Raw genomic sequence first — 57,671 nt, forward strand, 5'->3', positions numbered from 1 at the left:
GGAGTCGCAGCACCAGGAACTGTGGGATGCGCTGGTGCGCCCGAAGGGCTACGCGGCCACCGTGCAGGGCGAAGTGATCCGCATTTCGGGACGCATCGGACGCGAACTCGACGGCAACGGCGGCGCCAACTGGGACAGCGACTACAAGCGCATGGCCGATGCGCTGCTCGGGCACGTGCAAAGCGGACAGCCGCTGCCGGCGCCCACGCTGGCGGAATTCGCGGCGCTGGTCGGCGCCGCCAAGCGTCAATCGTGCGACACGGCACGCCTGGCCGAGTTGTCAGTGGCCTGGGTGCTGCTCAATCCACAGCCGGTGGCGATGGAAAAGCCGGCCTACCGCCGCTAACGCGCGGCCGTCAGCGCGCCGATCAGGGCGCGCGCCGCCGCCGACGGGCGCCGGTGCCCGGCATACATCGCCGAAAACACGCGCGTGCGCCCGCCCATCTGCGGCAGCAGCTCCACCAGTTCGCCCCGCTCGATCCGTTCGCGCACGATAAAGTCGTAGCTCTGGCACACACCCAGCCCATGGGCGGCCAGCGACACCACGCCGAGCACATCGTCCGAGACGGTGAAGCGCGCTTGCGGCGACCAGTCCACATCGGCGCCCGCATCGCGCAGCAGCCAGGGCGAGACGCGCCCGGTGCTGGGCATGACGAAGCAGATGCAGGCGTGCCGCCGCAGCTCGTCAAAGGAAGCCGGCGTGCCCGCCCGATGCAGGTAAGCGGGGGAGGCCACCAGGCGCAGCGGCGCGTCTTCCAGCTTGCGCGCCACCATGCCGCTGTCGGGCAGCTCGCCCAGGCGCACCGCCACATCGAACCCTTCGGCCACCAGGTCCACATTGCGGTTGGCAATGTTGAGCTCCACCCGCACCAGCGGATATTGGCGCGCAAAAGCGTCGAGCAGCGTCGGCAGGCGGTAATGGCCGTAGGTGGTCGGCACGCTCAGCCGCACCCGCCCGGCCACCTGGTCGGCCTGGCCCTGGATGGCGCGTTCGGCCTCGTCGATCAGCGCGAACGCGGCCAGCGATTGCTCCAGGTACAACTGGCCGGCATCGGTGATGCTCAGGCTGCGCGTGGTGCGCCGCAACAGCTGGCTGCCCAGACGCTGCTCCAGCCTGCCCAGCGCGCGGCTGACCACCGACGCCGTGGTGGCCAGGGTCACCGCCGCCGCCGTCAGCGAACCATGCTCGGCCACCGCCAGGAAAATCTCCACATCGCCCAGGTGACCGTAACGCCGCGCCATTTTTGCCTCCAAAGAATTAATCATTGACTCCGCAGGTAGTTTATCTCCTTTCAAGGCGCGAATATAGTCTTCCCTACGCCAACTACCGAAGGAAACCCGACCATGTACCACCTCAAACCCCTCCTCGCCGCCATGCTGCTCACCCTGGCAGGCGCCAGCGGCGCCGCCAACGTGCTGGTCGTGCTGTCCGACGCCGATCAGCTGGAACTGAAAGATGGCAAGACCTATCCGACCGGCTTTTACCTCAACGAACTGGCCCAGCCGCTCAAGCTCCTGCTCGACGCCGGCCACGCTGTCACCTTCGCCACGCCCATGGGCAAGGCGCCCACGGTCGACCTCAGCTCGCTCGATCCCATGTACTTCGGCGGCGAGGCGGCCAGCATGTTGCAGCACCAGGACCTGGCCGGGAAGCTCGCCATCACCTCGCCGCAGCGCTCGCCGGTGATCAGCCTGGCGCGGGTCGAGCAGATCGGCTATGCGCACTACGACGCGCTGTACATCCCGGGCGGACATGCGCCGATGCAAGACCTGATCCGCAGCGCCGCGCTCGGACGCCTGCTGAGCCACTTCCATCAGGCCGGCAAGACGACCGCGCTGGTGTGCCACGGGCCGGCGGCGCTGTTGTCGGCCTTGCCGAAGCCGGAGACGAGCATCGCCCGCATGGAACAAGGCAGCAAGGCCACGCCGCCGGGCTGGATCTACGCCGGTTACCGCATGACCGTGATCAGCAACCAGGAAGAAGGCCTGGCCAAGGCGGCGCTCAAGGGCGGCACGATGAAGCTGTTGCCGCAGACTGCGCTGCAAACCGCCGGCGCCCGGTACAGCAGCAATGCCACGCCCTGGACCAGCCACATGGTGATCGACCGCGAACTGATCACGGGCCAGAATCCCGCGTCCGCCGTGCAGGTCGGGCAAGCCTTGCTGGAACGCCTGGGCAAGTCGCCGCGGCAATGACACGCTTCTAAGCTTATGTGAAATGCGTCGTTCTGTTAACGGCGGGCAGACTCTATAGTGGCTGCCCGCTCGGCCGCAGTGCCGCTGCACCCAACACTCAGGAGTAAATGGAATGAAGCAACACGGTATTGCCCGCGCACCCAAGGCTTTGCGCCTCAGCATCCTGGCCATGTCGATCGCGTCGCTGTCGGTCCCGGCCATGGCTCAGAGCAGCGATGCCGGCGCCAGCGCCGAGGCCGCGCCGCCGGCCGTGGTGGTGACCGGCACGCGCGTGTCGAACCGTTCCGTGCTCGATACGGCCTCGGCGGTCGACGTGGTGTCGGCCGACCTGATCAACAACAATGGCGTGACCGAAGTCAGCCAGGCGCTGTCGGCCGCCCTGCCCGCCCTGAACTTCCCGCGCCCGGGCTTGACCGACGGCACCGATACCGTGCGCCCGGTCACCCTGCGCGGGCTGGCGCCGGACCAGGCGCTGGTGCTGGTCAATTCCAAGCGCCGCCATGCGTCGGCGCTGGTCAATGTCAACGGCACGGTGGGACGCGGTTCCGCCTCGGCCGACCTGAACACCATCCCGGCCGGCATCATCCAGACGGTGGAAGTGCTGCGCGACGGCGCCGCCGCCCAGTACGGCTCGGACGCGATTGCCGGCGTCATCAACTTGCGCCTGCGCGAAAACCGCAGCGGTGGTGAATTTTCCGCCAGCACTGGCGCGCGCATCACCGAATACGACTACAACACCGGCACCGTACCGGCCGGGCTCGCGCTCGACGTGCCGAACAAGCGCAAGCGCACCGACGGCCAGACCACCACCGTCAGCGGCTGGAAAGGCTTTACCTTGGGCGAGGACGGCTTCCTGACCGTGGCGGCGGAATACAAAAAACAATCGCATACCGAGCGCAGCGCCTACGACGTGCGCCAGCAGTATCCGCTCATCAACGGCAAATTCGACCCGCGCGAGCAAACCATCCAGCGCTACAACACCTGGGGCGGCGAGCCGGAACTGACGCAAACGACCTTGTTCGCCAATGCCGCGATTGCGCTGACGGGCAATGCCACAGTGTACGGTTCGGCCAGCTACCAGAAGCGCGACGCGAGCGCCGCCGGCTTCTTCCGCCGTCCGCTGCAAGACGAAAACATCGTCACGGTCTATCCGGACGGCTACCTGCCGGTCATCGCCCCGACGGTGGACGATGTCAGCGCCACCGGCGGACTGGCCTGGAGCGCGCAGGGCTGGGACTTCGACGCCTCGCTCGGTTTCGGCCGCAACAAGATGGCGTTCACGGTCGACAATTCGCTCAACCGCTCGCTCGGCGCGACCAGCAAGACCGAGTTCGACGCCGGCGGCTTCGCCTACGACCAGCTGACCCTGAATTTTTCGGCCGTGAAACCGCTCAGCGTGGCCATCCTGCCGGCGCCGCTGAACGTGGCCGTGGGCGCCGAAGCGCGCCGCGAAAACTACGAACTGTGGGCCGGCGAAGCGGACTCCTACCGCTACGGCGGCGTGCTTCTTCCCGACGGCCGTCCGAGCGCGGCCGGCTCGCAAGTGTTCCCCGGCTACACGCCGGCCAACGCCATCGACAGCGGGCGCCATTCGATCGGCGCCTTCCTGGACCTGGAAACCAAGCTGACGCCGGAGTTGCTGACCTCGCTGGCGGTGCGCGCCGAGCGCTACTCCGACTTCGGCAGCAACGTCACCGGCAAACTGGCCACGCGCTACGACTTCACGCCATCGTTCGGCCTGCGCGGCTCGCTGCAGAATGGCTTCCGCGCGCCATCGCCGCAGCAACAGTTCTACACCTCGACCGCGATGACCTTCATCGACGGCGCGGCGTTCAACATCGCCACCTTCCGGCCCAACGATCCGGTGGCCGTCGCGCTCGGCGCCAAACCGCTGGAGGCCGAAAAATCGGCCAACGTCGCGCTCGGCGCGGTGGCACGCATCGGCGCGGTCAGCCTGACGGTCGACGCCTACCGCATCAAGATCCGCGACCGCATCGTGCTCAGTGAAAACCTGACCCAAGCCAATGTGCGCCAGTTCCTTGCCGCCAGCGGCTATGCGGGCGTGGGCGGCAGCCGCTTCTTCATCAACGGCGTCGATTCCACCACGACCGGCGTCGATGTGGTGGCGAACTGGCCGCTGCGCAGCACGGCGGGGGTGATTGACCTGACCCTGGCGGGCAACTTCAACACCACCGAAGTGACGCGCGTGCCGGTCACGGCGCAGCTTGCGGCGCTCAATCCGGCGCCATCGCTGTTCGGGCGCGCCAACGTGCTGGGTATCGAAGAAGGCCAGCCGAAGAACAAGATCAGCGCCAGCGCGCGCTGGAAGCTGGCGCAATGGGGCGCGACCTTCAACGCCACGCGCTACGGCAAGGTACTGTCGGCGGGCAGCACGCAAGCGACCGATTTCTGGCTCACGCCCAAGACCGTGGTCAACCTCGAAGCGCGCTACACGCTGGCCGGCGGCGCCACGTTGGCGCTGGGCGCGGACAACTTGTTCGACGCGTATTCCGACCCGCTGCCGGCCTCGCTCAACACCACGGCGGCGGTACCGTACGCCAACCGCGCCCCCTTCGGCCGCTCGGGCCGCTTCGTATACGCGCGCGCCAGCTACAAGTTCTGACCCCACCCCGGTGTCACCCCGGTGCCAGGTCTGACATTCGGACACGAACTGAGCAAGCGTGGGCGTTTTGTACGCCTTTACGGTAGGGTTCGTGTCTGAATGTCAGACCTGGCACCAACTGGGTTGACGGCCCGGGTCGTGTCTGAATGTCAGACCTGACACCGCGCGGCGGACACCGCGCGGCGAATGTCAGACCTGACACCGCGCGGCAGGCGGCGTCAATTTTGCAGGCATCGCCGCCCGGCGGCGCCGGTCGGATCAATCAGCCGCGCGCGGCCTGCTGGCGCCGACGCGCAACGCCCGCCGCCAGCAAGCCGATACCCACCAACAGGAAACTTTCCGGCTCCGGCACCACCTGCACCGAACTGCCATCGGCCACGACGGCAATCTCGTTCAGGTTGGCATCGAGGAACAGCACGTCGGAAAACGTCAGCGCCGCATTGCCATTACCAAAGGTATCGAAACTGAAGAGCCCCAGCTCGCCGCTACCGGAAGCCCCGGGCCCCGCCCCGACCAGCGTGTTGAACACGAACGAAATCTTGCCGGTCGCGTTGTCGAGCGTGCCACCGTCGCTGAACGTGGCGCCGGCCGTGCTCAAAAACGCACCCTCCTTGAAACTGTTCGCCTTGAGCAAAGCCGTATCGAAGCTGAGCGTGAACTGGTAGCCATACAGGTCGGTAATATCCGAAATCGTCACAGCCAAATCAAGCTTGCCGCCCGACACCACCGGCGCCGGTACGGCGTTCACCGACAGCGTCGGAATGGCAAACGCCTGGGTGCTCGCGGCCAGCAGCATGGCAGCGAAGTATTTTTTGAAAGTCGTCATCTGATTCGTCCTATTGCCCTGTTGGGCGTCTATGCGGTAAGGGCCGGCCTGGTGCGCGTGCATCCGGCCGGCCACGTCGGTCAGTTGCAGGCGGCGCCTTTGGCCAGGCGCTGCGCTACGTAAGTGAGGTCGCGCGCGTTGACGACGCCGTCGGCCAGCACATCGGCGCGGGCGTCGAAGCCGTCCTGGCCGCTACGCTTGCCGAACGCCGCCTTAACCAGCGCCAGGTCGGCACAGTCGACCTTACCGTCAATGTTCTGGTCGCCCGCCAGGTGGATGCCGATGTCCGCGTTGGAGATGTCGAAGAACACATTGCCCACCGCTTCCACCTTGATCCGCGCCGCCGACACTGGCGTCGCCGGCAAGGTCACCTTGGCGCTGCCGTTGTTGGGCACGCCTTCGGCCAGCAGCACCGGCCAGGTCTTGCCGCCGTCGGTCGAGAGCGCAATGTTCACGCTGGCCGCGCCGACCGGTGCGACGTCGGTGTTGGCGACGTTCCAGGTGACGGTCTGCAGCGAGCCCGGATCGAGTGTCACCGCGCTGTTCGGCGAGGTCACCAGGAACGGGCCGGCCTCGGGCGCCAGTACCAGGCTGGTGCTGGCGCTGTTGACGCCGCCCCGGCCGTCACGCGCCGTCAGCTTGAAGGTGAGCGAGGCCGGGGCCGCGTTGGTGCCGGCCAGGCCGACGTAGGCGGCGGTCGGCAGGAATTCCGAGTAGCACTCGATATCGGCCAGGCTCGGCGGCGTGGCCGCGGCCGCGCACGCGCCCGTCACCGCGTTGGTGTTGTTCGACAGGATCTGCGCCAGGTCGGGGAATACCCGCGTCGGGTCGACCGTCGTGTGGTTCTCGCCCGGCGAGTTGTACTCGAGCGTGTCGGCGGCGCTGACGGTGGCGCGGGTGCCGAACTGGCGGAACAGCGGGCCGTTGAGCTTGACGTTGCTGGTCAGCCCGGTGCCGCTGGAAGCGCCCCGGTCGTTCTGCTCCCACATGTAGGTGATCGGGTCGCCATCGGCATCGGCCGCGCTGCCGCTCAGGGCGAACGGCGTGCGCACCGGTATCGTGTAGCTGGCCGGCACGGTGACCACGGGCGCGTTGTTGCCGGTCGCGGCGACAGTGCCGCCGCGCCTGGTCGGGCCGCCCACGGCGACTTCGCCCACAAAACCGCTCGCACCCGGCGTGAAGTCGACCACTTGCAGTGGCGCGACATTGACGCCGGCCAGCGCGCCGTTGAAGGTCACCGTAAACGCCGTGTCGCTCAGGGCGCTGACCGTCACCGTGCCGCCCGCCGGCCAGCCCGGACTGTTTTCCAGCGCGGCCTTGACCCCGGCGCTGGTGTAGTTGGTGCCGCGCACGATCGGCGCCGACAGATTGCCGTTCACGTTGATGCGGAATTGCTGCCCGGGAGTATTGAAACCGCGCAGCGCCGCGACCTGCACTTCGTTCAGGATCGACTCGGCGCTCGAGGTGTAGGCGACGATTTCGTCGAAGCTGCGCTGCGACCAGTACGGATCGCTGTGCGGCTGCAGGTTGTCGGTGCTGCAAATGCCGGCATACGCCATGATCGACGAGCCGCTGCCGACTTCGACCGAGGTGCCCGGATTGCGGTTGCCGCCGCTGCAATTGGAGGTGATGCCGTTGAAGGTGTGGTTGCCGGCGAACTGGTGCCCCAGTTCGTGCGCCACGTAGTCGACCGCGAAGGCGTCGCCGATCGGCTTGGGCAGGCCGGTGCAGCCTTGCGCCTTGGCGTTGGCGCCAACCACGCCCAGGCTGGCGACGCCGCCGCCGTTCAGGCCCAGCGCGATGTGGCCGACGTCGAAGTTGCCGGCCCCGGCCAGCAAGCCGGTCACGATGCGGTTGCGCGACAGGGTGCCGCTGCCGCAGCCGGAGGCCTGGGTCGGGGTAAAGCACGCCGCCGCGCCGCACGGGCCGTTCGCTTCGGTCATCTGGGCCGGGGTGTCGAGATTGAGGGCGTCGGTGGCGTCGATCAGCACCATGCGGATCGAGGTTTCATCTTCATACACCTGGCTGACCCGGTTCATCAGGGTGACCTTGGCCGCCGTGACGTTGGCCGAACCGCCGAAATAGGTGGCGTAGGTCGGGTCGGTGACCAGCGCCAGCCGGTAGGTGCGCAGCTGGTCGCTGACGGCCACGTTCGGCGTCATGCCGGCATCCATCACGCGGAACGGCGCGGCGCTGGCGTGCTGGCCGTCGGTGGCGGACAGTTCGAAGGCACCGGCCCGGCCGGCCGGCAGCACGACGCTGATCGTGCCTTTGGCGTCGGCCGTGGCTGTGGCGCTGTGCAGCGCGGCCGTCTCGCCTTCGCCGCGCACGGTCAGGTTGACGCTGGCGCCGGGCACGAAACCGGTGCCGCGCACCTCGACCGGGACGCCTTCTTTATAGAACGAATGCGACAGCGCCAGCTGCGCTTCGGGCAGCGCGCCTTCGACCAGCGGGCCGTGCTGGTTGATCAGGTCGCTACGGCTGTAGCTGGCATACAGGCTGGTATCGAGGTGATAGTACGGGTCCACATACCAGCCGCCATTGGCCGAGCGCACCGAGGCGTGCAGGCCGAGCGGGGTGATATCCATGCGCAAGGTGGCGCTGGGGTCGTCGATGCCGCGGCCCTTGTACGTCTTGATGCCGGGATGTTTGGCGGCCAGGCCGGCTTCCATGATGGGCGACTCGACCAGGGTGAAGCGCTGATAGCCGCCGTCCGGATGCGGGAGCGAAATGGTCTGGCTGCTGGCCATCGTGCCGCTGCCGCGTTCGAGGGGTGCGCTGGCGGTGAGCGATGCCATGCCGGCCGCGTCCAGGGTGGCGCCGCGCAAGCGCTTGAGCGAGAGGGCCGGGGTTCTGGCGCTGGCGATGCCCATGCGGCCCGTGGAAACGGTCGCGTCCTGCCAGTACGGGGCGGCGCGTTGCGTGGAGACCGGCGCGGCGGCGGGTGCGGCCACGGCGGCCTGCGCCAGCGGCGCGGCGGCGGCGAAGGCCAGGGCAATACAGAGGGCAAGAGAGGATTTCTTGAGTGCGGCGCTACGCGGATGTTGCAACCCGCCGTTGTACAGCGGATTCCCAGGCTTCATTGTCATGCGGTGCCCTTTCGCGGCTTGGTGTTTATCTGGTCGTTGGTGAGCTATCTTCCTGCGCTTGGTTCCGGAACTGCGGGCATGCTGTCGCTAACAGCCGCCCTGGTTGCGCTGCAATTAATGCAACTAAACTGTTGTCATAGTATTGCTGGATTGCTATTTTGCACAAGCCAAATTTTTGGTTTTTGCAACTACCCGGTTTGGGCATGCCAGAACTTAATCGACGCGCCAGATGGTCCGCCGCCAGCGGCCCAGATATGCAATCTTGAACGCTGCGTTGCGTTGCGCGGCGCGGCAGGAGAACAGTGCGGTCGAGCCTGTTTGAGCCTGGCACCAGATCGTGGCCTGGCGCCTGCGGCCGGCACCCGGATCCCACGCGCGCGATTGACATTGCCGTGCAATCCGGGCGTCGCCTATAATGATAATAATTCTCATTCACATTTGTCGGTGCAGGGCACCTGACCAGGAATCGTGTCATGTCCGTTGCCGCCCCGGCGCTTCTCGAGCAGCAGGTCCACCAGCTGTACAGCCACCACCACGGATGGCTGCGCGGCTGGCTGCGCAACAAGCTCGGCTGTTCGCAGAGCGCCGCCGACCTGGCGCACGACATTTTCCTGCGCCTGCTGGCGCGCGAGGAGCCGGTCGCCATCGACCAGCCGCGCGCCTTTCTGACCACCGTGGCCCAGCGCGTCCTGGCCAACCACTGGCGCCGCGAGCAGATCGAGCGCGCTTATCTGGACGCCCTGGCGCAGGTGCCGGCGGCGTTCTCGCCCTCGCCCGAAGAACGCGCCATCCTGCTCGAAACGCTGGTCGAGATCGACAGCGTGCTGGCCGGCCTGCCGGCCCAGGTCAGGCGCGCCTTTTTGCTGGCCCAGCTCGATGGCATGAGCCAGGCCGGCATCGCCGCCGAACTCGGCATCTCGCTGAGCACCGTCAAGCGCCACCTGGTGCGCGCCGGCGCCCAGTGCTACTTCGGCCTGACCCTCGATTGATGGCGGCGCCCGACTCCGCCGGGCCGGTCCAGGCGGATTCAATGCCGGTCCCGGCCGCCGTGGCGCGCCAGGCGGTCGAGTGGCTGGTCGAACTGCAGTCGGACGAGGCCAGCGAGGCCACGCGCGCCGCCTTGCAGCACTGGCGCGCCGCCCACCCCGAGCACGAGCGCGCGTGGCAGCACATCGCCGCCGTCAACGCGCGCTGGCGCGGCGCGGCCCTGCCTTCGCCGCTGGCCCACGCGGCCCTGCTCGATACGCGCGCCGCCTGCGCGCGTCCCCTGCCCCGGCGCGCCGCGGCCAAGGCCCTGGCGGCCCTGCTGTGCGCCGGCGGCGGCGCCTGGCTGGCGCACCAGCAGGCCCCATGGCGCGAATGGCGCGCCGACGCCCGCACCGGCACCGGCCAGCGCCGCAGCATCGTGCTGGCCGACGGCGGCACGGTCTGGCTCAACAGCGGCAGCGCGGTCGACGTGCGCTTTAGCGCCACGCAACGGCGCGTGCGCCTGGTCGGCGGCGAAATCCTGGTCAGCACCGGCAAGGACCCCGGCGCCCGCCCCTTCATCGTCGACACCGCCGAAGGCGAACTGCAAGCGCTCGGCACCCGTTTCGCGGTGCGCCAGCATGCCGGCAGCAGCCGCGTCGATGTATTCGAAGGCGCGCTCGCGATCCGCCCGCGCGACGCCATGCTGGCCCCGCCGCGCATCCTGCGCGCCGGCCAGCAGGCCCGTTTCAGCGGCGCTGCCGTCGCGCCGGTCCGGGCCGCCGACGACGACAGCGTGGCCTGGGCCGACGGCATGCTGGTCGCCAGCGGCATGCGCCTGGCCGACTTTCTGGCCGAACTCGGGCGCCATCGCCCCGGCCGCCTGGGCTGCGACAGCGCGATTGCCAACCTGCGCGTGTCCGGCAGCTACCCGCTGGCCGACACCGGCCGCATTCTCGAGACCCTGCGCACGACCTTGCCGGTGGAGATCGATTTCCTCACGCGCTACTGGGTCACGCTGCGTCCGGCGCGGAAATAAACACGATTTTTCGCGAAACCTGAGCTGTTTTTGATTCTTGCGTGACATGGAAGATGAGCACTCCCCATCTTCAACTTTGCAAAAGGAATCACCCATGCGGCCACGCACACAGGCGCCCCACCGTCCACACCACCGTTCGCAGCCCCACTTTACCCAGCGCGCGCTGCTGGCCGCCATCGGCCACGCACTGGCGACCGGCTTTATCGCCAGCGCCGTCTTGCCCGGCGCCGCACTGGCCGCCGACGCGGCGCCGGCGCGCAAGGCCTACGCCATCCCGGCCGGCCCGCTCGAAGGCGCGCTGAACCGTTTCGGACGCGAAGCGGGCATCTTGCTGTCGTTTCCGACCGCCACCACCGCCGGCCTGCAAAGCCCGGGTTTGAACGGCAGCTACGCGGTGGCCGACGGCCTGGACCAGCTGTTGCAGGGCAGCGGCCTGGGCGCCGTGGCGCAGGCCAATGGCGGCTATGTGCTGGTCAGGCAGGCGCCGGCATCGGCCGCCGCGGCATCGGCCGCCACGGCATCAGGCGCCGCGCCAGCGGCCGTGGCAGCGCCGGCGCGCACCCAGGCCCTGTCCGAAATCACCGTGACGGCGCGCGCCGATGGCGAAAATCCGAGCGCGCCGCTGGCCGGCTACGTCGCCAGGAAAAGCAGCACGGCCACCAAGACCGCCACCGCAACCCGTGAAATCCCGCAGTCGATCTCGGTCGTCACGCGCGACAACCTGGACGCGCGCGGCGTATCCAACCTGGCCGAAGCGCTCGAATACGTGCCCGGCTTTACCCCGCGCACCTACGGCCGCGACGACCGCTATGACTGGTCGATCGCGCGCGGCATCGGCAGCACCAACGGCGGCAACTACCGCGACGGTCTGAAGGACGCCGGCAATGTGTACGCCATGCCGCGCCTGAACAGCTACAGCGTGGAGCGCGTGGAATTCCTGCGCGGTCCTGCCTCGCTGCTGTTCGGCACCACCATCCCCGGCGGCACGGTCAACTCGATCACCAAGCGGCCGGCCGGGGAAGCGCAGGGCGAAATCCGCGTGCGCGCCGGCGACATCGACCGCCGTGGCGTGGCGGGCGATATCTCCGGGCCTTTGAGCACGGACGGCTCCTTGCTGTACCGCCTGGTCGGGCTGACCGAGCAGTACGACCTGATGACCCCTGGCTCGACCAAGAAAGAGCGCTACTTCGCGCCCTCGCTGACCTGGAAGATCGACCGCGACACCTCCGTGACGGTGCTGGCGAACTACCAGGAAGACCGCATCGCCGGCGACGCCTATCCCTTCAAATACGTCGAAGCGCTGGGCTACTACGTTCCGGTTGCCGAGAAAGGCTGGGACCACTTCCAGCGCGATCAATGGTCGACCGGCGTGCTGTTCGATCACCGCATCAACGACAAGCTGAGTTTTCACAGCCGCAGCCGCTACGGCAAGGTCAAGCTGGACTACCAGGTCAACTTCCTCACCGGCCTGGTGAGCAAGAGCGTGGTCACGCGCCGCGGGCAGCACATCAACGATGACACCGAGAGCCGCCAGACCGACAACTATATGGAATACCAGTGGAAGGCCGGCAAGTGGTCCAACACCACCATCGCCGGCGTCGACCTGAGCAAGATCAGTGGCGCGTCGTACCGTGGCACCACGATCACCAGCCAGTTCGACCTGTCCACCGGAACCGGCCCGTTCGCCGCGCCGCTGCTCAAGGCCGAGTATGTGGCGAGCACCCGCCAGACCGGCCTGTACCTGCAGAACCAGGCCAGGTTCGACGAGCGGTTCGTGATCGTGGCGGGCCTGCGCCAGGACCGCTTCCGCGAAAACGCCGTCGCCGCCTGGGTCGACGGTCCGGTGAACACCAACAAGACCACCGGCCGCCTCGGCGGCGTGTGGCTGCTGCCGGGCGGGGTGTCGCCCTACGCCGGCTACGCCACCTCGTTCCAGCCGCAGGGCGGCGCCACCTACGACGGCGTCAAGTTCAAGCCGACCAGCGCACGCCAGTACGAAGTCGGCGTGCGCTACGAGCCGGCCGGCGGCAATGCCATGCTCTCGGCAGCCGTGTTCGACATCGTCCAGCAAAACGTGGCCGCCGCCGACCCGCTGCACGAAGGCTTCAACGTGCAGCGCGGCGAAGTCGGATCGCGCGGGCTCGAGCTCGAAGCGAACGCCAGCCTGATGCAGGGCATCGACGCCAGCGCCAGCTACAGCTACACCGACGCCAGGGTCACGCGCGACACCAGGCCGAACCTGATCGGGCGCAAGAATGGTCTGGTGCCGTCGCACAAGGCGACGCTGTGGCTGAACGCGCGTGTGCCGGGCGAGTGGGTATCGGGCATGAAAGTCGGCATGGGCGTGCGCTATAACAGCAAGGTGCCGGACTACGAGAACGTGCGCTGGGTGCCGGGCGTGACCTTGTTCGATGCGCGCCTGGGCTATCAGATCGGCACGCACTGGGAATTGTCGCTCAACGCGCGCAACCTGTTCGACAAGAAGCATCTGGGCAATTGCAGCGATGGCGATTGCTATCCGGGCGACCAGCGCGAAGTGCTGGCCACGGCCAGCTATCGCTGGTAAGGCATGGCGGCGCGTAGCTCGGCAGTACGCGCCGCGCTAGCTCAGCAGTAAGCGTTTTACTAGCTCAGCAGTAAGCGGCGCGCCGGGCGACTCCATTCCTCCGTTTTACAACACCCGGAAAAAATAGCTAGTGGTCAAAGCGTGCGCACCCTTGCTTTGCGTTATAGTTTTTGCATAAGAAACTTAGCCAATAACTATTTTTTATGGGTGGCGTACCGTATGGAAATTACTGGTTCCACAGTTCTACTTCAGCCTGGCATGTATATCCTGCGCCATCCCAAGCAGGGCATGGCGCCCCTGTCCATCGCGCGCGCGCCCGGCGCGCCCGGCGAAGGGAAGATGGAAACCCTCGGCACCGCCAACACCCATAACACCATCCTGCGCGACGGCAGCGACTGCATCGTCGCGCACATCAGCGAGGGTCCGGTCACCCTGCTCGTCACCGCATTTCTCGAACAACAGGGCGACCCGGTCCCGGCGCTGCGCGTCGACCAGATCGGCCTCGACCGCCCCGGCGCTTGCGCCCCGTCCAGCCTTGCGCAGCCGGCGCGCCACGTCGCGCCGCTGCCATCGGCCAGGGCCATCGCTCCCGCACCGCCGGCAGCCGCAGGCATCCAGATCGGCGCCCACGGCATCACCCTGATCGGCCATGTGGAGCGCGAAGGCGACATCATCGCCGCGCCCGGCGACCTGCTGGGCGACCCGCACAGCCTGCTGCGCCTGGAAGGTTTCCAGGTCATGTGGCCCGACCGCCCCGAGGGCGTCGACCTGGCCTACAACATCGTGGTCGAAGGCGGCGGCGCCCTGCCGATGGTCAAGAGCGGCAAATTTTGCGGCACCCGCGGCGAAGCGCGCCGCATCATCGCTGTCACCTTCGCCCTGATCGGCCCCCAGGCCAGCCAGTGGCGTCTGGATGGAACAGCTTACTTCAGCGGCGGCTATCAGGTGCCGCTGCAATCTGCCGTAGCGCTGAGCGGGCCATCCGGGCTCGAACATCTCACGGCAGTCAACCTGAGCGCAACATTGGACGAGCAGGTCGGCGCCCAGCGCAATCCCTGGCAGGAATCGGCCAGCACCAAGGTGTTCAAGTCGAACGGCACCGCACCGCGGCTCGCTTCGTGAGCAGCATGCGGCCGCAAGGTCCGGCTTGAGCAGGCGTCTCAACGACAAGAGGAGAACTACCTATGTATGAACTACCGAGCGCGAGTGCCACCACTACCCTGCGTGGCATCAATCCCCTCATCTTCACCCAGGGCACCATCGACCGCATTCTGGGGCTCACCGCCGCCACCGACAACTCGGTGCGCTTCGATACCGTCGCTCCCGACTCCAGCGGCAAGGTCACCGCACCGTTGGGCGCCGAGGTGGTGCTGGTCAACTCGTCCGACAATTTCGTCAGCGTCATCACGCCGCCGACCAATGCCCCGGTGATTGTGTTCCAGGGCAAGGGCGGGGTGGACGTCAAGTTCCAGGACACCAACCCCGCTTCCGTGCCTGACAACAAGGTCGACCGCGTCGTGGTCGGTACCAACAACACCGACAAGTTCGTCATCGCCGATTCGCGCGACACCCAGCTCAGCCTGGGTAGCGGCAACAGCTTTGTGCAGACCGGTGGCGGCAACGACACTGTGGTTGCCGGCCTGGGCAACAGCACCGTGGTCGGCGGCAGCGGCAACGCCATCGTCAAGCTGGCGGGCAGCGCGGCCGATTACAAGGTCACGGTCAAGGATGGCCACGCGATTGTGACCAGCACCAAGGACGCGAAAACCACCGACATCAGCAAGCTGCAGTACGTCGAACTGGACGGCGGCCAGGCGCTGATTTTCGCCGAGGACTTCAAGGAAGCCGGCGTGGCCACCATCTACGAAGCCGCGCTGGGCCGCACACCGGATGCCGGCGGCCTCGATTTCTGGCTCGATGCGGTGCGTGCCGGCGTGACCCTGGAAAGCATTGCCCAGAGCTTCCTCGACTCGGCCGAGTACAAGGCCCTGCCGGCACTGGACAACCAGCAGTTCCTGACCACCTTGTACAAGAACACCTTCGACCGCGCACCCGATGCCGGCGGACTGGCGTTCTGGACCAAGGTGCTGGAAAGCGGCGTGTCGCGCGCTTCGGTGCTGTCGGGCTTCGTTTCCGATGCCGGCCAGAGCCTGGAGGGCACCGCTGCCTACGTCGAGCCGGTCGTGGTCGGATCGGTGACCGTCGTTCACAATATCGTCTGACGGTGGTGGCGAGCGCGCCGGTTACGGCGCTACCATCGGCCTGGCGCTCGCCACGCCTGCGCGACGACTTTCTGTTGTCGCGCGCCGTCGAGGCATTCCAGGCCGGATTTGCGGCCGATGCCCTGCTCGGCGCGGAAGCGCTGTGCCGGCGCCATCCCGACCTGGTGGCGCCGGCCTTGCTGCGCGCCGTCGCACTGCAATCGCTGGGCTCGGCCCTGGCTGCGGCGGCGTGGCAACGCGCCTGGTGCCGCGATCCGCACGATCCCAACTTACAAGACAATCTGCTCGGCGCCTGGCTCGCCGCCGGCGACACGGCCAGGGTGGCCGCGCTGGCGCCGGCCCTGCTGCCGCAGCGCTGCCGCGCTGGCAATCACGCCAGCCTGCTGGCGCGCGCACAAGCGGCGGGCCTGGCCCCGGCCGGCGCCTGCTGGCGCGCCGGCCACGACATCGAAGGCATGCTGTTCGATGCCGCCCCGAACGCCAGCCTGCTGCTGCGCGACGAGCATCGCGGGGAGCAGTACGAAGTGCGGATCGAGGGCGCGCGTTTCCGCTTCGCGCCGCCGCATCCGGACGGCGCCTGGTCGCTGGCCTTGCCCGGCGCCGCGGCCGCCCTGCCCGGTTCGCCGCTGGTGTTCGCCGCGCCCAAGCCTGACGCCGCCGCGCCCGGGCCGCAGGCAGCGCTGACCGTGCTCGTTCCCCTGTATCGCGGCCTGGAACAGGCGCGCGCTTGCGTGGCCAGCGTGCTGGCCAGCCTGCCCGCCAACCAGGTGGCGGCGCGCCTGCTGCTGATCGACGACGCCAGCGGCGAACCGGCGTTCTCCGACTGGCTGGGCACGGTGCAGGCCGACCAGCGCGTGACGGTGCTGCGCAACCGCTATAACCTCGGCTTCATCGAAAGCGTCAACCGCGGCCTGCGCCACTGCGCCGGGCACGACGTGTTGCTGCTCAACGCCGACACCCTGGTCCACGGCGACTGGCTCGACCGCCTGCGCGCCGCGCTGTACCGCGCCCCTCACATTGCGTCGGTGACGCCATGGTCCAACAACGGCGAAATCAGCAGTTTTCCCGACATCGCCCGCGCCGCGCCCGTGCCCGACGCGGCCCGCCTGCGCCAGCTCGACGAGAGCGCCGCCGAACTGCACCGCGCTGGCGCCACCGCCGACGTCGAAGTGCCGGCCTGCTGCGGCTTCGCCATGCTGATGCGCGCCGGCGCGCTGGCCGCCATCGGCACCCTCGACGGCGCGGCGCTCGAACGCGGCTACGGCGAGGAAGTCGACTGGTGCCTGCGCGCGCGCGCGGCCGGCTACCGCCATTATGTCGCCACCGGCGTGTTCGTCGCGCACGCCGGCGGCGTCTCGTTCGGCGCCGAAAAGCACCTGCGCGTGCACCAGAACCGCGCCGTGCTGGTGGCGCGCTATCCCGGCTACTACCCCGAGTACCAGCGCTTCCTGCGCACCGATCCGCTGGCCACGGCGCGCGCCGCCCTGGCGCAGCGCGCGGGCGGCGCCGCCAGCGCCGGCCTTCCCGCCGCGCAGCCGGCCATACCCGACTTCGCGCAAGCCCCGGCCTCGTCGTGCACCCGCATCGCTGTCTGGCATCACCGCCTCGGCTCGCCCCAGGCGGCGCAGGTGCTGGCGCTGGCGCGCCTGGTGGCCGCGCGCGCCGACGACACCGTGCGCCTGCTGGTCATCGGCGAAGTCAGCGAACTGCTGTGGGCCACCGGCGTGGTCGACGCCCTGCCGGCGGCAACCCGCCATGGCGAAGCGCTGCTGGGCGACACCGGCCTGCTGGCGATCGGCGCCTGCGCCGTGGTGCTCGTGTGCGACGGCGACGAACTGCCGCTCGACATCGACACCGTGCGCATCGGCCCCGCGTTCGACGCCCGTTACTGGTTCAACGCCTGGCTGGGCGCGCCGCCGGCCGCCGCGCCGTTCCAGTTCGCCCACAGCGGCGCCCGATGACCAGCGCGGCGGCGGCATGCCTGGTCCCTCCATCCGACGCGCCCGCCAACGAGCGCGTGCGGCGCCTGCTGCACGTCGGCTGCGGCGCCCGCAACGGGCGCGCGCTGCCGGACTGCTGGCATGGCCCGCAATGGCAGGAAATCCGGCTCGACATCGACCCCGGCGTCGCCCCCGACATCGTCGCCAGCATCTGCGACCTGTCGATGCTGGCCGACGCCAGCGTCGACGCCGTCTATTCCGCCCACAACCTGGAACATCTCGACGCCTTCGAGGTGCCGCGCGCGCTGGCTGAATTTCGCCGCGTGCTGCGCCCCGACGGCTATGCGCTGATCACCCTGCCCGACCTGCGCGCCATCGCCATGCACATCGCCGCCGGCCAGCTCGACTCGCCGCTGTACCAGTCCGCCGCCGGCGCCATCAGCCCGCTCGACATGCTGTTCGGCCACCAGGCCGCGCTGGCCGCCGGCCACCGCCACATGGCGCACCGCACCGGCTTTACCGCCGCCACCCTCGGCCGCCACCTGCTCGGCGCCGGCTTTGCCGAAGTGCGGGTGCACGAGGGAACGCGCTGGGACCTGTGGGCGCTGGCCTGCATGCCCGCCACCGATGCGGCCGTGCTGGACCAACTGGCCGCGGTGATGCAATGAAGATCCTGTTCATTCACCAGAATTTTCCGGCCCAGTTCCTGCACCTGGCGGCCGACCTGGCGCAGCGTCCCGGCCACCATGTGGTGGCGCTGTGCCTGGAAAGCCGCGCGGCGCCGCCCGGCGTGACCGTGCGCCGCTACCAGCTGCTGCGCGCGCCAGGGGCCGACATCCACCCGCTGCTGGCCGAACAGGAAACCCATGTGCGCTACGCCGAAGCCTGCGCCGCCGCCGCCCTGCAGCTCCAGCGCGACGGTTTCACGCCGGACGTCATCTACGCCCATCCCGGCTGGGGCGAGGCGCTGTTCATCAAGGACGTGTTCCCGCACGCCCGCCTGCTGATCTACTGCGAATACTATTACGCGCTCGAAGGGCAGGATGTCGGCTTCGACCCGTCGCTGCCGCCCCTGAGCCTGCCCGAGCGCTGGCGCTTACGGCTGCGTAACAGCACCAACCTGCTCAGCATGGAGCTGGCCGACGCCGCCGTCGCGCCGACGCATTGGCAGCGCGGCACCTACCCGGCCTGGGCGCTTGACAAAATCAGCGTGATCCACGACGGCATCGACAGCGAACGGCTGCGCTTCAACCCCGATGCGCGCCTGGTGCTGCCCGGCGCCGATGGCGGCACGCGCAGCTTCCAGCCCGGCGACGAGGTGGTCAGCTACGTGGCGCGCCACCTGGAACCGATGCGCGGCTTCCAGGTGTTCATGCGCGCGCTGCCCGACCTGCTGCGGCGCCGTCCGCAGGCGCACGTCATCGTGGCCGGCGGCGAGGCCTGCGGCTACGGCCACGCGGCACCGGGCGGCGCCAGCTGGAAGGAACACCTGCTGGCCGAACTCGGCGACAGCATCGACCTGGCGCGCGTGCATTTCACCGGCCAGCTGGCGGCGGCGCAGTACCTGGACCTGCTCAGCATCAGCCGCGTGCACGCCTACTGGAGCGTGCCGTTCGTGCTGTCATGGTCGTTCCTGGAAGCGGCCCTGTGCGGCTTGCCGGTGATCGCCTCGGCCACCGCGCCGGTGCGCGAATTCGCCGCGCGCCTGGACGTGGCCACCGTGCCGTTTTTCGACGCCGCCGCCTTTGCCGACGCCCTCGCCGAACGCTGCGCGGCCGGCCCGCAAGGCCTGCGCCAGTTGCGCCACCTGCCCGACACCGACCTGGCGCAGTGCCTGGCGCGCCAGCGCCAATGGCTGGGGGCCAGCTAGCCGCAGCGCTCTTACCAACTCCCCCTTATCGATTCAGGAGACAGCATGGATGTCAGCAGCAACGCGGTATCGAACGACCACGCCGGCAACGGTGCAGTAGCCGGGCGCGCCATCCGTGGCCTGATCGAGCGCATCGGCCCGGACGGCATCAGCGGCTGGTGCCTCGACCTCAATTGCCCGCGGGAGCAACTGGCGCTCGAGTTTCGCGCGGGCGGCAAGCCGATCGGCTTTACCACCTGCAGCGTCGAGCGCGACGATGCCGGCGGCTTCGGCTTTCACTGGCCGCTGCCGCGCCACATGCCGCAGGTCGCGCTCGACACGCTCGAAGCCTGGGTGTTCGACACCACCATCAAGCTGGCGCGCGCGCCCGCGCAAGACGGCGGCGCGGCGCCGCTGCGCCACGCCAGCGGCGCCATCGTGCTCGAACAGGTGGAAGCGGCCGGCATCGGCGGCGCCATCCACGGCGCCCAGCCCGGCCAGAGCCTCACGCTCGAACTGTATGCGGACGGCCAGCTGCTCTCCACGCAGGCGGCCGGCCACGCCTTCCTGCTGCCGGTGCCGGACCTGCTGTTCGACGGCCAGTTGCACCAGCTGACCCTGCGCGTGCCCGAACTCGACGCCCAACTGGCCCTGCCGCGCGAACTGAGCGTATTCACGCCGGTCGACGCCGGCAACTACCACGTCCGCAACGGCATCCTGTACGGCTGGATCGATCCGGCCGGGGTACCCGGCGGCGCGGCCGAACTGCGCGTGGACGACGGCCCGCGCAGCCTGGGCAAGATGCCGGCGGAGAAAGGCGCCGAACCCGGCGCGGCCTTCCACTTCAAGTTCGAGCTGCCGTTCAGCCTGTACGACGGCGAAGCGCACGCGATCGCCATCAACCTGCACGGCACGCGCTACCGCCTGCGCACCCAGGGCGGCGCGGTCTCGCTGGCGTGGCGCCATCCGGTGGTGGGCCGGGTCGACAAAATCGGCGACAACAGCCTGCACGGCTGGGCGCTTGACACGCGCGACACCAACGAGGTCCTGACGGTCGGCCTGTATGACGGCGAGCAGCTGATCTGCCAGAGCCAGACCCAGATTCTGCGGCCCGACGTCAACAAGCTGCTCCAGACCGAGGGCAAGCACGGCTTCGAACTGCTGTTCCCGGTCGCGCTGTACGACGGCCTGGCGCGCAGGATCAGCGTGCGCGTGGACGGCATGCCGCTCAATTTCCGGCTCGAACACGACGTGCCGCTTGTTCTGAAGCCCGAGCAACTGGCGAAGATCGATCCGGCCGAACGCTACCACGGCCATGTGGAGCAACTCAGCACCGGCATGATCATGGGCTGGGCCTGGGACCGCAAGAACCCGGTGGTGCCGGTCCACGTCGCCGTCTATGTCGACGACGAATTGCTGGCCGTGACCCAGGCCAACCGCTTCAGCGCGCGCCTGCGCGGCGAGAACCGCCATGGCCACCATGCCTTCCTGGTCAAGTTCCCGGCGCACCTGATGAATGGCGCGCAGCGTAGAATCAGGGCGGCGATCGTCGAAGGCAATCTGCCCATCAAGATCGAGAACGAGAGCCTGCGCTTCCCGCTGGTCGACTATTTCGGGCGCCAGATCGCGCCCCTGCCGGACGGCCACTACACCCACCGCGCCCCACCGCAACTGTGGCAGGGCAAGCGCGCGCGCCTGCCGGCGCCGCTGGCGGAACCCGGCGTGCCGCTGATCTCGATCATCGTCCTGAACTGGAACGGCGCCAACATCCTGCGCGACCTGCTCGACTCGATGCTGCGCGTGGACTGGCTGCACGACTACGAACTGCTGCTGGTCGACCATGGCTCGGTCGACGACAGCCTGGCCGTGGCGGCCGAATACGCCGGGCGCCTGCCCTTGCGCATCCTGGCGCGCGGCGTCAATTTTTCGTTCGCCGCATCCAACAACTACGGCGCCGCCCTGGCGCGCGGGCGCTACCTGGTGTTCGCCAACAACGACCTGGTCATGCTGCACGACTGCCTGGCAACCATGCGCGTCCACCTCGACGATCCGCACGTCGGCGCGGTCGGGCTCAAGCTGCTCGAACCGCTCGCCACCGGCGCCGACGCCTGGCGCTACGTCACCCACCACCAGGGCGTGCAGTTCAAGGTCGACACCCTGGCCGGCAAGGGCCAGCGCTACTACGCGCCGATGGAAGTGGGCGAGCAGGCGCACGCCGAGCTGGCCGGCTGCTACGACCTGCCGGTGGCCACCGCCGCCCTGCTGATGTGCCGCGCCGACGAATTTGCGGCCGTGGGCGGCTTTTACGAAGGCTATGTGTACGGCATGGAAGACGTCGACCTGTGCCTGGCCCTGCGCCTGAAACTGGGCAAGGCGGTGCTGTGCGATACCGCCGCCGTGGCGCTGCACAACCGCAGCGCCACGCGCGACTCCAAGATCCGCGCCGGCACGCACCAGAAAATGTACTCGGCCAAGCTGCATGCCAACAACCGCAAGCTGTACATCGAGCGCTACGGACGCCAGCTGACCCGCACCATCCTGCGCTCGCTGGTCGAAGGCGGGAGCATGTGGCGCCCCACCCCGCTGCGCGTGACCATCGCGGTCACCGCCACCGCCATCAGCACCCCGGCCGGCGACTTTTTCACCGCGCTCGAACTGGGCGAGGCGCTGCACCGCCTGTACGGCTGGGAAGTCATGTTCGCCTCCATGCCGACCCACCAGTTGCCCGGCACCGACGTGCTGGTGGTGATGCGCCACGATTACGCCATCGAAAAAATCAGCGAAGCCAATCCGGGCCTGATCACGGTGGCCTGGGTGCGCAACCGGGTCGACCAGTGGCTGGGCGCGCCGCACCTGCAAGCCTACCAGCTGGTGTTTGCATCGTCGCACAAAGCCATCGCGCATATCCGCGACGCCACCGGCATCGAAGCGACCCTGCTGCCGATCGCCGCCAACGCCGCGCGCTTCAAGCCAATGCCGCCGGCGCCCGAACACGCCAGCGACGTCACCTTCACGGGCAGCTACTGGGGCGCCGAGCGCGAAGCCATCGGCCTGCAAGATTTGGAACGCGAGCGCTACCGCTTCGCCATTTACGGCCACGGCTGGCAAGACCGGCCCGACTGGAAGGCCAACTGGCGCGGCGCCGTGCCGTACGCGGCGCTGCCGGAGATCTACAACTCCGCCAAGATCGTGCTCGACGACAGCCACCCGGTCACGCGCAACTGGAACTCGCTCAATTCGCGCGTGTTCGACGCCATCGCCACTGGCAAACTGGTGCTGACCAACTGCCGTGGCGGGGCCGAGGAACTGTTCCCCGATCTGCTGCCGGCCTTCGACGACGACCAGCAGCTGCAAGCGCTCCTACGCCACTACCTCGACAACGACGCGGAGCGCGAGGCGCTCGCCGCCAGGCTGCATCAAGAGGTGCTGGCGAAGCACACCTACGACGTGCGCGCCGCCACCTTCCGCGACGGCCTGCGCGGCCTGCTCGCGCACACCCTGCGCTTTGCGATCAAGATCGGCGTGCCGGCCATGGACCAGCGCGAGCAATGGGGCGACTGGCACTTCGCGCTCGGCATCAAGCGCGCGCTGGAAAAGCGCGGGCATGTGGCCCGGATCGACATCCTGCCCGACTGGTACTGCGGCCTGACCGCCGCCGACGACGTGGTGATCGTGCTGCGCGGGCTGTCCCAGTACCAGCCGCAGCCGACCGCGATCAACCTGGCGTGGCTGATCAGCCATCCGGACGACGTGACCGTGACCGAATTGCAGCAATACGACCACGCCTTCGTGGCCTCGAACAGCTTTGCGGCCTGGCTGGGCGAGCGCATGGGCGACCAGGTCAGCCCGCTGCTGCAATGCACCGACCCGGCCCTGTTCTATCCGGAGCTGGACGAGGAACTGGAGGTGCCGGAGGTGATTTTCGTCGGCAATTCGCGCGGCCAGCTGCGCGAGGTGGTGCAGTACGCGCTGGCCGGCGGCGTCGATTTGACCGTGTACGGCGGCATGTGGGAAGGCATCCTGCCGCCGCAGATGGTGCGCCAGACCTACATTCCCAACGCGCGCCTGCGGCACTACTATTCGGGCGCCAAAGTGGTGCTCAACGACCACTGGAGCGACATGCGCGACCAGGGATTCGTGTCGAACCGCCTGTTCGACGCCGGCGCCTGCGGCGCGACCATCGTCAGCGACGACATGCAAGCGTGCCGCGCACTGTTCGGCGATGCGGTACATTACTACAGCACGCCGGACGACCTGGCTGCCGCTGTCGCCAAGCTACAGCGCGGCAAAACAAAAACTGACAAAGGAGGCAAGCGCTTGCGTGAACTGATCATCTCCCAGCATACCTTCCAGCACCGCGTCGACGAGATCTTGCAGGTCGTCGCACGGCTGGCGCCGGATACGCTGTCCGCAACCCAGCCTTCGCTTGCCGGGGAGGCCGCATGAGCGCCGTCCTGAACGCCGATACCGACCAAGTGCTGCTGCCGCCGGCCAACCTGCGCTTCATGGCCGAGAGCGAAGCGGACTTCCTGCCGATCTGCGACCACCTGTGCGGCAACATCCTGGCGCGCAAGGCCAGCCTCTCCGCCGACCTGCTCGACGTCGGCTGCGGCTACGGGCGCCTCGCGTACGGATTGCGGCGCGCCGGTTTCAAGGGCCGCTACCAGGGCTTCGATATCCTGTCGCGCCAGATCGCGTGGCTGAACGGACACTTCGCCGGCCCGCAAGACGCCGGGCGCTACCGCTTCGAGTTCCTCAACGTCCACAACGCCCGCTACAATCCGGGCGGCCTGCCGTTCGAAGACCTGAGCCTGCCGTTTCCCGAGGCCAGCTTCGATTGCGCCACCGCGTTTTCGGTGTTCACGCACATGTACGAGGACGATATCCGCCAGTACCTGCGCCGCGTCGGCGCGCTGCTGCGCGAGGACGGCAAGTGGATCTGCACCTTTTTCAGCCTGCCGGACGACTTTTCGCTGGCCAGCCAGCATCCGGGCGTGCGCTACCACCTGACCGAGCAGATTTCCGAACACGCCTTCATTCACAACCCGGCCGAACCGCTGCACGTGATCGCCTACCGCATCTCCTTCCTGCACCGCCTGTTCGCCGAAGAAGGCTGGGAAGTGGCCGATTTCCAGCGCGGCAGCTGGCTGCGCGACCCGGGCGACGGCGAATTCCAGGACTGGTTCGTGCTGCGCCGCCGCAAAGCCGTGCAGGAACCGGCGCCGCCCGCCTGCAACATCTGCGGCGGCGGCGACTTCGGTCCCGGACCGGCCGGCCGCCTGGCCAGCACCGGCGCCCCACCTTGCTGCCGCCAATGCGGCGCGCTGGAACGCCAGCGCGTGGTGCGCCAGATGTTCCAGGCGCTGCCGGTCGGCTTTCTCGACTGGCGCCGCAGCCTGCAATTCAGTCCCGACCAGGCCCACAACCCGGCCTGGTTCCGCAGCCACGACGTGTCGGTGTACGATGGCGAAGGCAGCCTCGACATCCAGGCGATCGACCGCCCGGACGCCAGCTACGACTACATCACCGTCAGCCACGTGCTCGAATGCATACCGCGCGACCTGGCCGCGTTCGACGAACTGCACCGCGTGCTCTCGCCGCGCGGACTGCTGCATATCGGTTTCGGCGGCGCCCACACGCGCGCCGCGACCGAGGATTTCGCCGTCCCGGTCGACCGCTACGCCAACCTGCACCGCTACGGGCGCGACGTGTACCAGCGCTTCGGCTGCGCCGCCAAGGGCATGGGCATGCTGGCCGTGCAAGGGACCGACCCGGTGACCGGCGCCACCGACGTGGCCCACCTGTTCGCCAGGGACGCGGCCGATATCGCCCGCGTACGCGCCTGGCTGCTGGCCTGGGACCCGACCCTGGTCGTCGTGGACGAAACGCTGCCATGAACCGCGACCCCACGCCGTCCTTTCAGCGCACGGATGCGCAATGCAATCTGTGCGGGGCCGGCATGCACCTGGAGGCGGGCGAGGCTTGCCCGGTGTGCGCCAGCACGCCGCGCCAGCGCGTGATGCGCAGCGTATTCCAGGCGCTGCCGCACGGCCTGCTGGCCTGGCGTACGCTGGCCCCCGCGCCAAGCCCGCACGGGCTCGATGAAGGCTGGTTCGCCGGCCGCGCCGCGCCGGCCGATATCGCCATCGCCGAGCGGCCCGCCGCCATCGATGCGCTCGACGCCCTGTCGGCGCGCGGCGTGGTCTACCTCGATGGCGACGGCGGCGCCATCGGCGCGCTGCTGGCCCTGAACTGCGCGCCCTGTTCGGTGATCGCCATGGACGTGGCCGAACCGGGCGGCGGCGCGCGCCTAGGAGCCACCCTGCTGCTGCGCGACGCGGCCGAGGCGGCGCGCTGGCTGCCCTGGCTGCAAGCGTGGCATGGACCCGGCGCGGTCACGGCGAGCGTGGTCGAGGACCCGTTCGCGGCGCTGCGCACCGAACTGGCGGTCTGGCAAGCCGAACAGCGCGAATGCGGCTTCTGGTGGCGCGACGACGACCTGGTCGCCGACAGCCCCGCCCTGCGCCGCCTGGCCGCGCTGTCGCAGCGCCACGCCGCGCCGGTGCTGGTGGCGGTGATCCCGGCCGAGGCCGACGCCGAACTGGCGCGCGCCACCGCCGACGGCATGCCGACCCTGGTCTTTTGCCAGCACGGCTGGGGCCACATCAACCACGCCGAGGCGGGCCAGCCGAACAGCGAATTCGGCCCCGCGCGCGATGTGGCGGCCGCCGAAGCCGACCTGGCGCGCGGCGGCGAACGCATGCGCGAACTGTTCGGCGCACGCTTCATGCCGGTCATGGTGCCGCCCTGGAACAAGCTGGCGCCGGCGCTGGCGGCGCGCCTGCCGGCGCTCGGCCTGGGCGGCGTGTCGCAGTACCTGTCCGAACCGCACGCGCCGGTGGCGGGGCTGGTGCGCGTCGACACCCACCTCGACATCGTCGACTGGCGCAACGGCGCCGGCGTGCGCGAGCCGGCGGCGCTGGTCGAGCGGCTGGTGGCGATTTTGCAGATGCGCCGCAACGGCGAGCTGCGCGAACCGATCGGCGTGCTCAGCCACCACCGCGTGATGCTTGATGGCACCTGGCGCTTTCTCGACCAGCTGGTGGCCGCGACGGCCGAATTTTCCTGCGTGCGCTGGCTGCACCCGCGCGAGGTCTTCGAAGGAATGACATCCATGATCCAGACAGAAGCGCAATGCGCTGCCTGATCGTCGGCGCCGGCAAGACCGGTACCACGGCCCTGCTGTACGCGGTGGCGCAAGCCATGGGCGGCGCGCCGCTGATCCATTTCGAAGAGCGCATCGCCGGCTTGCAGCCGCTGGCGCCGCACACGGCCACCAAGCTGCTGTTCGAACACGAGCGCCCTGACGACATCGCCGTCTTCGGCGCCAGTTTCGAGCGGCGTATTCTGCTGGTGCGCGACCCGCGCGATAACCTCGTCAGCCACCTGCTGTACACGGTGGCCTCGCACCGGGTCCAGATGGACGATCCAGGCTGGCTGCGCACCATCACGCAGCTTTTGCAACGCAAGCAAAAAGACCCGGCGTCGGTCGACTTGCGGCAGTTCCCGCAACTGAGAACCCCGTCGGCCCTCCTGAACCGGGTCTGCGCGACCAACCAGGCGCTGGCAACGTTCGCCAGGGCGCATGCCGGGAACTGGTTCATTTTGCGTTACGAAGACATGGTGGCGGGCAAACTCGACGCCCTGTCGGCCTACCTCGGCATGACGGTGCAGGCCGACGCCAGGATCGACCCCGCCTACCAGCGGGTGGCGCGCACCAAGGGCAGCGGCGACTGGCGCCACTGGTTCACCAGGGACGACGTGGCGCACTACCGGCCGCTGCTCGAACCGCTGATGGGCGCGCTGGGCTACGCCGGCGACTGGACCCTGGCCGAGCCGCCGCTGATCACGCCCGAGCACAGCTGGGTGTATTTCGAGCGCCTGGTACGCGAGCGGCGCCAGTTCTTCGGCATGCCGCCGCTGGCGCTGCCCACGCCCGGCCAGCCTGGCCCGGAAACCCGCGCGCGCATCAGCAAGGGCGACGTCGTCAACCGCCTGGTGCGCCAGTTCGGCTTCAAGCGCTATCTCGAATACAACAAGCTCGATGGCGGCAAGTGCTTTTCCGAGGTCGTCTGCGACAGCAAGACCCTCGCTTTCATCCCCGAACACGCCTACCTCGACGGCGCCACCACCGAGCGCCTGCTGGAGACGGTGAAAAAGGTCGGCACGGGCGCCATCCTGACCCTGCCGCAACTGCTGGAACGGCATGCCGGGCAAGGCTTCGACGTCATTTTGTACGACCCGGTGCATGTGCGCCCCGAGGTCGACCTGGTGGTGCGCGCCCTGCCGGCCCTGCTCAATCCGGGCGGAATCCTGATCGTGCACGACTGCAATCCCGAAGACGAGGCGATCACCAGCGTGAAGCGCCGCCCCGGCGCCTGGGTCGGCGAGACCTACAAGGCCTTCGCCCTGCTGCGGCACTACAATCCGGGACTGGCGTTCACCGTGGACGAGGATTTCGGCTGCGGCCTGGTCTGGAACAAGGGGCTGGTGCTGGACTACCCGATCGAGGCCGACCTCACCTACCAGCAATTCGACGCCCAGCGCGCCTCCTACACCGGCTTGATCAGCTACCATCAGTTCCTCGAAAAGACCGCCTCCGGTAACATCGCCGACCTGTTCGCCGCACCGGCCGCGCCGGCGCCGCTGCGCTTCCAGAGCGCGCCGGCACCCGCGCCGCGCATGGCGAGCCAGCTGTTCTGGCGCGGGCCGGAGCAGGACTTCAGCGAGGAACAGGCGCTCAGCCTGCCGATCGTGCTCGACGGCAACGTGCAGGTACTGCACTTTACGTTTCCGCCCGGCGTGGCCGGAATCGAGCGCCTGCGCTTCGACCCGGCCGACGGCATCCTGGCGCTGCGCCTGGCGTCGCTGGAACTGATCAGCCCCAAGGGCGCGCTGATGTGGCGCTGGGACGCCGATGCGCACGCCGGCCAGGACTGGCGCGCGGTGCGCTTTTGCGAGGTCGAGGGCGCTACCCTGCTGCTGACCACCGACAGCGATCCGCAATTTCATCCAGCCTTGCCAGCGAGCGTGCGGGCCCGCCTCGGCGCCGGTTGCAGCCTGGCGGTGGTGATGACGCCGCAGCCGCCGCTGGTCGGCACGCTGCTGGCCGCGCTCGACCAGGTGCGCCAGGGAGTATCGAATGAATGACGCAGTGAGCGACACCGTACAAACCGCCGCGCACTGGAACGCGCCGCCGCCTTTGCCGCTGCGCACACGCTGGTGGCAATCGAAAGCCATCGTACGCCACATCAACCGCCGCATCGCCGGCGAAGAAAGCGACGGCACCGCGGGCGGCGACCTGGCCCTGCTGCGCGCGCAGAATGGCGGCGCCGCGTTCGGGCGCGCCATTTCGGTCGGCTGCGGCACCGCCTACCATGAGCTCGAACTGCTGCGGGCCGGCGTGGTCGAGCACTTCGACCTGTATGAAATCGCCCCCAGCCGGGTCGCGGCGATCCACGCACGGGCCCAGGATCTGGGCTTGAGCATGCGCGTGTCGGTCAGCAGCACGGACGCCTTTGCCATTGTCGCGCCCGGGCAGTACGACCTGGTCTACTGGCGCGACGCCCTGCACCATATGAACCCGACCCTGGACGCGGTCGCGTGGAGCCGGCGCGTGCTGGGCACCGGCGGCCTGTTCTACATGCACGAGTGCGTGGCGCCGAGCTACATGCAATGGAGCGATCGCCAGCTCGACCTGGTCGAGCGCGTGCGCCAGATACTGCCGGCGCGCTACCTGGACGATCCGCATCAGCCGGGGCGCCTGATACCGGTGCGCAGGAGCCGTCCGACCATCGCCGGCATGCGCGAGGCCGATCCGAGCGAGTGCATCGACAGCGCCAACATCCTGCCGAGCGTGCGGGCGGTGTTTCCGAACGCGGCCATCGTGCCGGCCGGCGGCATTGTCTACATGCTCGCGCTCAACGATATCCTGGCCAACGTGGATGAAGAGCGCGACGACGGCCTGCTGGCGGCCTTGCTGGCGATTGACGACATGTACAGCGATGCGGGCGACTATGTGTACGCGGTGGCGCATGCGCGCAAGCTCGATCCGGCCGCCGCCTACACCTGATCGCTTATGACTGATGGACAATGCGCCGCTCGCGCAGCAACAGCAGCAGCGACGCCAGCGCGGCGTCGACCGAGCCGCTGGCGGTGTCGAGCACCAGGTCGGGCGCGGCGGGTGCCTCGTAGGGCGAGGAAATGCCGGTAAACTGGGCGAGCTGGCCGTCGCGCGCGCGCCGGTACAGTCCCTTGACGTCGCGCTCTTCGCACACCGCCAGCGGGCACTGGCAAAAGATTTCCAGAAAAGCGCCGTCCGGCACCAGCGCCCTGGCCCGTGCGCGGGAATCGGCGAAGGGCGAGATGAAAGCGCAGATGACGATCATGCCGGCATCGGCGAACAGCGCCGCCAGTTCGCCGGCGCGGCGGATGTTTTCGCTGCGCGCGGCATCCGAGAAACCGAGGTCGCTGCACAGGCCGGTGCGCAGTTGATCGCCGTCGAGCACGTAGCTGCGGCAGTCCATCTCGAACAGGCGCCGCGCCAGCGCCTGGGCCACGGTCGACTTGCCGGCGCCGGACAGGCCGGTCAGCCACAGCACGGCGCCACGGTGGCGGTTTTGAATGGCGCGCTCGGCGCGGGTGATGCTGGCGGCAGTCGTTGGCATGGCGGGACTCGGCAAGAGGGTTTGAGCGAACTGGACCGACGATATATTTACATAAACAATGCCTGCGCGGCGGATTTTCCTGACGCGCGGTACGATTTTTTCCCGATTGGGGCGCATGGACACACAACTCGCGCTTGAACGCATGCAGGCCCCGGCCACGCCCGTGTGCAACCTGTGCGGGGGCAGCGCGTTCGGCCCCGGTCCGGGCGGACGCCTCGGCAAGGACCAGCTCGGCCCGCACTGCCTCGCCTGCGGCTCGCTGGAACGGCACCGCACCGGCGCACGCGTGCTGCAAGCCCTGTACGGGGGCGACCTGGAGTGGCGGCGCGCCCTGCTGCTGGGAAGCGAGCATGGCGCCGATCCGCGCTGGTTCGCCCATTGCGAAGCGCTGCCATCGGTGCGCGCCGGCAGCTTGCCGGACGCGCTGGCCGGCTGCGACGCCGGCAGTATCGACTTCCTCGGCATGATCCACATGTTCGAATACCTGGACCGGGACCGCGAGGCCTTCGCCCGCTTGCTGCGCCTGCTGTCGCCGCGCGGCGTGCTGCAAGTCTGCTTCGCCGATCCGCGCGCGCGGCCGTGGACCGCGATCCAGGTGGGGCCGCCGGGCAGCGTGCGGCGCTGGTACGGACGCGACCTGGCCCGGCATTTCCGCTGCGACGAACTGGGCGTCGCCATGCGCGTGCATGAAGCGGCCGACCCCGGCACCGGCGCGGTGCTGCCCGTGCACTTTTTCCATCACCAGCCATGAAAGCGCCTCCTCGATGACCGCCGACGACATCGCCAGCAAGAAGGACTACATCCGCCAGCGCGTCAAGGGCCTGGACAAGGCGCTGCTGCCGCTGGGCGACCCGGCCGGCAAGGACGTGCTGGTGTTCGGCTGCGGCCTGGGCAATGAAGTGCTGTGGAGCGCGCGGCGCGGGGCGCGCTCCGTGCTCGGCATCGACCTCGGCATCAGGACCCATGCGCCGCTCGACGAGCTGATGGCCGAAGAAGGCTTCGGCGATTTCTGCTACGCCATGCACGAATGCAATGTGCATGACCTGGCGCTCGACCATCCGGGGCGCTACGACCTGATCGTCTCGAACGGCGTGTTCGAGCATGTGAGCGACCTGACGGGCGTGCTGAACGCGCTGCGCCCGCTGCTGCGGCCGGGCGGGCGGATGGCGCTGTACGCCGACGGACTGTGGTTTTCGGCCATCGGCGGCCATCTGGGCAAATGCAACTGGGAACACCTGTGGATGGCGCCGCACGAGATCAAGGAGCAGTTTCCGGAGCGCTGGCACGCCTACATCAGCAATCTGAACCGCATGACGGCGGTCGATTTTTTGCAGGCGCTGCGCGATGTGGGGGCGCTGGTGCTGCAGTTCAACGTGCGCAGCGACCCCTATCTGCGCAATGCGGCGCCGCTGATGGAAGCGATCCGGGCGCGCCAGCAAGTCTCGCCGACCGACATGTCGATTACCTCGGTCGGCTGCGAGATCTGTTTTCTCGAGCACCTGTGAGCGTGCAAATGTTAAACAATTCCATTCCCGTTGCGCCGCATTTCACATAAAATCGGCGTGTCGAATTGCCGACCTTCCAGGGAAACCTCATGATTCTTGTCACCGGTGGTGCCGGCTTTATCGGATCCAATTTCATCCTCGACTGGCTGGCGCACAGCGACGAGCCGGTTCTCAATCTCGACCACCTGACGTACGCGGGCAATCTGGATAACCTGGCGCCGCTGCGCAACGATGCGCGCCATATCTTCGTGCAAGGCGATATTGGCGAGCGCGCGCTGGTGGCGGCGCTATTGGCCAGGCACCGTCCGCGCGCGCTGCTCCATTTTGCCGCCGAAAGCCATGTGGACCGCTCGATCGACGCGCCCGGCGAATTCATCGCCACCAATATCAACGGCACGTTTTCGCTGCTGGAGGCGGCGCGCAAGTATTGGCACGAGCTTGAAGGCGCGGATAAAGACGCCTTTCGCTTTTTGCACGTCTCGACCGATGAAGTGTATGGCACCCTGGGGCCGCTCGATCCGGCATTTACCGAGCAGTCGGCCTATGCGCCGAACAGCCCGTATGCCGCGTCCAAGGCGGCGTCCGACCATCTGGTGCGGGCCTGTTATCACACCTATGGCTTGCCGACGCTGACCAGCAATTGTTCGAACAATTACGGGCCGTGCCAGTTCCCCGAAAAGCTCATTCCGCTGATGATCGCCAATGCGCTGGCCGGCAAAGCGCTGCCCGTGTATGGCGACGGCCGCCAGATTCGCGACTGGCTGTATGTGGGCGACCATTGCGCGGCGCTGCGCCGCATTCTCGATGCCGGCCGTCCCGGCGAAGTCTATAACGTGGGAGGGCAAAACGAAATGACCAATATCGACGTGGTGCACACGCTGTGCGACCTGCTTGACGCCGAAGCGCCGGCCGCGCAATCGTACCGCGCCCAGATCGCGCACGTGACCGACCGCGCGGGCCATGACCGCCGCTATGCGGTCGATGCGGGCAAGCTGCGGCGCGAACTGGGCTGGGCGCCGGCCGAAAACTTTGCCAGCGGGCTGGCGCGCACGGTGCGCTGGTATCTGGCGCACCGCGGCTGGGCGGCGGCGATTGCCTCGGGCGCGTATCGGGACCTGCGCTGGACGGCGGGAGTGGCGCCATGAGCGCGCCCGCACGCAAGGGCATCATCCTGGCCGGTGGTTCCGGTTCGCGCCTGTATCCGGTGACGACCAGCATCTCCAAGCAACTGCTGCCGGTGTACGACAAGCCGATGATTTACTATCCGCTCACCACGCTGATGCTGGCCGGGATCCGCGATATCCTGATCATTTCGACCCCGCAGGATACGCCGCGTTTTCGCGAGCTGCTGGGCGATGGCAGCGCCTGGGGAATCAACCTGGAATACGCGGTGCAGCCGTCGCCGGACGGCCTGGCGCAGGCTTTCATTATCGGACGCCATTTTGTCGGCAACCGGCCGTCGGCGCTGATCCTGGGCGACAATATCTATTACGGTCATGAACTCGATAACAAGCTGAAAAAGGCCAACGACCACCACGATGGCGCCACCGTGTTCGCGTATCACGTGCTCGACCCGGAACGCTACGGCGTGGTCGAATTCGGCGACGAGCAGAATGCGCTGTCGATCGAAGAAAAGCCCAAGGTGCCGAAATCGAATTACGCGGTGACCGGACTGTATTTCTACGACCGCCAGGTGTGCGATATTGCGGCCGGCATCCGTCCATCGGCGCGTGGGGAACTTGAGATTACCGATGTTAACCGCGCTTATCTGGCCGCCGGCCAGTTGCATGTGGAAGTCATGGGGCGCGGCATGGCCTGGCTCGATACCGGGACCCACGAATCGCTGCTCGACGCCTCGCAGTTCATCGCCACCATCGAGAAACGCCAGGGCCTGAAAATCGCGGTGCCGGAAGAAGTCGCGTACCGCAAGGGCTTTATCGGCGCCGAAGAACTGGAAGCGCTGGCGCGGCCGATCAAGGATAACGCGTACGGCAAGTATCTGCTGCGGGTCTTGTACGACCAGATTTTCTGAGGCAGGCGGCAGACGGCCGGCGCCTGATGAGAATGGCTCACATCACAGCGGGCGCATTCACACGCTGCCTGCAAGGGAACAACACAAGGCACGAGGGATTGCGTGGTGCGCGAGCGCAGCGATTCTACCTCATGGCCAGCGACGATGACATGTTGGCGCTAGACAGGGGAGCGGTGACGCTGCAGCCTTCGCGGGCATTTGGCGTAGGCAAACGCAATGGCCCGCTGCACGACCGTGGGCCAATCGCTCCTGCCCTGGAAATGCCGGACATCGCCCCCCGTCAAGAAGGCCTTGCCCATACCTGGCTACCATTCCGGAGCCGCGCACGGCGCCATTGGTGAGATGGCTTGGAAAGTGCTGCGAGGTAAACAACAGCGCGCGCAAGCGCTTCTAGCCGGGCGTCTTGTCGTCACCGAACACTTCCGCCAGACCGGGCGCGTCGAGACTGCGCTCGAACCATCGCTCAAGCTCGTCCTTCGTGGCCTGGGCGATACGCTGCACCGCCGGCATTGGCAAGTCGCCGAAGCGATTGCGCAGCAGGGCGCCGATCACCTTGCGCAGGGCGATGACCTGGCCGTCAGCGATGCCTTCCTTCCTGCCTTCTTCCCTGCCTTCTTCCCTGCCTTCTTCCCGGCCTTCTTCCCGGCCTTCTTCCCGGCCTTCCTTCTTGCCTTCTTCCTTGCCTACCTCCTTCGCCTTCTCCGTGACTTTCTCAAGCTGCGCAAGGGCTTTTTGATAGCCAACCTCCTGCATCTGCTCGTCCCAGGTTAACATTGACAGGTCCATGTCGCCTTCCTCCGCACTATCCAGGTTAAACAATTGCGTATTGTCAGTTTTGCGCGCCAGCAGCGCTTTCCACCACGCCCAGACCGAGGTCCGCAGGCTGGTCAGGGGCGTGTCCCTGAACCAGATCTTCAGCGCCGGCACATGCGTCGTTAAGACATCGGGGAACATGGAAAGTTCAATCCGGAACAGCAGCGCCAGCAAATCGCCATTCGCATCGAGCGCCGCCCGGTCCAGGCGGCGCTGGTCGATCAGTGCGTAGCGCTGCGATGGCTGCAAGGGCGCCAGCTCGGCGGTCGGCGCCATCAGCAACTCGGTCAGATCCTGGGGCGCGTTCCAGGGCGGCGCGCCGTTGTAGAACACCAGCGGCAGCACCGGCGGCAAACGCAATTCTGGTGATAATTCGTGGCGCTTGACCAGGTCCTGGCACAGCAAGCCGACGTAGGTCTGCATGCGCAGCGCCATGCAGTGGTCCACTCCGGACTGGAATTCGAGCACGATGACCACGTCGTGGACCTGATCGCCGAGCCGCACACGCCAGACGACGTCGCCATGGCGCGCCGACGGCCGCTCGCTCACGTAGTCCGCATTGACCCGTTCGAAGGCCGACAGGGCGACGCCGTCAAGCAGGGTGAAGGAAGTAAAGCCCGTGATCAGTTCGCGCACCATTTCCGGGTGGGCAAACAAGGCGCGGTAGCCAAGGTCGTGATGAGCAGTCATGGCGCATCTTAGCCAGCACCCCTGCCCGGCCTTTGCGTTGGCTCAAACGTGCGCAAGGGCGTGGCGCCGCCGCAGGCTCGGCGATCGGGCAAGACAGACAAGCGCTGCAAGGTGGTACGCAAGATCACGATCGGCACGGCCAGCGAACATGACACCCTTCATTTCGAAGCGGTGCTCCCCCCGCGAATACCGACACGAAATTTCCCGCTGATTCGCGGTGCCCCCCCCTACATCCAACAGCTGATGTCGTCCATTCTCGCTGCATGAAAATGAATATATTTTGGCATCGAAAAAGCCGCTATAGTCATAGCCCAACTTACAACTTGATTGGACCCGACATGGCACCGAACACCAATTCGCCCAGCACGGCGCAAACCTTGATACCGTTCACCGGCTATTACACCCTGAATGCAAATACGGGCGCGTTCCTGATGATCGATACGAGCATGGCCTGCACCAGTCTCCCGGGCAGCCTGGGTAATCCGGTTGCCACTGAATATTCTGCCACGGTCACATTTTCAGCAGATGGCGAGACATCGACGCAATATCGGCGGGCAAGCGATTTCACCCTTACCGGCTCGCAACTCGTCATCAAGGGTGCCGACGGCACTGTCACCGCCAATCTGACTTTTACCCCTGCGGCAGGCGGCATGTCGGTATCGGGGACCTTCCTCGGCAAGGAGGTCAACGGCGCAACGCCGTTCGGACCGGTCCAGCTCTCGGTCTGGAACGGGACCTATTATCAGCAGTCTGTGAGCAAAGCACCGGCAGCCGCGCCGTACACGTTTACGCCAATGTTGCAGATCGACCCGGACGGTACAGTGAGCTATGCAACCGATCACGGGATGCAAGCGGTGATTTCCTATTGGTACGACTACGCGATGTTCGTCCTTGGTGTGCCAAGCGACGATCCTTTGACGCCACATTTGTACGAAATGGGCACATCGTCGGGTTGGGGACGTGTTGCGGGTAACGCTGAAAAGGGAGGCATGTTGGTCAGTATCAGGCAGCAGCTGCCAGTGCCTAGTCTCTGATCCGTTTACCGGCGTGCGCGGCACGCCCGGTGGAATGACGCCGATTGTCAGCTTCAGCCCCTACGCGGCGCCGGAACCGACGATCGGTCGTTGATCCGTTCAGCCTGCTTTATCCGCGGCTGGCGTATCGGCCTGGCACGCTGGAAGTTGCCGGCAGGTATGCAGAAGTCGTTTGCCCGTCTATAATGCCCGCATGAGCACCCTGGCAAAGCGACAAACACTGCACATCTGGATCGCCTTCCTGGCCATCCTGTTCAGTGCCTTCGCGCCCGCCATCGGCAGCGCCGCCATGGCCTCCGGGACGATGGAAGTCTGTACCAGCGAAGGCGTCAAGCTCATCCAGGTGGACGATACCGACAACGGCTCGGCCCACCACGCCATGCAGCATTGCGCCTTCTGCACCACCCACGCCGGCACGCAGCTGCCGCCGGCGCCGCCCACCGGCATGCTGATGGTCGACATCGGCCGCAGCCCCTACCCATCACTGTTCTACCGCGCGCCGCAACCGCTGCACGCATGGTCCGCGGCCAACCCGCGCGCCCCTCCCCTCCTCGCCTGACCGTCCGTACCAGTCCGGCCACCGGCACGCCGGGGCCTTGTGCCGCCCTTGCGCGGCGCCCTGAAACCTGTTTGACGAGGATTTACCTTGAAACCGACCCCTGTCGCTTCAGCGACCACGCTCGCCATCGCGCTGCGCACGCTGCGCTGCTTTAACGCCGCCGCCTTCACCGCGCTGGCCTTCTTCTACTTCGCGTCGTACTGCCTGCCGGCGGCGCCCTTCTTCGCGCTGCAACTCGTGCCGACCGGCGGCACAACCATCTTCAACACGACATCACTTTCCGCCAGCAAGGACGCACCATGAAGCACCTCCACCTCCACCTTCCCGCCCTCCTCGCACTGGCCGGCGCGGCCCTCAACGCCGGTGCCCAGAGCGCGCCCGACGGCGCAATCGAACCACGCATGCGCGTCATCGTCGCCGCCATCGGCGAAGGCTGGCGCGCGCCGCAGAACGGCAGCGGCGACGCCGCCCTGCTGCTCGGCGCAACGCCCGGCTACAGCGTCGCGCAAGGCGGCGGCGTGTCCGGCCTGCCCTTCATCAACGGCCTGGGCGACGACCGCCTGAAAATCCGCATCGACGGCATGGAAATCACCTCCGCCTGCGCCAATCACATGAACGCGCCGCTGTCGTACATCGACCCGACCCAGGTCGGCCGTATCGACGTACTGGCCGGGGTCACGCCGGTCAGCGCCGGCGGCGACAGTACCGGCGGCACCCTGACCGTCAAATCGGCCGCACCGGTCTTCGCCGACCAGGCCGAGCGCCTCGTCACCAGCGGCAAATTCACACTGAGCGGGCGCAGCAACGGCGAGGCCGTCAACGCCGGCCTGTCCGCCAGCATCGCCAGCGACCGCATGAGCTTCGGCTACAGCATCGCGCAGGCGCGCGGCCACAGCTACGACGATGGCGAGGGCCGCCGCGTGCTCGGCAGCATGTACCGCAGCACCAACCAGTCGGCCGTGCTGGCCCTGCGCGGCGACGGCCAGCGCGTGACCCTGCGCGCCGGTATGCAGCGCATCCCCTACCAGGGCTTCCCCAACCAGTATATGGACATGACCGGCAACGACGGCAAGTTCGCCAACCTGAACTGGCTGTCGACCTTCGGCTGGGGCGAGCTGGACGCCAGCGCCTACTGGCAGTCAACGAAACACGAGATGGGTTTCTTCACGCCCGAGCGGCGCGGCACCATGCCGATGCTGACCGATGGCCGCAATGCCGGCTATGCGCTGAAAATCACGGTGCCTGCGGGCGATGCCGGCACCGTGCGGCTCGGCCATGAACTGCACACCTTCCGGCTCGACGACTTCTGGCCCGCCGTTCCCGGTTCGATGATGATGGGACCGCACACCTATGTGAACGTCAACGATGGCCGGCGCGACCGCATCGCGCTGTTTGGCGAAGCCGAAACCCGCCACGGCGCCCGCTGGACCTCGCTCGTCGGCGCGCGCTGGGAATCGGTGACGATGGATGCCGGCACGGTCCAGCCCTATTCCAGCAACATGATGAACGCGGCCGACGCGGCGGCGGCGAAGGCCTTCAACGCGCGCGCGCGGCGCCAGCGCGACGGCAACCTGGACCTGACCGCACTGGCGCGCTTCGAGGCCGATGCCAATACCACCTACGAGCTGGCGGCGGCGCGCAAGACGCGTTCTCCCAACCTGTACGAGCGCTATTCCTGGGGCCGTGGCAAGATGGCGATGACCATGACCAACTGGTTCGGCGATGGCAACGGCTACGTCGGCGACATCGCCCTCAAGCCGGAAACGGCCACCACGCTGGCCTTCACCGCGCACTGGCATGGCGGCGGTGCGGACGGCTGGTTCGTCAAGCTCAACCCGTACTACAACCGGGTCGGCGACTACATCGACGCCGATACGCTGGGCAAATTCAACCCGTACATGAGCAAGAGCGCGCACGGCGCCCTGCTGCGCTTCGCCAATCATGACGCCAGGCTGTATGGCGCCAATCTGTCGTGGCGCATGCCGGTAACAGGAGCGCTGGCGTTCACGGGCAATGCCGCCTACACGCGCGGCAAGCGCGCCGACGGCGGCGACCTGTATCACATCATGCCTACCAACGCCCTGCTGGCGCTCGACTACACCAGCGGCGCCTTGAGCGGCCAGCTCGACACCAAACTGGTGGCGCGCAAGGACCACGCCGACGCGCGCCGTCTGGAGCCGCATACGGCAGGCTACGCGCTGCTCAACGCCCGCACCGCCTACCAGCTGCGCAAGAACGTGCGCCTGACGGCCGGCGTGACCAACCTGCTCGACAAGCAGTACGCCGATCCGCTCGGCGGCGTGTATCTGTCGGGCCTGAGCGCGCAGCGCGGGGCATTGCAAGCCTTGCCCGGTCATGGGCGTTCGGTGGAGCTGGGGCTGACGATCGGATTCTGATCGCCAGCCACCGGGAGCCGCTTGCTCAGGACAGCCCGGCGTACCAGGCCGCATAAGGCGTGTTGGCGGCCATGCGCCGGTTGAAGTCCGGCGCGCCATCGGTCCACCACACCGGCCCGCGCTCGCCCAGAGCGGGATTACTGGTGCGCCACCGCCGTCCCGACACGACAAAATAGCGTCCGTCGGGCGTGGTGGGATGATTCACTTAAACACCCGCTTGCGCCACACCGGGAAGATAGGCGTTCAAGAACTCGGGCGGCATGCGGCGCACCTTGCCGCCGCTGATGTCGATGCACACCAGGTCCCAGCGCCCGCGCAGCACGGTGACGCCATCGCGCTCCCGGATCAGTTGAAAACGCCGTTCCATCGCGATTTTTCCGTCACCCCCGGTCAGCCAGGTGGCCAGGGTCAGGGACTCGCCCAACACGGTCGGCAGCAGGTAATCGTATTCGCCGCGCCGGATCGCCATGGCACGGTCGAGACGGCGGTAGTCGTCCAGGTTCAGGCCAAGCTGCTCAGAATGCGCCCAGCCGATCTGTTCGCACCAGCGCACGTAGACGGCATTGTTGGTGTGATCGAGTCCGTCGATATCGCCCGCTTGCGGCGTGATCGCCTGCACGAACGGATTTGCATAGTCCCAGTCCAAAACAGTCCCTTTTCAAAAGAGGCGCGCGCGGCCTTCGACCGTCAGCCGAAGCGCGCCTGGTAATCGCTCGGTACCACGCCCAGTTGCGCGGCGAAGGCACGCCGCAGATTGTACTCGTTGCCGAAGCCGCTCTGGCTGGCGGCGCGCTTGACCGTCATGCCGGGGCGTTCCAGCAGGCCGCAGGCCGCTTCCATGCGCAGCCGCAGCAGCAGCTGCGCCGGCGACAGCCCGGCCGCCTGGCGCAGCTGGCGATGCAGGGTGCGCACCGACAGCGCACACGCCGCCGCCATCTGTTCGACGTCGATCTGCTGGCGCAGGCGCGGGCGCAGCCAGTCGGTCAGCTGGGCATGCACGTCCTGCGGATCGGCCTGCGCCAGCAGCTGGGAACTGAACTGGCGCTGGCCACCCGGCCGCTTGAAGAACACCACCATGCGCTTGGCCACCGCCAGGCCGGTCGCGCGGCCCTGGTCTTCCTCCACCAGGCTGAGCGCCAGATCCATGCCGGCGGCGATGCCGGCCGAGGTGTACAGCGGACCGTCCTTGATGTAGATCGCGTCGTCGTGCACGTCGATGGCCGGAAACTGCGCCTGCAACAGCGCCGCGTCGCGCCAGTGGGTGACGGCGCGGCGCCCGTCCAGCAGGCCCGCGCGCGCCAGCACGAAGGCGCCGGTGCAGACCGCGCAGCAGCGCGCCACCCGGCCTGCGGCGCGCGCAACCCAGCGCGACATGGCCGGGTCGTGCGCGCCATCGTCCACCAATTCGATGCCGCGTCCGCCGGAGACGATCAGCGTCGCCCCGGCCAGATTGCGCCCCGCCGGCGGCAGCGGCTCGGTCAGCACCGTCACCCCGCAGCTCGACGCCACCGGGCCGCCGCCGGGCGCGATCATGTGGATCCGGTAAGGCTGCGGCAGCAGCGCATCGCGGGCCTCGTCGTTGGCGCTGCCGAAGACCTGGGCGGGGCCGGTCGCGTCCAGGAGGGCGAAGCCGGGGAAGACCAGCAGCCAGATATCGATCGTTTTCATGTGGCAGATATTCAACCATCAATGTCATTCATGTCAATCGCCGTCGTGACATCATGGGTTTTCTTTCAAGGAGCGACCATGACACGCACCATCGGTATCTATGTTTTTAACGACGTCGAAGTGCTCGACTTCGCCGGGCCTTACGAAGTGTTCACCTGCGCCACGCGCATGGCCGCCAAGCTCACGCCGCACGCCCCGGCGCCGTTCCGGGTGCGCACCATCGGCGCCACCACGGCGATGCTGCGCGCCCGGGCCGGCCTGAGCGTGCTGCCGGAAGCCGATGTTGCCGGCGCCGGCGACATCGATGTGCTGATCGTGCCGGGCGGCGTGGTGACCAACGAACAGGCCAACCCCGGCGTCATCGCCTGGATCGCCGCCACCGCGGGCAAGTCGGAACTGACCGCGTCGGTCTGCACCGGCGCGATCCTGCTGGCGCAGGCGGGGCTGCTCGACGGGCAGGAGGCCACCACCCACTGGGCCGACGTGGAGGAGCTGCGCGCGGCGTTCCCGCTGGTGCGGGTGCGGGAACAGCGGCGCTGGATCGACAACGGCGCCATCGTCACCTCGGGCGGCATTTCGGCCGGCATCGACATGTCGCTGCACCTGGTGGAACGGCTGGCGGGGCGCGAACTGGCGCTGCGCACGGCGCACCTGATGGAATACGACTGGAACGAGGGATGAAGATCGTGCGCAGCAAGGAGTTCCTTGGCGCGCGCGCCTGGGACGCGCAGCTGATCGCCGCCATGCAAGACGCCACCGTGCGCCTGCACTGGACCGACCAGCCCTACCCCTGGCACGTCAACGACGGCCAGGAAGTGTTCGCGGTGCTCGATGGCGAAGTGGCGATGCACTACCGCGAACATGGGCGCGAGCTGGTGGCGCACCTGGGCGCCGGCGACATCTTCTACGCCGCCGAGGGCGACGCCCACAGCGCGCACCCGCTGGGACAGGCGCGCATCCTGGTCATCGAGCGCGCCGGCAGCGTGTGAGCGTCATGGCCACGCGGTCACGCCGAAGGTTCGCCTTGCGCAAGCGGCGCATGGCAACTGGCGCTGCCGGGCGCCGCTTCTTCGGCAGTCCAGGCTTGCTGCGATGGGTCAGAAATCCGTCGAAAACTCGGTCGATGCATGGAACAATGGCGTCGGACGGTTTTCCCCGAATAGACGGCTTCGGTGCGGCGTCATCAAGTCCGTGGCCGGCGCGAATGCGCGCGGATCGGCCGACGGCGATGCCACGCACGGCGTGAGCATGTATTTCGGGTCGGCGTCGATCAACGGCGCCGCGTAAGAAACGCTACGCGGTATTTGCCAGTACGGCCATGCCGATTTTCGATGCTCACGCAGTCCACGTTTGGCAGGAATAACACCGTAACGTAGTAGCGCCTGGAGATCGTTGATCACCCTTGGCGCTTCGGCCCAAGTCGAATGGGCAAAGCGGTCAGAGGCGGAACTCACATCGACGGTATCGACACACTTGAGCAGACGGGTGAAGCTGATGCCCGATGGCGATGTGAGGCGCGCCTTTATCTTTGACGCCCAAAGTACGATGTCAGTCGTGGAGATATAGCTGGTCACGTTGTGATTCGATTTGATGGCCGGCTCAATGAGCTGCGCAAACAGGTCCGGATCGATATCGGCTGCGGCAAAGACGATCTGCTTGAACCTCGGCCGCTTCAAGCCATCCATGCTGACGCTGATATCGGCCGCGCCCAATTTGCTAAGCGCGTGACCGAGGACGCGCGAACCCATGCTGTGCGCGACAATATGGACGGTGCCGATGTCCGTCGTTTTCGCAATCTCGCTCAAGTAATCCGCCAGCGCAACGCCCGAGATTTTGCTGCGGTGCCCGGCCTCGTCATAATCGAGCAACAGCAAACCGGGATCGGACGGCCACGCGAACATCAGCGGAACGATGTCGTAATCATGTGTAGACAAGTCATAGGCAATTTGTGCGGTGCGAAATGCAGCATCGGTAAAGTCGTTGTTATAGCCATGCACATACAGGACCGCTGTCTTGCTGCTGGATTTTCCCACCGCGTCCTTCAGGGCGACGTTAAAGTCGGCGCTGTCCAGCACCACGATTTCTTGTTCGAACATGAAATCAGTTTTATAGTTTGGCTCTGCAAATGACACAAGCTCGTCAATACCCAGTTTATCTGTCATCCGCTTGATGGTGACCGTTATCCATGAGGGACGAGAAATCTGGCCGCGCTGCCGTTCCGGCGGAATTCGTACCAGGGCAATTCCACGTTCGAGACCGTTGGCGCCACGGTTATCGGCGATCCTGTTGGCATAGAATCTGAAGGGATTATCGCTCCCGGTTCGCGCGCGATTCGTTGCGTAGAGAACTGGAACAATCGAGTTGGGTTTCCAGTTGGCTTTCGAGGCATCCATCGTCGCGACAACCTCGATTTCGACCCGGTCGTTGAGCGCTCGCCCATCTGCTGTGCCGTTTCCCGCCACTGGCTGATTATTACCTTTGCCTTCCGTATAGATGCGAGCGGTGGGAATACCTCGCGACTCGAGATAGCGCTTGACCTCTTGCGAACGGTCGTCGGAGATGCGTTGCGCATGCTTTTTGCCGCCGGTACTGGACGCATGTCCTACCACCACAAACATCTCGGCATCTGTCGCAACCAGCTCGTTCAACTGTTTGGCCAGTTCCGCCTTCTGTGCCGGCTGGAGCCTGGTGCCATTTGCCGGAAAAAGAATGGTCCGGCCGAACCCGACTCTCTCTCGCGTGGGTTGCGGGGGTGGCGCGGCGGGGACAGGGACAGAGGGGGGAAACACTTCGATTGCCGGTGCCGGAGCAGGCGCGGGCGCGGGAGACGCCGGCCCGGCGTCGACAACAGGTTGGCTGACACATGCAGCGAGCATTGTCGCAAATACTGCCGCACTCAAGCCGTGTTTGACATTGTAATGCAGTCGATTCCGCATGGCGTCTCTCCTCAGGTCGAGAGAATCAGACTAGCATGAGGGATTATATAATTGAAACAATTTGTAACTCGGCACGCGCGCTGCGCAGACGTATGGTTGGTTTTTTGACACACCTGCCCGAGCGCGCGCTGCCAGTTCGACAAAAGCGCAACGGAACGGGCGTTCGCCGATATCGAGCATGGCCTGCCGCGCGCGGCAGACCGGCGGCGATCCTCAGCGCCGCCATGCATGCTCGGGCAAAGCCGAACTTGCGATCCGCACCGACAGCGCTGTCGCTCAGGCCAGTCGCTTGACCAGTACAGCCGCCGCTTCGGCCGACGACGCCGGATTCTGGCCGGTGATCAGGAGGCCGTCGGTGAGCACGTACGAGCCCCAGTCCGGACCCTTGGAATACACGCCGCCGTTGGCCTTGAGCATGTCTTCAACCAGGAACGGCACCACATCGGTCAAGCCGACGCCGTCTTCTTCCGTATTGGTGAAGCCGGTGACCTGCTTGCCTTCGACCAGCGGACGGCCGGCCGGGGTTTTGACATCGCGCAGCACGCCGGGCGCATGGCAGACCAGCGCCACCGGCTTGTTGGCCGCGATGAAGGACTCGATCAGGGCGATCGAATGCTTGTCGTTGGCAAGGTCCCACAGCGGGCCGTGGCCGCCCGGGTAGAACACCGCGTCGAAATCCGACTGCTCGACACTATCGAGACGCACGGTCGCGGCCAATTGGGCGGTCGCTTCGGCATCGGCCTCGAAACGGTGCGTCATGTCGGTCTGGTTGGCCGGTTCGTTACTCTTCGGATCGAGCGGTGGCTGGCCGCCTTCGGGCGAGGCCAGCACCATGTCGACGCCGGCATCCTTGAAGATGTAATACGGCGCAGCCAATTCTTCCAGCCAGAAGCCGGTTTTGCGGCCGGTGTTGCCAAGTTCGCTATGCGAGGTCAGGACGATCAGGACTTTCATGGTATATCTCCTAAGTAGATCAAAAGTGGCGCTGAGTAGACCAGTCGTCTAGATCAAGCGCAAAAAAATTGGCGGACGAACCGCCGGCAAACTCCCCTTACTCCGGGGAGAGATGCAATAGTTGGCGCGTGGTCGACAGTGCCCAGTCGAACGGCTGGGTGTTGCGGCCAATCTTCACCATGATGCTCGCGCCCAGCCACAGCTGATACAGGCTGTTGGCCGTGGTGTCGACATCGCTGTCGATTGCCAGCGATCCTTCGGCTACGCCGGCCTCGATTGCGCCGGCCAGCCTGGCCACGATGCCGGAGGTGCCGCGCTTGAGCGACAGGCGCATCGCCTCGGACAAATCGGCCACTTCCGCGCCCAGCTTCACCGCGAGGCACTTGCCCTGGCATTCGAAGGACGACTGCGCAGCCTGCCAGCTTTTCCAGTAATTCATCAGGCGCTGCGCCATGTCGATGCCGGGCTGGCTGAGGATGGCATCGATTTGCGCGAGGTAATCCTCGAAGTAAGCTTCAAGCAAGGCTTCCCCGAACGCATCCTTCGAACCGAAGTAATGGTAGAAGGAACCTTTCGGCACCCCTGCGGCGAGCAGGATTTCATTCAGGCCGACCGCCGAGAACCCCTTGGCGGCCATGATGCGCTGGCCGGTGGACAGGATATTCCCGCGAACATCGGCGGAGTCGGATGCAGTTCTTGTGTTCATGTGCCCACTATAAATGAGATTAGACCGGTCGTCTAGTCTTTCTTGCCGTCGTCAATAACGCCACTGGGCCGTCAGTTCCGCGTGGCGCCGTGCGCCCAGCAGGTACTGGCTGCTGCCGTACGAGGTGCTGGCGTACAGCCTGTCGTCCAGATTGCGCAGGTTCAGCTGCACCAGCACGTGTCGGCTGGCCTGCCAGCCGACGCTCGCGTCCAGCACCGTGTAAGCCGGCAGCGCCTGCGTATTGGCGTTGTCGATGAAACGCCGGCCGACGTAGCGCGCGCCGCCGCCCGCGCGCCAGCCGCCGCTGCGGTAGCTGAGCCACAGGTTGGCCGACGACTTGGGCGCGTCGGCCGGACGGTTGCCGGCGCGCGAGACCTTGCCGGCGTCGATCAGCTGGTCGAATACCGCGTCGGTCCAGACCGCGTTCGCTTCCAGCCGCCAGGCCGGCGTCAGCGCCACGCTGGCGCTCAGTTCCACCCCGCGCGACGATTGCGCGCCGCCCTGGATCGACAGCGCCGGGTTGGCCGGGTCGCGCGTGATGATGTCATCCTTGCGGATGCGGTACAGCGCGGCCGTCCACTCGGCCCTGCCGCCGGCCAGCGCTTGCTTGACGCCCGTTTCCACCTGGCGCGAGCGGGTCAGCTTGTAGCGGCTGTTGGCCAGGTTCAGCGACAACAGGCTGGTCACCGGATCGCTGCCGCTGCTGACCTGCGCATACAGCGAGGTCGCGGGCAGGATCTTCCAGGTCAGTCCCAGGCGCGCGGCGGTCGACTGCAAGCGCGCGCTGAACCCAGCCGCGCCCTGCAGGCTGGTGCGCTCGACCTTGTAGCGGTCGTGGCGCAGGCCCGCCAGCAGCAGCAGGCGCTCGCTGAACTGATAAGCGTCTTCGGCGTACACCGCCTGCGAGGCGGTATCGGTGCTGAAGTTCGGGCGCAGCGGATCGGGGCTGTCGAACACGCCCGGATTGAACCCGGTGGGCGCCACGCTCGATGCGCCGCCGTATGGCGCGTTATTGGTGTGGGTGAAATTGATCGTCGCCGCTTCCCACCCGGCCACCAGGCGGTTGGCGCCGGCGTCCCAGCGCGCCTCCAGGCGGTTGCCGGTCTGCTCCTGGTCGTGCGCGATGGCGATGTAGTCGCTGCGCTCGACCAGCTGCGTTTGCGCGTTGTGGAAATAGCTTTCGGCATTGCGCCAGTGGCGGCGCGCTTTCATGTAGGCCAGCTCGTTGCTGACGGTGAGCGCCGGCGCCACGCGCCAGCTCAGGCGGGCCAGCGCCTTGTCGTCATCGAAGCCGATGTCGGCGTCGCCGACGTTGTAGTTCTGCCTGCGCAACGCGCGCGCCAGGCCGCCGGCGACCAGCGGCGTGCCGAAGTAGCGCTGCGGCTTCTGTTCCAGATGATCGAGCTGAACATCGAGATCGATCCCGGGCGCCAGCGCATACGCCAGGCTGGCCAGCAGCTTGCCGTGGCGCGCGTCGCCGCGTGCGATCAGGCCGTCGCTGCGGTCGGCATACGCGTCGACCCGGAACGCCCCGCCCTGCCCCAGCGCACCGCTGGCGCCCACCCCGGCGCGCAGTGCGCGGCCCGACCCGATGCCGGCCATCGCCTCGAACGCGGCGGCGCGCGTGGGCGCCTTGCGCACGGCGTTGATGGTGGCGCCGGTGGTGCCGCTGCCGTGGATCACCGAGCCCGGACCGCGCAGCACTTCGATGTACTCGTAGCCCCACGGATCGGACGGATAAGTCGCCGTGCCCGAGCCCACCTGCGGGCGCTGGCCGTTTTCCAAAATGGCGATGGCGCTGTTGCCGCTGAAACCGCGCGCCGAATAGGCGATGCCGTTGCCGGGCGAGCTGATGTCGGTCAGGCCGGTGGTGCGGGTGACGGCGTCCTTCATCCGCACGTCGCCGCGCGCTTCGATGCTGGCCGCGCCGAGCGACTCCACGCTGGCCGGCAAGTCCTGCGCCGCCAGAGCGAGCCGGCTGGCCGTGCCGATGGCGCGCTGAAGGCCCAGGCCTTCGTGCGCCGCCGCCTGGATGGTCACGACGGGCATCATCGCCGTCGACTGGGCCCAGGCGGCCGGGGCGCACAGCAGTGCGATGGCGGCGGCGACGGGGCGGATGGGTGTGGAACGGGCGTGGCTGGAATGGATCATGAAAGCGCCTGACGTGGAAATGGCCGGGCCGGCCGTTGGTAACGTTCGCGCATGCGCGCGCCAGGCGCCCTGGCACGCGCCGCGCACGCAGGGAAAATGCGGACGCGGGCGCATACGCCGGCGGCGTGCGATTGCATTGGCAGAACAGAAAAAGGGACGACAAATAACAGGCAACCCCACACCCCGGGCGTTGCGCGTGCATCGTGACTGGCCGGTCTTCTGGCTCGCCGTCATCCTTCCCTGGTCTTGCCTTCCCATGCGATGCACAGTGGCGTTCGATCAAAGTCGTCAGGCTTACAGCAGCGGGGGCTGCGCCGGACTGGCGCGAGATGGAAATCTCGTGCGTCACCGGCTTCCCGTTTCACCCTCCAGCCGATAAGCGGGAGGGCACCATTCACGTATTGGCACGCATTCTACAATCACACATGCCTGTTTGTCACATTTTTCCTGCGCCAGCCAGGCGGATGGCGGGAGCCCCCAAGCCATCCTGCCTCGACTGCACATTTACAACAAATCCACCAAATATTGATGTTTCTTGTACAAGACGATTGGTTAATTGGCACGCTTGTTCGTATTTGCAATACATTGGGACACCCGGGTTCAGGATCTTTTGCATGGAGACCCTGGCAGACGGGCCAACTAAAAAGGAGACGCTTCATGAGCATTCGCTTTCGTCGTTCTTTCCACACACTGTTACCCTTCCTCGTCCTTCTTGTCCCGGCTGCCGACATAGCCGCCAGCACCATCACCCAGAACGCCTCGTGGACCATCGACCGCGCGGGCACCACCACCAAGTACCGTTCGGTGGCCTATGGCGATTCGATCTACGCCGGCTTCAACGGCTCCGTCACCAGCGCGGCCAAATACGCGGCACCCACCGTCAATGCGGAATATCTCTCGGCCCAGTGGGGCGCCGACGTCGAAAGCGTGCGCCGCACCAAGTCCGGGGCGATTGCCGAGGACGTGTACAACAACAAGATCGTCGCCGAGCGCTCGTACATGCAAGCGAGTAACACCCGCGTGGTCACCTTCGAAATGTGCGGCAACGACGGCCTGCAAGCGCGCGCCAGCTTCAAGAGCCAGACCGGCACCTGCAATTACAGCGTGCTGACCGCCGCCGAAAGCAGCTGCAAAAAATATGTGACGGCCGCGATGGACTACATCAACGCCAACGCCTATGCCGGGGTCAAGCTGAAGATCATCTCCAACCTGCACTACCCCGGCTATGCGGTCGACAATGTGCAAAGTACCTGCAAGGATGCGGCGACCGGCGCCACCGTCAAGATGCAGGACAAGTTCCTGCCTGCGCTGGCGCGGATGAACTTCATGATGTGCGACGTGGCGCGCCAGAAGGGTTTCCAGTGCGCGGATAACTTTGCCCAGTACATGGGGGCCGACTACGACAGCAACGCCGACGGCCGCATCGACGCCGAGGGCTTGCGCTATGTGAGCGGCGAGAGTGAAACGAGCTACGTCACCCGCCTGACCACGGGACTGCGCTCGACCATCCGCGACGCCAATACGCACTTCGTCTCGGCGGGCAGCAGCTACGACTACATCCAGTCGGACGACACCCATCCGACCTACAGCGGCAGCACCGTCAGCTCCGGCCTGTTCGGCAGCGCCACCGGCAGCGGCGCGCCGCGCTACAGCACCATCAACGGCGGCAAGAGCCCGATCTGGAACCAGTACGGGCATGAACGCATGGGCTGGGCGGTGTCGACCTACAATCCGGCCACGCCGTAAGTCCGGGCGCCGACTTGGATACGCCACCGCGTTCCAGGCCAGCGCCGGCCAGCAGCGAGATGGGCGCTGCTGGCCGCGACTGGCGACCATCCCGGGGCCGCGTCGCCATCGCGCTGCTGCTCGCCATTGCCGCCAGCGTTGCTCTGGCGATGCTGTGGATGCCAGCAGGCCCGCCGGCCGGCCATGCCGGGCTCGCGGCCACCTCCGCACCGGCGACGGCGATGGTGCCGCCGCCGGCCGCCCTGCCCGGCAAACCCGGCCAGATCGCGCGCGCGCAAGCCAGGCCCGACCCCGAGGTCGATGCCGACCCCACGCCCGACCTGCGCAACTACGTCGCGCGCGGCGACAACCCCAGCATGGCGGAAGTGATCACGCGCCTGCACGAGCGCGGCATCCACTCCGGCCTGGGCGCCTTTTCGCCGCCGGGAACCAGCCCGCCGCTGGCCGGACTGGCGGTGCCCGAGGACTTCGTGCTGCCGAAGGGCTATGTGCGCCATCACCAGGCCACCGATGACGGACAACGCATCGAAGCGGTCCTGATGTTCGCACCCGACTTCCAACTGCTCGACGCCAGCGGCAAGCCCGTCGAGATGCCCAGGAACCTGGTGGTGCCGCCGGAACTGGCGCCGCCAGGCCTGCCGATCCGGCGCATCGTCATCCCCCCCGCAAGCACAGGGCGCTGACCATCATGACCATCTCGACCAACGCGGCAGTGCGCACTGCCGCGGCCATCCTCGCCAGTGGCCTCATGGTGGCGCTGTACGCGCGCGGCGGCGCCGCCTGGCTGCTCGGTTTCGTGCTGCTGGTGCCGTGGCTGCGCACGCTCGACGCCAGCCCCACCCTTAGGGCGGCCTTGCTGCGCGGCTGGCTCATGTCGCTGGCCTACACGGCGGCGGCCTTCGCCTGGTTCGGCAGCGCGCTCGGGCTGTACGCGCAGGTCGGCGCGGCCACCGGCGTGGCGCTGCTGCTGCTCGCCGCCCCGCTGTTCCAGCCGCAATTCCTGGTGTTCGCACTGGTGCGCCACATCGCGCTGCGCCGCCATGGCGCGGTGCGCGGCGCGCTCGCGGGCGCGGCGGCCTGGGTCGCGACCCAGGGGCTGGCCCCTGGCCTGCTGGGCGACACGCTCGGCCACGGGCTCTATCCCTCGCACCTGCTGCGCCAGGGCGCGGACGTGGGCGGCACCGCCGGCTTGACCGTCCTGCTGTTGCTGGCCAACGAAGGCGTGGCGGCGGCGCTGGCGCGCCGTGCCGATGGCTGGCGCGTCGCCGCCCGTCCGCTCGCAGCCGCCGCGCTGGCGCCCCTGCTGCTGGCCGGCTACGGGCTGATGGTGCTGTCGGCCAGTCCCGAGCCTGCGGCCAAGCCGCTGCGGGTGGGATTGATTCAATCGAATATCGTCGCTTACGACCGCCAGCGGCAAGAACGGGGAACCCACGCGGTGGTGCGCGAGATCCTCGATACCCACTTCGCCATGAGCTACGACGCCGTCGTGCGCCAGCGCGCCGACGCGGTGCTGTGGCCGGAGACCGCCTACCCCACCACCTTCGGCCAGCCGAAGAGCGAGGCCGGGGCCGACTTCGACCGCGAGATCCTGGCCATCGTCAATGCCGCCGGCGTGCCGTTCGTGTTCGGCACCTACGATCGCGACAGCGCCGGCGAATACAACGCGGCCGCGTTCGTGCAGCCGGGCACCGGCCTGACCGGCTTTTACCGCAAGACGCGCCTGTTTCCGCTCACCGAGTACGTGCCGGCCTGGCTGGACGGGCCGCGCCTGCGGCGTGCCCTGCCCTGGACCGGCGACTGGCGCGCAGGCAACGGCGCACGCGTGTTTCCCTTGCGCCTGGCCGACGGCCGCGAGATCCCGGTGCTGCCCCTGATCTGCCTCGACGATGTCGATCCCGCCCTGGCCATCGACGGTGCACGCCTGGGTGCGCAGGCGATTCTCACCATGTCGAACGACTCCTGGTTCAGCGCCAATCCATTGGGCGCGCGGATGCACCAGATGGCGGCCGCGTTTCGCAGCATCGAAACACGCCTGCCGCAGTTTCGCGCCACCACCAACGGATTGAGTGCGGTGATCGACGCCCATGGCAGCGTGCTGGCCGGCACCCGCATGGGCGAACGCACCCTGGTGATCGCCGCCGTGCCGCTGCGCACTCCCCCGCCAACGCTGATGGTGCTCTGGGGCGACTGGGTCGGGCTCGCCGGCGGCGCCTTCCTGGTGCTGCTGGTTGCGTGGTCGGCCTTGCCGTCGTGGCGCCCGCGCGCCGCGCACGCTCCGGCGGCGCCCTCCGGCATGCTGGCCCCGGCCGATGTCGCCGTGCTGACGCCCGCCGCCCGCCTCGCGGCAGGCCTGCTGCGCGCGTTGGCCCGGGGCGGCCTGCTCTGGATGTGCGTGGCGCTGCTGCTCGACGAGGCCTTGCGCACCAACACGCTGGCGCAAGTGCGCATGTTTGCCGCTTTCTTCCTCGCTCCGGAAGCGGCTGCGTGGTGCGTGCTGTTCATCTTTTCCGCCAGGGCGTCGATCGCCGATGGCAAGCTGGCCTTGCGCAGCGACGCGCGCCGCCTCGACATCGCGCTGGGCGAGATCGCCACGGTGCGCTGCTGGCGCCTGCCGCTGCCCTGCCCCGGGATCTCCTTGCGGCTCGCCGGCGGGCAGCGTTACGCGCTGGCGCTGGCCAACCCGGGCGAGCTGGCCGCGCACCTGGCGGCCGCCGGCGGCCCTGCCGCCCAGGAGCGCACGCACACGCGCGCGGTCATGAACGCGTATGCGCAAGCCGCGCTGGCGATGCGGCGCTCGCGACTCGATCATCCGGTCGCCAAGTTCGTGCTGCTGCCGCTCGCGCTGGCGATTCCGGCCTTCCACCTGCACCAGCATATTTCGTACGGCGGCCCGTTCGGCGAATACTACAGTTTCGGGCTGCGCTCTTACCTGACCGCCTTCGCGCTATGGTGGGCGGCCTGGTCGATCGGCGTGGTGCTGAGCGGCGCACTGTTGCGCTCGGCAATCGAAGGCGCCACCCTGCTGGCCGCCTGGCTGCGGCCCGCGCACGTGGTCGACATCCGCCAGCGGCTCGAACGCGGGGGCCATGCTGCGCTGTTTATCGGCCTGCCGGCGTGGCTGCTGCTGACCATCTTCCGCGCTTAGGAAACCGGCTTGCGAAGGACTTGCCCCTTCATCCGGGTTCTCCTCGATACAGTCATGGGTTGGCAGCGGAGTCCGGCATCAAGCGGACGCCAAAATCGGCGCGCTTGAAGGCGGCGGGCCACGTCCGCTCCAGCATGAGGTCGGCAGCCAGGGAGCCGAGCGTGTCGGAACAGGCGGCGCTGGAACCATTGCCAGCCGTTGCGACAAACAGGCCATTGCCCAGGGCATCGATATATGGCTTGCCGTGATCGCTGTACGTGACCAGGCAGCGCTTGACCTGAACCGAGCTCACGTCAAGGCCGGGAATCAAGTCGCACAGGGCCTGCACCATATCCTGCCTTGGATGCCGGCAGCCATGCTTCATCCAGTGCTGCATGTCGTCCAGGGTGTGCAAAATCACGTCGTCATCGGTATTGGCGCCAAGTTTGATGTAGATACTCTTATCGGGATACACCAGCGGCGGCGTGAGATAGACATCGGAGATCCGTGGCGCATCGATCTGGTATCCAATCGCCGGCATGCCGCTCAAGCGCTGCGCATCGGCGCCGGAGACCTTGACGAGTATGGTGGTTTCCGATTTGACCCGGATCGCTATTTTTTCCCGGAAAAAGCCGAAGCAATTCGAATAGGCTCCTGCGCAGATCAAGATGTTCTTCGCTGTGAATTGGCGCCCCTGGTCGGTCGTCAATGTCCAGTGCGCCGAGGTCTTTTCAGCGGCGACGACCGTTTCGCGGATGACGCTGGCCCCCTGCCGCATGGCGATGGACAGCTGGCTTCGGATCAGGGCGCGCGGGTCGATGATGCCGGCCGGCGCCATCTCCAGCAGCGCCTCGTGGCCGGCTGGCACAACGACGGATGGACACAGCGCCGCCATGTCCCGGCGCGCGGGCGAAACGTGGTCAACCGCCGTCGCGCGCGCCAGTGCCGCGATGGCCCGCACGTCCGCGCCAGGCGCGATGTACAGCATGCCCGCGGGACGGTAGAAATGCGTGGCGCTGGCCGCTTCCAGAGCGGCAAAGCACGACATGGATTGCCGGGTGAGCTCTCCCCACAGCCGATCGCGGCTCAGCTGTGTGCAGATGCGGCCCTGATCGTAGTGGCTGGAGAACACGCCGTCATGCGCCTGCGCGTCCACCGGTTCATCGGGGCCGATGGCGGCAACGCGCTCCGAACCGCAGCTCAGATAGCGCAACGCGGCGGCGCCTATCATGCCCTTGCCCACCACGAGATACTCGAACGTCTCTGTCATGCGGCCTCCCCGGTCCGGCGCTAGCGCAGTCGTGATGCGATGTAGGGCGCATCGAGATGGAAACCGGCGCCGTTGCCGGAAGTCCGCGTCCGCAACCAGGGAAAGCCCAACCAGAAGAATCCGTCGACCGGGGTATCGCAAGCCTGGGGCAAGCCATGCGTGTCCAAGGCCCGAACCACATCGTCAATCAATAACCAGCTCAAATCGGCGCGCCAGCCGGTCGCCCAGATAACGGTGTGGATGCCTGCTTGCCGCAGATTCAACTCGGCCGGCGGCGCCAATGCCGACAATGGCGGATGCGGCCGCCATTCGGGTTCCGCAACGGGCGCGGCAAAGCTCAGGCGCACGGCGTCGTCTTGCCGCGCAATCCACTCCTCGATCTGGCCGATCAGCTCATCGTAGCCTGTTTGGGCAAAACGCATATTCTCGTCCAGATTATTGTCGAACAGGGCCAGCTCGCCGTTGGCCGACATGCCGCGCAGCGTGCCCAGCAGCGTCACGCCCATGCGCGCCAGAGAATGGTGGGAAATCGGGTGGTCGCTCCCGACGATGGGGAGGCGGTCCTGGCGCTCGCCGGGATCGATGAGCTCCTCCTTGGGCGTAGCGAGCAAGCCGGTTCTGTCCAGCCAAAACATGATGTCCTCGCCGCGATGGCTGCGCGGTGTCCCCTTCACCATGGAGGTTGCCAGATACACGCGCCGGCCGGCCTGCGCCAGCTCCTCGCTGAGCTGCACCCCTGTCTGCCCTCCGCCGACGACCAGAACCGAACCTTCCCGCAGCGCGGAAGGATTGGTATAGGTTCCGACCCGGCGCTGCTCGATCTGCGGGCCGATCTGCCCGGCGCAGGCGGGGATCCTGGGACGTTGATAGTTCCCCGGCGCCGCGATCACATTCCTGGCAAGATAGACGTGCGGCCCCGCCTCCCTCTCGACGTGCACCCGGAAGCGCGCATCGGGCGCCTGTTCGACGGCGACCACCTTGCTCTGTTCATGAATCGGGAAAGCACGTTCTGCGATACAGTCGTCCCACAGGCCCAGCATGGTGCGCAAGGACAGGCCGCGCTGGCGGTCCGGGAGGCCGTCGCGCTGCCCCATCAGGCGCGAAAAGGCCAGCGGCGAATTGATTCTGAAGGTGTCCCATCGCGCGGAACGCCATTGCTCCAGCGCGCGCGCCTGCTCCAGGACGATGTGCTCGCGCCCCGCGCCTTGCAGGACATAGCTCATGCACAGGCCGGCCTGGCCCGCGCCGATCACGACAGTATCGATATGATGCGTCTCCTTCTTCACATCCCATCCTCCCGGCAGTGCCGATGTCCCGGCTAAACGATCAGCATGGAGTCGCCGAACATGTCGAATTCATAGCCGCCGACGCTCAACAGTTCATCGTAGGCGCGCATGAGCAGCTCCTGGCCTGCGAATGCGGCGGTGAGCACGATGTGGCTCGAGCGCGGCCGGTGCAGATTGGTCAGCACGGCGTCGACGATCTTGAAGTCATAGCCGGGGTAGATATACAGACCGGTCCAGCCCGATTGAGGCCTGATCACCCCATCGAACGGGCCGTCCGCCGCCAGCGATTCGAGTGTCCGGACGACGGTCGTCCCGACGGCAAAGATGCGCCGCCCCTCGGCCAGGGCGCGGCTGATTTTGGCGGCCGACTCGCCCGGAACGTCGAAAAACTCTTCCCTGACCCGGTGGTCCTCGACATGTTCGGCCTCGATGTGGCGCACGGCCAGCAGCTCGGTGCTGCCGACGTGCAAGGTGACGTATGCCAGCTCCACGCCCTTGGCGGCAATCCGGTCGAGCAAGCCGGTGGAGAAATGCAGGCCTGCGGAAGGTATCTCCAATGAGCCCGGCGATTTGGCGTACACCGATCGATAGGCGGCGGGGTTTTCCTGCCAGTGGCCGGGGTTGAGCGGCACGGTCTCGTCGGACCGCGTACCGTGGCTTTCAAGCGCGCGAATGAGCCGCGCGGACGGTTCGAACTTCGCCTTCCAGATATGATCCGGATAAGGCGCCAGCAAGGTGCAGGCGAGTTGTTCGTCATCGACCGAGCGCAATCCCAACCCGGCTTTTGCCAACTCCCGTGGGCGCACCTCGACCATGCAGCTGTGATCCGATTCGTGGCCATAGACAATGACGGTGGCCGCCTGGCCGCCGCAGGTGAATTGCAGGGTGTTGGACAACATATAGCTGTCATTCAATACCAGCAAGTCCCCGGCCCGGAAATACTCATAGATGTCGAAAAATATCCTGTGCTCGATGGCGTTCTTGCCGCGATCGAGCACGATCATTCTGCCGTCCGTCCTCTCCCTGCCCCGCAATTCGACAGGATCGGTCGGCATGGGGTGCGATCCCATCTCAAAATCAAACGACGTGGTCTTCATGATTTTTCTTGTCTCCCTTGGCCGAACCACGTTCCAGCCGCCTTGAATACCGTCCAGTCGTCACTGAACGGCATTCGCCTGCGGCTGACGTTTGACGCTCTCTATCTATTGCGGCTGGATTGTCGAACGGAATCCGATCTCGCCCTCGCCGCTATACGCCATGCTGCCATTGAAGGAGTTGCCGCCGTCGCTGGAAGTGATATTGAGCGCGGTAACGTTCTGGCCCCCGCGCGCGCCGATCAGCCACACGCCCCCCGCAGACCATGGCGCTGAATTGCCGCCCCATTGGTTCTCCACCACATAATTATTGCCGACCACGGCGGTGGCGCGGAAGCCGATCGGCCCTTCGCCGACATAGCTCATGCTGCCGGTCAACGTCTTCCCGTTATCGGCCGAGCTGATCTGGACCGCTGCCACGCCCTGGTCGCGCCCGCCAATGACCCAGGCGCCGCCCTGGTGCCACGGAGCCGATGACCCGCCCCATTGATTCTCGACGGCGAACACGCCGCCGTCCACCAGCGCGCTCTTGAATCCGATCGGACCCTCTCCGCTGTAGGTCATGCTGCCGGTCAGCGTATTGCCGCCATCGCTGGACTCGGCGTTGAGCGCCACCACGCCCTGGCCCACGCGGCAGCCGATGACCCACGTGCCGCCCGGTTGCCACGGAGCGGCATTGCCCTCCCATTGGTTTTCGACCACGTAGGTATTGTTTTGGGTCAATGTCGCCTTAAAGCCGATCGCTCCCTCGCCGGCGTATTTCATGCTGCCAGTGAAGGTTTTTCCGCCATCGGCCGAGTTGATGTTCAACGCCACGACGTTTTGGCCGCTCCGGCAGCCGATCACCCATACGCCGCCTTCGTTCCACGCCGCGCTCTGGCCGCCCCATTGATTTTGGACATGATGAAGATTATTTGCCGACTTGCTGGTTTTTGACATGACTGCCTCCAGATTAGCTGAAAAGCACGGAATCGACGCCTTGAATGACCGACGGCCAGTCTGCGCATTGATAGGCGTGCTCACTGCAGCGGAACGGCGCTGCCCCGTGCGGCGGCAAGAACGGCGTGGCTTACACGTCCGCGCCAGTTTCCGCTGAGGACAAGTATAGAGTCGTGTCAATATTGCATTTGTACGTTTCTTTTTCAGTTGGCATGTTGTAATATTTTAGCCACATTTCGTCGTTATAGTGCGTTTCATACAACGTTTTGCGCGTCAAATGTTGACCCATCCACCACCCAGCAGGAACGCGGCGCCACGTTGCACTGTTCAATGGCCGGCCGGCGTGGCCGCCGCCGGCCATCCTGCGCGCTCAGGCATCGGCTCGCGCGGGCGGCCCTGCGGCATCCGGGTCGGCTGTCATCCCCATCGCGGCCAGCTGCTCGCGGGTGCCATTGAACCAGTCGAGGTCGACACTCCTCGCGGCAGCGATGCCGGCCACCTTTCCGCTTTGCGCATACTGCCAGAACGCAAACGACGTCTGCCCGCGCGGCAGCGTGGGAAGCTCATTGCCATTGTATTCGGCGATCCAGAACGGAAACTCTTCCAGCGCGGCCGGGCAGTCCAGGGTGTGGGTCCAAAAGTCGCGGTCGCAATACACCAGCGGTGAACACCGGAGCGCCGCCTGCACCTGGTCGAGCCACTGCACGGCACATTGGACAATCGCC

The 57,671-nt window shown here is 66.9% G+C and carries 47 protein-coding genes and 1 riboswitch (2 of these 48 running past the window's edge); of the genes, 29 read left to right on the forward strand and 18 right to left on the reverse strand.

Annotated features, from left to right (window positions below; all coding sequences use genetic code 11):
• Positions 1-346, forward strand: partial view of an ankyrin repeat domain-containing protein gene (locus F2P45_RS12695; RefSeq protein ID WP_166875105.1) — the final stretch only. The gene continues 707 nt to the left of window position 1, outside the view; only the last 346 of its 1,053 coding nucleotides appear in the window; its start codon lies off the left edge, out of view; it ends in the stop codon at positions 344-346.
• On the opposite strand, the gene F2P45_RS12700 is transcribed toward F2P45_RS12695, so the two are convergent.
• Positions 343-1,242, reverse strand: coding sequence for a LysR family transcriptional regulator (locus tag F2P45_RS12700; RefSeq protein WP_166875318.1), 900 nt, complete (start codon positions 1,240-1,242; stop codon positions 343-345). The two genes, F2P45_RS12695 and F2P45_RS12700, sit on opposite strands and share 4 nt — an antisense overlap.
• Before the next feature lie 102 nt (positions 1,243-1,344).
• Here F2P45_RS12700 and F2P45_RS12705 point away from each other — a divergent pair, with 102 nt between their 5' ends.
• Together F2P45_RS12705 and F2P45_RS12710 are read left to right on the forward strand one after the other, a co-directional pair.
• Positions 1,345-2,196: a type 1 glutamine amidotransferase domain-containing protein gene (locus F2P45_RS12705; protein WP_166875108.1), complete on the forward strand. Its 852-nt coding sequence runs from the start codon at positions 1,345-1,347 to the stop codon at positions 2,194-2,196.
• Between the two features lie 112 nt (positions 2,197-2,308).
• Positions 2,309-4,819: a TonB-dependent receptor plug domain-containing protein gene (locus F2P45_RS12710; RefSeq protein ID WP_166875112.1), complete on the forward strand. Its 2,511-nt coding sequence runs from the start codon at positions 2,309-2,311 to the stop codon at positions 4,817-4,819.
• A gap of 262 nt (positions 4,820-5,081) precedes the next feature.
• Here F2P45_RS12710 and F2P45_RS12715 read toward each other — a convergent pair whose 3' ends face one another.
• Positions 5,082-5,708 carry a cohesin domain-containing protein gene (locus F2P45_RS12715; protein WP_166875321.1) on the reverse strand — a complete coding sequence of 209 codons (627 nt, stop codon included), beginning with the start codon at positions 5,706-5,708 and terminating at the stop codon, positions 5,082-5,084.
• Between the two features lie 17 nt (positions 5,709-5,725).
• Positions 5,726-8,734, reverse strand: a complete 3,009-nt coding sequence (locus F2P45_RS12720) for a reprolysin-like metallopeptidase (protein ID WP_229505057.1) — start codon at positions 8,732-8,734, stop codon at positions 5,726-5,728.
• A 473-nt stretch (positions 8,735-9,207) separates the two neighbouring features.
• Between F2P45_RS12720 and F2P45_RS12725 the strand changes: the two genes are divergently transcribed.
• The 13 genes from F2P45_RS12725 to F2P45_RS12785 all read left to right on the forward strand — a co-directional run bounded on the left by F2P45_RS12725 (position 9,208) and on the right by F2P45_RS12785 (position 29,448).
• Positions 9,208-9,723, forward strand: coding sequence for a sigma-70 family RNA polymerase sigma factor (locus F2P45_RS12725; RefSeq protein WP_166875115.1), 516 nt, complete (start codon positions 9,208-9,210; stop codon positions 9,721-9,723).
• Positions 9,724-9,764: 41 nt separating this feature from the next.
• A complete protein-coding gene (locus F2P45_RS12730; RefSeq protein WP_166875118.1) occupies positions 9,765-10,739 on the forward strand; it encodes a FecR domain-containing protein in 975 nt (324 codons plus the stop codon).
• Positions 10,740-10,833: 94 nt separating this feature from the next.
• The gene (locus F2P45_RS12735; RefSeq protein WP_166875121.1) at positions 10,834-13,305 is read left to right on the forward strand and encodes a TonB-dependent siderophore receptor; all 2,472 of its coding nucleotides are present in this window, start codon (positions 10,834-10,836) and stop codon (positions 13,303-13,305) included.
• 258 nt (positions 13,306-13,563) lie between these two features.
• A complete protein-coding gene (locus tag F2P45_RS12740) occupies positions 13,564-14,427 on the forward strand; it encodes a hypothetical protein (RefSeq protein ID WP_166875124.1) in 864 nt (287 codons plus the stop codon).
• A gap of 62 nt (positions 14,428-14,489) precedes the next feature.
• Positions 14,490-15,527: a DUF4214 domain-containing protein gene (locus F2P45_RS12745; protein ID WP_166875127.1), complete on the forward strand. Its 1,038-nt coding sequence runs from the start codon at positions 14,490-14,492 to the stop codon at positions 15,525-15,527.
• 5 nt (positions 15,528-15,532) lie between these two features.
• Positions 15,533-17,488, forward strand: a complete 1,956-nt coding sequence (locus tag F2P45_RS12750; RefSeq protein WP_166875130.1) for a glycosyltransferase family 2 protein — start codon at positions 15,533-15,535, stop codon at positions 17,486-17,488.
• Entirely contained in the window at positions 17,485-18,135 is a 651-nt protein-coding gene (locus F2P45_RS12755) for a class I SAM-dependent methyltransferase (RefSeq protein WP_166875133.1), read from the forward strand. The genes F2P45_RS12750 and F2P45_RS12755 overlap by 4 nt, the downstream gene beginning before the upstream one ends.
• The gene (locus F2P45_RS12760; RefSeq protein ID WP_166875136.1) at positions 18,132-19,337 is read left to right on the forward strand and encodes a glycosyltransferase; all 1,206 of its coding nucleotides are present in this window, start codon (positions 18,132-18,134) and stop codon (positions 19,335-19,337) included. Before F2P45_RS12755 ends, F2P45_RS12760 begins: the two co-directional genes overlap by 4 nt.
• Before the next feature lie 45 nt (positions 19,338-19,382).
• A complete protein-coding gene (locus F2P45_RS12765) occupies positions 19,383-23,762 on the forward strand; it encodes a glycosyltransferase family protein (RefSeq protein WP_166875139.1) in 4,380 nt (1,459 codons plus the stop codon).
• Entirely contained in the window at positions 23,759-25,213 is a 1,455-nt protein-coding gene (locus tag F2P45_RS12770; RefSeq protein ID WP_166875141.1) for a class I SAM-dependent methyltransferase, read from the forward strand. Before F2P45_RS12765 ends, F2P45_RS12770 begins: the two co-directional genes overlap by 4 nt.
• Positions 25,210-26,523, forward strand: a complete 1,314-nt coding sequence (locus tag F2P45_RS12775) for a polysaccharide deacetylase family protein (protein WP_166875144.1) — start codon at positions 25,210-25,212, stop codon at positions 26,521-26,523. Before F2P45_RS12770 ends, F2P45_RS12775 begins: the two co-directional genes overlap by 4 nt.
• Positions 26,511-28,526, forward strand: a complete 2,016-nt coding sequence (locus tag F2P45_RS12780) for a sulfotransferase family protein (protein WP_166875146.1) — start codon at positions 26,511-26,513, stop codon at positions 28,524-28,526. The genes F2P45_RS12775 and F2P45_RS12780 overlap by 13 nt, the downstream gene beginning before the upstream one ends.
• Entirely contained in the window at positions 28,519-29,448 is a 930-nt protein-coding gene (locus F2P45_RS12785) for a class I SAM-dependent methyltransferase (RefSeq protein ID WP_166875149.1), read from the forward strand. The genes F2P45_RS12780 and F2P45_RS12785 overlap by 8 nt, the downstream gene beginning before the upstream one ends.
• Positions 29,449-29,452: 4 nt before the next feature.
• On the opposite strand, the gene cysC is transcribed toward F2P45_RS12785, so the two are convergent.
• Positions 29,453-30,043, reverse strand: a complete 591-nt coding sequence (cysC, locus tag F2P45_RS12790; RefSeq protein ID WP_166875151.1) for an adenylyl-sulfate kinase — start codon at positions 30,041-30,043, stop codon at positions 29,453-29,455.
• Positions 30,044-30,158: 115 nt separating this feature from the next.
• On the opposite strand from cysC, the gene F2P45_RS12795 reads away from it, so the two are divergent.
• From F2P45_RS12795 to rfbA, 4 genes are all read left to right on the forward strand, one after another.
• A complete protein-coding gene (locus F2P45_RS12795) occupies positions 30,159-30,794 on the forward strand; it encodes a hypothetical protein (protein ID WP_166875164.1) in 636 nt (211 codons plus the stop codon).
• A gap of 13 nt (positions 30,795-30,807) precedes the next feature.
• A complete protein-coding gene (locus F2P45_RS12800) occupies positions 30,808-31,548 on the forward strand; it encodes a class I SAM-dependent methyltransferase (protein WP_166875166.1) in 741 nt (246 codons plus the stop codon).
• Between the two features lie 89 nt (positions 31,549-31,637).
• The gene (gene rfbB, locus F2P45_RS12805) at positions 31,638-32,693 is read left to right on the forward strand and encodes a dTDP-glucose 4,6-dehydratase (RefSeq protein WP_166875169.1); all 1,056 of its coding nucleotides are present in this window, start codon (positions 31,638-31,640) and stop codon (positions 32,691-32,693) included.
• A complete protein-coding gene (gene rfbA / locus F2P45_RS12810; protein WP_166875172.1) occupies positions 32,690-33,580 on the forward strand; it encodes a glucose-1-phosphate thymidylyltransferase RfbA in 891 nt (296 codons plus the stop codon). The genes rfbB and rfbA overlap by 4 nt, the downstream gene beginning before the upstream one ends.
• Before the next feature lie 390 nt (positions 33,581-33,970).
• On the opposite strand, the gene F2P45_RS12815 is transcribed toward rfbA, so the two are convergent.
• Complete coding sequence (locus tag F2P45_RS12815) at positions 33,971-35,083, reverse strand: Rpn family recombination-promoting nuclease/putative transposase (protein ID WP_166875175.1); 1,113 nt, start codon at positions 35,081-35,083, stop codon at positions 33,971-33,973.
• 338 nt (positions 35,084-35,421) lie between these two features.
• Here F2P45_RS12815 and F2P45_RS12820 point away from each other — a divergent pair, with 338 nt between their 5' ends.
• From F2P45_RS12820 to F2P45_RS12835, 4 genes are all read left to right on the forward strand, one after another.
• Entirely contained in the window at positions 35,422-36,117 is a 696-nt protein-coding gene (locus F2P45_RS12820; RefSeq protein ID WP_166875178.1) for a hypothetical protein, read from the forward strand.
• Between the two features lie 193 nt (positions 36,118-36,310).
• The gene (locus F2P45_RS12825) at positions 36,311-36,676 is read left to right on the forward strand and encodes a DUF2946 domain-containing protein (RefSeq protein ID WP_166875181.1); all 366 of its coding nucleotides are present in this window, start codon (positions 36,311-36,313) and stop codon (positions 36,674-36,676) included.
• Positions 36,677-36,763: 87 nt separating this feature from the next.
• Complete coding sequence (locus F2P45_RS12830; RefSeq protein ID WP_166875184.1) at positions 36,764-36,979, forward strand: hypothetical protein; 216 nt, start codon at positions 36,764-36,766, stop codon at positions 36,977-36,979.
• Positions 36,976-39,072 (forward strand): TonB-dependent receptor, encoded by a 2,097-nt coding sequence (locus F2P45_RS12835; protein WP_166875187.1) that lies wholly within the window; start codon positions 36,976-36,978, stop codon positions 39,070-39,072. Before F2P45_RS12830 ends, F2P45_RS12835 begins: the two co-directional genes overlap by 4 nt.
• Positions 39,073-39,097: 25 nt before the next feature.
• Here F2P45_RS12835 and F2P45_RS12840 read toward each other — a convergent pair whose 3' ends face one another.
• From F2P45_RS12840 to F2P45_RS12850, 3 genes are read right to left on the reverse strand one after another with little or no spacing between them, the layout of a single operon-like run.
• The gene (locus tag F2P45_RS12840; protein WP_166875190.1) at positions 39,098-39,277 is read right to left on the reverse strand and encodes a hypothetical protein; all 180 of its coding nucleotides are present in this window, start codon (positions 39,275-39,277) and stop codon (positions 39,098-39,100) included.
• Complete coding sequence (locus tag F2P45_RS12845; RefSeq protein ID WP_166875193.1) at positions 39,278-39,718, reverse strand: acyl-CoA thioesterase; 441 nt, start codon at positions 39,716-39,718, stop codon at positions 39,278-39,280.
• Between the two features lie 41 nt (positions 39,719-39,759).
• On the reverse strand, positions 39,760-40,740 hold the full coding sequence (locus F2P45_RS12850; protein ID WP_166875196.1) for a GlxA family transcriptional regulator: 981 nt from the start codon (positions 40,738-40,740) through the stop codon (positions 39,760-39,762).
• A 78-nt stretch (positions 40,741-40,818) separates the two neighbouring features.
• Here F2P45_RS12850 and F2P45_RS12855 point away from each other — a divergent pair, with 78 nt between their 5' ends.
• The gene (locus F2P45_RS12855; protein ID WP_166875199.1) at positions 40,819-41,421 is read left to right on the forward strand and encodes a DJ-1/PfpI family protein; all 603 of its coding nucleotides are present in this window, start codon (positions 40,819-40,821) and stop codon (positions 41,419-41,421) included.
• Positions 41,418-41,729, forward strand: coding sequence for a cupin domain-containing protein (locus tag F2P45_RS12860; protein ID WP_166875202.1), 312 nt, complete (start codon positions 41,418-41,420; stop codon positions 41,727-41,729). The genes F2P45_RS12855 and F2P45_RS12860 overlap by 4 nt, the downstream gene beginning before the upstream one ends.
• A 108-nt stretch (positions 41,730-41,837) precedes the next feature.
• Here the strand turns inward: F2P45_RS12860 and F2P45_RS12865 are convergent, their stop codons facing one another.
• The 5 genes from F2P45_RS12865 to F2P45_RS12885 all read right to left on the reverse strand — a co-directional run bounded on the left by F2P45_RS12865 (position 41,838) and on the right by F2P45_RS12885 (position 48,103).
• Positions 41,838-43,676 (reverse strand): alpha/beta hydrolase, encoded by a 1,839-nt coding sequence (locus F2P45_RS12865; protein WP_166875204.1) that lies wholly within the window; start codon positions 43,674-43,676, stop codon positions 41,838-41,840.
• Positions 43,677-43,952: 276 nt separating this feature from the next.
• Positions 43,953-44,630 carry a type 1 glutamine amidotransferase domain-containing protein gene (locus tag F2P45_RS12870; protein ID WP_166875207.1) on the reverse strand — a complete coding sequence of 226 codons (678 nt, stop codon included), beginning with the start codon at positions 44,628-44,630 and terminating at the stop codon, positions 43,953-43,955.
• A 97-nt stretch (positions 44,631-44,727) separates the two neighbouring features.
• Positions 44,728-45,336: a TetR/AcrR family transcriptional regulator gene (locus F2P45_RS12875; RefSeq protein ID WP_166875210.1), complete on the reverse strand. Its 609-nt coding sequence runs from the start codon at positions 45,334-45,336 to the stop codon at positions 44,728-44,730.
• A gap of 51 nt (positions 45,337-45,387) precedes the next feature.
• Positions 45,388-47,487, reverse strand: coding sequence for a TonB-dependent receptor (locus F2P45_RS12880; RefSeq protein WP_166875213.1), 2,100 nt, complete (start codon positions 47,485-47,487; stop codon positions 45,388-45,390).
• A gap of 192 nt (positions 47,488-47,679) precedes the next feature.
• Positions 47,680-47,897, reverse strand: a riboswitch (cobalamin riboswitch).
• Positions 47,898-47,923: 26 nt separating this feature from the next.
• The gene (locus F2P45_RS12885) at positions 47,924-48,103 is read right to left on the reverse strand and encodes a hypothetical protein (protein ID WP_166875216.1); all 180 of its coding nucleotides are present in this window, start codon (positions 48,101-48,103) and stop codon (positions 47,924-47,926) included.
• Positions 48,104-48,144: 41 nt separating this feature from the next.
• Between F2P45_RS12885 and F2P45_RS12890 the strand changes: the two genes are divergently transcribed.
• From F2P45_RS12890 to lnt, 3 genes are read left to right on the forward strand one after another with little or no spacing between them, the layout of a single operon-like run.
• Positions 48,145-49,233 (forward strand): SGNH/GDSL hydrolase family protein, encoded by a 1,089-nt coding sequence (locus F2P45_RS12890; protein WP_166875219.1) that lies wholly within the window; start codon positions 48,145-48,147, stop codon positions 49,231-49,233.
• Between the two features lie 14 nt (positions 49,234-49,247).
• Positions 49,248-49,916 carry a hypothetical protein gene (locus F2P45_RS12895; protein WP_229505058.1) on the forward strand — a complete coding sequence of 223 codons (669 nt, stop codon included), beginning with the start codon at positions 49,248-49,250 and terminating at the stop codon, positions 49,914-49,916.
• A gap of 5 nt (positions 49,917-49,921) precedes the next feature.
• On the forward strand, positions 49,922-52,378 hold the full coding sequence (lnt, locus tag F2P45_RS12900) for an apolipoprotein N-acyltransferase (protein WP_166875222.1): 2,457 nt from the start codon (positions 49,922-49,924) through the stop codon (positions 52,376-52,378).
• 52 nt (positions 52,379-52,430) lie between these two features.
• On the opposite strand, the gene F2P45_RS12905 is transcribed toward lnt, so the two are convergent.
• From F2P45_RS12905 to F2P45_RS12925, 5 genes are all read right to left on the reverse strand, one after another.
• On the reverse strand, positions 52,431-53,627 hold the full coding sequence (locus F2P45_RS12905; protein WP_166875225.1) for an NAD(P)/FAD-dependent oxidoreductase: 1,197 nt from the start codon (positions 53,625-53,627) through the stop codon (positions 52,431-52,433).
• A gap of 20 nt (positions 53,628-53,647) precedes the next feature.
• A complete protein-coding gene (locus F2P45_RS12910; RefSeq protein ID WP_370663241.1) occupies positions 53,648-54,913 on the reverse strand; it encodes an NAD(P)-binding domain-containing protein in 1,266 nt (421 codons plus the stop codon).
• Between the two features lie 32 nt (positions 54,914-54,945).
• Complete coding sequence (locus tag F2P45_RS12915; protein WP_166875228.1) at positions 54,946-56,010, reverse strand: S-adenosylmethionine:tRNA ribosyltransferase-isomerase; 1,065 nt, start codon at positions 56,008-56,010, stop codon at positions 54,946-54,948.
• 105 nt (positions 56,011-56,115) lie between these two features.
• The gene (locus F2P45_RS12920; protein ID WP_166875231.1) at positions 56,116-56,946 is read right to left on the reverse strand and encodes a lectin OAA family protein; all 831 of its coding nucleotides are present in this window, start codon (positions 56,944-56,946) and stop codon (positions 56,116-56,118) included.
• A gap of 370 nt (positions 56,947-57,316) precedes the next feature.
• Positions 57,317-57,671, reverse strand: partial view of a glycoside hydrolase family 25 protein gene (locus F2P45_RS12925; protein ID WP_166875235.1) — the 3' portion only. Its footprint extends 308 nt past the window's final position; 355 of the gene's 663 nt are visible here — the last part of the coding sequence; its start codon lies off the right edge, out of view; it ends in the stop codon at positions 57,317-57,319.

It is taken from the genome of Massilia mucilaginosa (assembly GCF_011682145.1).
GTDB lineage: Bacteria > Pseudomonadota > Gammaproteobacteria > Burkholderiales > Burkholderiaceae_D > Telluria_A > Telluria_A mucilaginosa.

Coding starts and splice junctions, on each gene's coding strand:
- F2P45_RS12700 (WP_166875318.1), bottom strand. CDS start 1,242: ATGGCGCGGCGTTACGGTCACCTGGGCGATGTGGAGATTTTCCTGGCG.
- F2P45_RS12705 (WP_166875108.1), top strand. CDS start 1,345: ATGTACCACCTCAAACCCCTCCTCGCCGCCATGCTGCTCACCCTGGCA.
- F2P45_RS12710 (WP_166875112.1), top strand. CDS start 2,309: ATGAAGCAACACGGTATTGCCCGCGCACCCAAGGCTTTGCGCCTCAGC.
- F2P45_RS12715 (WP_166875321.1), bottom strand. CDS start 5,708: ATGCACGCGCACCAGGCCGGCCCTTACCGCATAGACGCCCAACAGGGC.
- F2P45_RS12720 (WP_229505057.1), bottom strand. CDS start 8,734: ATGACAATGAAGCCTGGGAATCCGCTGTACAACGGCGGGTTGCAACAT.
- F2P45_RS12725 (WP_166875115.1), top strand. CDS start 9,208: ATGTCCGTTGCCGCCCCGGCGCTTCTCGAGCAGCAGGTCCACCAGCTG.
- F2P45_RS12730 (WP_166875118.1), top strand. CDS start 9,765: ATGCCGGTCCCGGCCGCCGTGGCGCGCCAGGCGGTCGAGTGGCTGGTC.
- F2P45_RS12735 (WP_166875121.1), top strand. CDS start 10,834: ATGCGGCCACGCACACAGGCGCCCCACCGTCCACACCACCGTTCGCAG.
- F2P45_RS12740 (WP_166875124.1), top strand. CDS start 13,564: ATGTATATCCTGCGCCATCCCAAGCAGGGCATGGCGCCCCTGTCCATC.
- F2P45_RS12745 (WP_166875127.1), top strand. CDS start 14,490: ATGTATGAACTACCGAGCGCGAGTGCCACCACTACCCTGCGTGGCATC.
- F2P45_RS12755 (WP_166875133.1), top strand. CDS start 17,485: ATGACCAGCGCGGCGGCGGCATGCCTGGTCCCTCCATCCGACGCGCCC.
- F2P45_RS12760 (WP_166875136.1), top strand. CDS start 18,132: ATGAAGATCCTGTTCATTCACCAGAATTTTCCGGCCCAGTTCCTGCAC.
- F2P45_RS12765 (WP_166875139.1), top strand. CDS start 19,383: ATGGATGTCAGCAGCAACGCGGTATCGAACGACCACGCCGGCAACGGT.
- F2P45_RS12770 (WP_166875141.1), top strand. CDS start 23,759: ATGAGCGCCGTCCTGAACGCCGATACCGACCAAGTGCTGCTGCCGCCG.
- F2P45_RS12775 (WP_166875144.1), top strand. CDS start 25,210: ATGAACCGCGACCCCACGCCGTCCTTTCAGCGCACGGATGCGCAATGC.
- F2P45_RS12780 (WP_166875146.1), top strand. CDS start 26,511: ATGCGCTGCCTGATCGTCGGCGCCGGCAAGACCGGTACCACGGCCCTG.
- F2P45_RS12785 (WP_166875149.1), top strand. CDS start 28,519: ATGAATGACGCAGTGAGCGACACCGTACAAACCGCCGCGCACTGGAAC.
- cysC (WP_166875151.1), bottom strand. CDS start 30,043: ATGCCAACGACTGCCGCCAGCATCACCCGCGCCGAGCGCGCCATTCAA.
- F2P45_RS12795 (WP_166875164.1), top strand. CDS start 30,159: ATGGACACACAACTCGCGCTTGAACGCATGCAGGCCCCGGCCACGCCC.
- F2P45_RS12800 (WP_166875166.1), top strand. CDS start 30,808: ATGACCGCCGACGACATCGCCAGCAAGAAGGACTACATCCGCCAGCGC.
- rfbB (WP_166875169.1), top strand. CDS start 31,638: ATGATTCTTGTCACCGGTGGTGCCGGCTTTATCGGATCCAATTTCATC.
- rfbA (WP_166875172.1), top strand. CDS start 32,690: ATGAGCGCGCCCGCACGCAAGGGCATCATCCTGGCCGGTGGTTCCGGT.
- F2P45_RS12815 (WP_166875175.1), bottom strand. CDS start 35,083: ATGACTGCTCATCACGACCTTGGCTACCGCGCCTTGTTTGCCCACCCG.
- F2P45_RS12820 (WP_166875178.1), top strand. CDS start 35,422: ATGGCACCGAACACCAATTCGCCCAGCACGGCGCAAACCTTGATACCG.
- F2P45_RS12825 (WP_166875181.1), top strand. CDS start 36,311: ATGAGCACCCTGGCAAAGCGACAAACACTGCACATCTGGATCGCCTTC.
- F2P45_RS12835 (WP_166875187.1), top strand. CDS start 36,976: ATGAAGCACCTCCACCTCCACCTTCCCGCCCTCCTCGCACTGGCCGGC.
- F2P45_RS12850 (WP_166875196.1), bottom strand. CDS start 40,740: ATGAAAACGATCGATATCTGGCTGCTGGTCTTCCCCGGCTTCGCCCTC.
- F2P45_RS12855 (WP_166875199.1), top strand. CDS start 40,819: ATGACACGCACCATCGGTATCTATGTTTTTAACGACGTCGAAGTGCTC.
- F2P45_RS12860 (WP_166875202.1), top strand. CDS start 41,418: ATGAAGATCGTGCGCAGCAAGGAGTTCCTTGGCGCGCGCGCCTGGGAC.
- F2P45_RS12865 (WP_166875204.1), bottom strand. CDS start 43,676: ATGCGGAATCGACTGCATTACAATGTCAAACACGGCTTGAGTGCGGCA.
- F2P45_RS12870 (WP_166875207.1), bottom strand. CDS start 44,630: ATGAAAGTCCTGATCGTCCTGACCTCGCATAGCGAACTTGGCAACACC.
- F2P45_RS12875 (WP_166875210.1), bottom strand. CDS start 45,336: ATGAACACAAGAACTGCATCCGACTCCGCCGATGTTCGCGGGAATATC.
- F2P45_RS12880 (WP_166875213.1), bottom strand. CDS start 47,487: ATGATCCATTCCAGCCACGCCCGTTCCACACCCATCCGCCCCGTCGCC.
- F2P45_RS12885 (WP_166875216.1), bottom strand. CDS start 48,103: ATGCAAAAGATCCTGAACCCGGGTGTCCCAATGTATTGCAAATACGAA.
- F2P45_RS12890 (WP_166875219.1), top strand. CDS start 48,145: ATGAGCATTCGCTTTCGTCGTTCTTTCCACACACTGTTACCCTTCCTC.
- lnt (WP_166875222.1), top strand. CDS start 49,922: ATGACCATCTCGACCAACGCGGCAGTGCGCACTGCCGCGGCCATCCTC.
- F2P45_RS12905 (WP_166875225.1), bottom strand. CDS start 53,627: ATGACAGAGACGTTCGAGTATCTCGTGGTGGGCAAGGGCATGATAGGC.
- F2P45_RS12915 (WP_166875228.1), bottom strand. CDS start 56,010: ATGAAGACCACGTCGTTTGATTTTGAGATGGGATCGCACCCCATGCCG.
- F2P45_RS12920 (WP_166875231.1), bottom strand. CDS start 56,946: ATGTCAAAAACCAGCAAGTCGGCAAATAATCTTCATCATGTCCAAAAT.